Annotated in this window: 40 protein-coding genes (1 of these 40 cut by a window edge); 24 read left to right on the forward strand and 16 right to left on the reverse strand. The window is 60.9% G+C overall.

Translation table 11 applies throughout. The features are described 5' to 3' along the window. From prmC to MCB86_RS15725, 4 genes are all read left to right on the forward strand, one after another. Nucleotides 1-524 carry the 3' portion of a peptide chain release factor N(5)-glutamine methyltransferase gene (gene prmC / locus MCB86_RS15710; protein WP_239611438.1) on the forward strand. The gene continues 304 nt to the left of window position 1, outside the view, so only the last 524 of its 828 coding nucleotides appear in the window; its start codon lies beyond the left edge, outside the window; its stop codon occupies nucleotides 522-524. A 20-nt stretch (nucleotides 525-544) separates the two neighbouring features. Further along, complete coding sequence (locus tag MCB86_RS15715) at nucleotides 545-1,300, forward strand: molybdopterin-synthase adenylyltransferase MoeB (RefSeq protein WP_239611604.1); 756 nt, start codon at nucleotides 545-547, stop codon at nucleotides 1,298-1,300. Then, nucleotides 1,293-2,084 carry a glutamate racemase gene (gene murI, locus MCB86_RS15720; RefSeq protein WP_045163350.1) on the forward strand — a complete coding sequence of 264 codons (792 nt, stop codon included), beginning with the start codon at nucleotides 1,293-1,295 and terminating at the stop codon, nucleotides 2,082-2,084. Before MCB86_RS15715 ends, murI begins: the two co-directional genes overlap by 8 nt. Before the next feature lie 87 nt (nucleotides 2,085-2,171). Further along, complete coding sequence (locus tag MCB86_RS15725; RefSeq protein ID WP_239611439.1) at nucleotides 2,172-2,690, forward strand: acyloxyacyl hydrolase; 519 nt, start codon at nucleotides 2,172-2,174, stop codon at nucleotides 2,688-2,690. 37 nt (nucleotides 2,691-2,727) lie between these two features. On the opposite strand, the gene MCB86_RS15730 is transcribed toward MCB86_RS15725, so the two are convergent. The 3 genes from MCB86_RS15730 to upp form a co-directional block, all read right to left on the reverse strand. After that, nucleotides 2,728-3,045, reverse strand: coding sequence for a YkgJ family cysteine cluster protein (locus tag MCB86_RS15730; protein WP_045163348.1), 318 nt, complete (start codon nucleotides 3,043-3,045; stop codon nucleotides 2,728-2,730). Nucleotides 3,046-3,141: 96 nt separating this feature from the next. Further along, nucleotides 3,142-4,404 carry a uracil-xanthine permease family protein gene (locus MCB86_RS15735; protein ID WP_045163347.1) on the reverse strand — a complete coding sequence of 421 codons (1,263 nt, stop codon included), beginning with the start codon at nucleotides 4,402-4,404 and terminating at the stop codon, nucleotides 3,142-3,144. A gap of 2 nt (nucleotides 4,405-4,406) precedes the next feature. Next, complete coding sequence (upp, locus tag MCB86_RS15740) at nucleotides 4,407-5,045, reverse strand: uracil phosphoribosyltransferase (RefSeq protein ID WP_045163346.1); 639 nt, start codon at nucleotides 5,043-5,045, stop codon at nucleotides 4,407-4,409. 176 nt (nucleotides 5,046-5,221) lie between these two features. Here upp and MCB86_RS15745 point away from each other — a divergent pair, with 176 nt between their 5' ends. From MCB86_RS15745 to MCB86_RS15760, 4 genes are all read left to right on the forward strand, one after another. Continuing rightward, on the forward strand, nucleotides 5,222-5,779 hold the full coding sequence (locus tag MCB86_RS15745; RefSeq protein ID WP_239611440.1) for a hypoxanthine-guanine phosphoribosyltransferase: 558 nt from the start codon (nucleotides 5,222-5,224) through the stop codon (nucleotides 5,777-5,779). A gap of 609 nt (nucleotides 5,780-6,388) precedes the next feature. Beyond that, nucleotides 6,389-8,170, forward strand: coding sequence for a DUF1302 domain-containing protein (locus MCB86_RS15750; protein ID WP_239611441.1), 1,782 nt, complete (start codon nucleotides 6,389-6,391; stop codon nucleotides 8,168-8,170). Between the two features lie 107 nt (nucleotides 8,171-8,277). After that, nucleotides 8,278-9,639 carry a DUF1329 domain-containing protein gene (locus MCB86_RS15755; RefSeq protein WP_045163343.1) on the forward strand — a complete coding sequence of 454 codons (1,362 nt, stop codon included), beginning with the start codon at nucleotides 8,278-8,280 and terminating at the stop codon, nucleotides 9,637-9,639. Between the two features lie 278 nt (nucleotides 9,640-9,917). Beyond that, nucleotides 9,918-12,539 carry a LuxR C-terminal-related transcriptional regulator gene (locus MCB86_RS15760; RefSeq protein WP_239611442.1) on the forward strand — a complete coding sequence of 874 codons (2,622 nt, stop codon included), beginning with the start codon at nucleotides 9,918-9,920 and terminating at the stop codon, nucleotides 12,537-12,539. Nucleotides 12,540-12,692: 153 nt separating this feature from the next. On the opposite strand, the gene MCB86_RS15765 is transcribed toward MCB86_RS15760, so the two are convergent. The 4 genes from MCB86_RS15765 to MCB86_RS15780 all read right to left on the reverse strand — a co-directional run bounded on the left by MCB86_RS15765 (nucleotide 12,693) and on the right by MCB86_RS15780 (nucleotide 14,511). Further along, the gene (locus MCB86_RS15765) at nucleotides 12,693-12,962 is read right to left on the reverse strand and encodes a DUF3509 domain-containing protein (protein ID WP_045163341.1); all 270 of its coding nucleotides are present in this window, start codon (nucleotides 12,960-12,962) and stop codon (nucleotides 12,693-12,695) included. Nucleotides 12,963-13,095: 133 nt separating this feature from the next. Further along, the gene (locus MCB86_RS15770; RefSeq protein ID WP_045163340.1) at nucleotides 13,096-13,359 is read right to left on the reverse strand and encodes a YebG family protein; all 264 of its coding nucleotides are present in this window, start codon (nucleotides 13,357-13,359) and stop codon (nucleotides 13,096-13,098) included. Between the two features lie 95 nt (nucleotides 13,360-13,454). Then, on the reverse strand, nucleotides 13,455-13,919 hold the full coding sequence (locus tag MCB86_RS15775) for a multidrug transporter (protein WP_239611443.1): 465 nt from the start codon (nucleotides 13,917-13,919) through the stop codon (nucleotides 13,455-13,457). 130 nt (nucleotides 13,920-14,049) lie between these two features. Then, complete coding sequence (locus tag MCB86_RS15780; RefSeq protein ID WP_045163338.1) at nucleotides 14,050-14,511, reverse strand: DciA family protein; 462 nt, start codon at nucleotides 14,509-14,511, stop codon at nucleotides 14,050-14,052. Between the two features lie 323 nt (nucleotides 14,512-14,834). Between MCB86_RS15780 and secA the strand changes: the two genes are divergently transcribed. The 5 genes from secA to ahpF all read left to right on the forward strand — a co-directional run bounded on the left by secA (nucleotide 14,835) and on the right by ahpF (nucleotide 22,359). After that, nucleotides 14,835-17,570, forward strand: coding sequence for a preprotein translocase subunit SecA (gene secA, locus MCB86_RS15785; RefSeq protein ID WP_239611444.1), 2,736 nt, complete (start codon nucleotides 14,835-14,837; stop codon nucleotides 17,568-17,570). 110 nt (nucleotides 17,571-17,680) lie between these two features. Continuing rightward, nucleotides 17,681-18,898 carry a bifunctional glutamate N-acetyltransferase/amino-acid acetyltransferase ArgJ gene (gene argJ / locus MCB86_RS15790; protein ID WP_239611445.1) on the forward strand — a complete coding sequence of 406 codons (1,218 nt, stop codon included), beginning with the start codon at nucleotides 17,681-17,683 and terminating at the stop codon, nucleotides 18,896-18,898. A gap of 93 nt (nucleotides 18,899-18,991) precedes the next feature. Beyond that, nucleotides 18,992-19,942: a Nudix family hydrolase gene (locus MCB86_RS15795; RefSeq protein ID WP_239611446.1), complete on the forward strand. Its 951-nt coding sequence runs from the start codon at nucleotides 18,992-18,994 to the stop codon at nucleotides 19,940-19,942. Between the two features lie 152 nt (nucleotides 19,943-20,094). Beyond that, nucleotides 20,095-20,658 (forward strand): alkyl hydroperoxide reductase subunit C, encoded by a 564-nt coding sequence (gene ahpC / locus MCB86_RS15800; protein ID WP_021208079.1) that lies wholly within the window; start codon nucleotides 20,095-20,097, stop codon nucleotides 20,656-20,658. A 135-nt stretch (nucleotides 20,659-20,793) separates the two neighbouring features. Next, complete coding sequence (gene ahpF, locus MCB86_RS15805; RefSeq protein ID WP_045163334.1) at nucleotides 20,794-22,359, forward strand: alkyl hydroperoxide reductase subunit F; 1,566 nt, start codon at nucleotides 20,794-20,796, stop codon at nucleotides 22,357-22,359. A 69-nt stretch (nucleotides 22,360-22,428) separates the two neighbouring features. Here the strand turns inward: ahpF and MCB86_RS15810 are convergent, their stop codons facing one another. The 4 genes from MCB86_RS15810 to glyQ are packed head-to-tail and all read right to left on the reverse strand — an operon-like array spanning nucleotide 22,429 to nucleotide 26,708. Next, nucleotides 22,429-23,166, reverse strand: coding sequence for a lysophospholipid acyltransferase family protein (locus tag MCB86_RS15810; protein WP_045159958.1), 738 nt, complete (start codon nucleotides 23,164-23,166; stop codon nucleotides 22,429-22,431). Further along, nucleotides 23,163-23,705, reverse strand: a complete 543-nt coding sequence (gene gmhB / locus MCB86_RS15815) for a D-glycero-beta-D-manno-heptose 1,7-bisphosphate 7-phosphatase (protein ID WP_239611447.1) — start codon at nucleotides 23,703-23,705, stop codon at nucleotides 23,163-23,165. Before gmhB ends, MCB86_RS15810 begins: the two co-directional genes overlap by 4 nt. Before the next feature lie 4 nt (nucleotides 23,706-23,709). After that, nucleotides 23,710-25,764: a glycine--tRNA ligase subunit beta gene (glyS, locus tag MCB86_RS15820; RefSeq protein ID WP_045159961.1), complete on the reverse strand. Its 2,055-nt coding sequence runs from the start codon at nucleotides 25,762-25,764 to the stop codon at nucleotides 23,710-23,712. Beyond that, on the reverse strand, nucleotides 25,761-26,708 hold the full coding sequence (gene glyQ / locus MCB86_RS15825; protein WP_045159962.1) for a glycine--tRNA ligase subunit alpha: 948 nt from the start codon (nucleotides 26,706-26,708) through the stop codon (nucleotides 25,761-25,763). Before glyQ ends, glyS begins: the two co-directional genes overlap by 4 nt. 137 nt (nucleotides 26,709-26,845) lie before the next feature. Between glyQ and MCB86_RS15830 the strand changes: the two genes are divergently transcribed. From MCB86_RS15830 to MCB86_RS15840, 3 genes are all read left to right on the forward strand, one after another. Beyond that, nucleotides 26,846-27,412 (forward strand): DNA-3-methyladenine glycosylase I, encoded by a 567-nt coding sequence (locus MCB86_RS15830; protein WP_239611448.1) that lies wholly within the window; start codon nucleotides 26,846-26,848, stop codon nucleotides 27,410-27,412. 75 nt (nucleotides 27,413-27,487) lie between these two features. After that, nucleotides 27,488-28,375 (forward strand): lysophospholipid acyltransferase, encoded by an 888-nt coding sequence (locus MCB86_RS15835; protein WP_239611449.1) that lies wholly within the window; start codon nucleotides 27,488-27,490, stop codon nucleotides 28,373-28,375. A 29-nt stretch (nucleotides 28,376-28,404) separates the two neighbouring features. After that, nucleotides 28,405-28,671: a PilZ domain-containing protein gene (locus MCB86_RS15840; protein WP_045159965.1), complete on the forward strand. Its 267-nt coding sequence runs from the start codon at nucleotides 28,405-28,407 to the stop codon at nucleotides 28,669-28,671. A gap of 40 nt (nucleotides 28,672-28,711) precedes the next feature. Here the strand turns inward: MCB86_RS15840 and MCB86_RS15845 are convergent, their stop codons facing one another. From MCB86_RS15845 to ehuB, 5 genes are all read right to left on the reverse strand, one after another. After that, nucleotides 28,712-29,029: a tetratricopeptide repeat protein gene (locus MCB86_RS15845; RefSeq protein WP_239611450.1), complete on the reverse strand. Its 318-nt coding sequence runs from the start codon at nucleotides 29,027-29,029 to the stop codon at nucleotides 28,712-28,714. Nucleotides 29,030-29,097: 68 nt separating this feature from the next. Next, nucleotides 29,098-29,877: an ectoine/hydroxyectoine ABC transporter ATP-binding protein EhuA gene (ehuA, locus tag MCB86_RS15850; RefSeq protein WP_045160034.1), complete on the reverse strand. Its 780-nt coding sequence runs from the start codon at nucleotides 29,875-29,877 to the stop codon at nucleotides 29,098-29,100. Nucleotides 29,878-29,933: 56 nt separating this feature from the next. Further along, nucleotides 29,934-30,593 (reverse strand): ectoine/hydroxyectoine ABC transporter permease subunit EhuD, encoded by a 660-nt coding sequence (gene ehuD, locus MCB86_RS15855; RefSeq protein ID WP_045159967.1) that lies wholly within the window; start codon nucleotides 30,591-30,593, stop codon nucleotides 29,934-29,936. Next, nucleotides 30,590-31,249, reverse strand: a complete 660-nt coding sequence (gene ehuC / locus MCB86_RS15860; protein WP_045159968.1) for an ectoine/hydroxyectoine ABC transporter permease subunit EhuC — start codon at nucleotides 31,247-31,249, stop codon at nucleotides 30,590-30,592. The genes ehuD and ehuC overlap by 4 nt, the downstream gene beginning before the upstream one ends. A gap of 82 nt (nucleotides 31,250-31,331) precedes the next feature. Then, entirely contained in the window at nucleotides 31,332-32,183 is an 852-nt protein-coding gene (gene ehuB, locus MCB86_RS15865) for an ectoine/hydroxyectoine ABC transporter substrate-binding protein EhuB (protein WP_239611451.1), read from the reverse strand. Nucleotides 32,184-32,425: 242 nt separating this feature from the next. Between ehuB and MCB86_RS15870 the strand changes: the two genes are divergently transcribed. The 8 genes from MCB86_RS15870 to MCB86_RS15905 all read left to right on the forward strand — a co-directional run bounded on the left by MCB86_RS15870 (nucleotide 32,426) and on the right by MCB86_RS15905 (nucleotide 41,401). After that, nucleotides 32,426-33,835: a PLP-dependent aminotransferase family protein gene (locus MCB86_RS15870; RefSeq protein WP_239611452.1), complete on the forward strand. Its 1,410-nt coding sequence runs from the start codon at nucleotides 32,426-32,428 to the stop codon at nucleotides 33,833-33,835. 176 nt (nucleotides 33,836-34,011) lie between these two features. Further along, nucleotides 34,012-34,983, forward strand: a complete 972-nt coding sequence (gene eutB / locus MCB86_RS15875; RefSeq protein WP_239611453.1) for a hydroxyectoine utilization dehydratase EutB — start codon at nucleotides 34,012-34,014, stop codon at nucleotides 34,981-34,983. A gap of 60 nt (nucleotides 34,984-35,043) precedes the next feature. Beyond that, nucleotides 35,044-36,030, forward strand: coding sequence for a cyclodeaminase (locus MCB86_RS15880; protein WP_239611454.1), 987 nt, complete (start codon nucleotides 35,044-35,046; stop codon nucleotides 36,028-36,030). Nucleotides 36,031-36,130: 100 nt separating this feature from the next. Further along, complete coding sequence (gene doeA / locus MCB86_RS15885) at nucleotides 36,131-37,321, forward strand: ectoine hydrolase DoeA (protein ID WP_239611455.1); 1,191 nt, start codon at nucleotides 36,131-36,133, stop codon at nucleotides 37,319-37,321. Nucleotides 37,322-37,324: 3 nt separating this feature from the next. Further along, the gene (gene doeB, locus MCB86_RS15890; RefSeq protein WP_045159974.1) at nucleotides 37,325-38,329 is read left to right on the forward strand and encodes a N(2)-acetyl-L-2,4-diaminobutanoate deacetylase DoeB; all 1,005 of its coding nucleotides are present in this window, start codon (nucleotides 37,325-37,327) and stop codon (nucleotides 38,327-38,329) included. Nucleotides 38,330-38,446: 117 nt separating this feature from the next. Continuing rightward, nucleotides 38,447-38,953 carry an Lrp/AsnC family transcriptional regulator gene (locus MCB86_RS15895; protein ID WP_045159975.1) on the forward strand — a complete coding sequence of 169 codons (507 nt, stop codon included), beginning with the start codon at nucleotides 38,447-38,449 and terminating at the stop codon, nucleotides 38,951-38,953. Nucleotides 38,954-39,064: 111 nt separating this feature from the next. Next, nucleotides 39,065-39,718 (forward strand): 7-cyano-7-deazaguanine/7-aminomethyl-7-deazaguanine transporter, encoded by a 654-nt coding sequence (locus tag MCB86_RS15900; RefSeq protein WP_239611456.1) that lies wholly within the window; start codon nucleotides 39,065-39,067, stop codon nucleotides 39,716-39,718. A 219-nt stretch (nucleotides 39,719-39,937) separates the two neighbouring features. Beyond that, nucleotides 39,938-41,401 (forward strand): NAD-dependent succinate-semialdehyde dehydrogenase, encoded by a 1,464-nt coding sequence (locus MCB86_RS15905; protein ID WP_045159977.1) that lies wholly within the window; start codon nucleotides 39,938-39,940, stop codon nucleotides 41,399-41,401. The last annotated feature ends 254 nt before the right edge of the window (nucleotides 41,402-41,655 follow it).

Raw genomic sequence — 41,655 nt, forward strand, 5'->3', positions numbered from 1 at the left:
TGCAGCTATTGCCGCCGACCCCGGCCGACATACTGGATCTAGGTACCGGGACTGGGGCGATCGCCCTGGCGCTGGCTCATGAACGACCAGCTTGGCAGGTGACCGGGGTCGATCGCGTCACCGAAGCGGTCGACCTGGCGGCGCGCAATGCCCAGCGTTTGCGTCTCGATAACGCCGAGTTCCGTGAGAGTCGGTGGTTTTCCGCACTTGCTGGGCAGCGTTTTGCACTCATTGTCAGTAACCCGCCCTATATTCCGGCGCATGACCCGCATCTTCAGAAGGGGGACCTGCGCTTCGAGCCGAGCAGCGCCTTGGTGGCTGGAGATGACGGTCTGGACGATATTCGTCAGATCATCGCGAGCGCGCCGAGCCATCTGCTCTGTCAGGGTTGGCTGCTGTTGGAGCACGGCTACGATCAGGCGTCGGCAGTGCGTGGGCTGTTCGCCGAAAGTGGATTCGTCGATATCCAGAGTCGCAAGGATCTTGGCGGCCACGAGCGCATCAGTCTGGGTCAACGGCCATGACTATCGTCGAGGAGAGCGACATGCTGAGCGATGACGAACTGCTGCGCTATAGCCGGCAGATCTTGCTGAAACAGGTCGACATTGATGGCCAGCTGAAGCTCAAGCAGAGTCGTGTACTGATCGTCGGGCTGGGCGGGCTGGGTTCGCCCGTGGCGCTTTATCTGGCTGCCGCCGGCGTCGGGGAATTGCACCTGGCGGATTTCGACAGTGTCGATCTGACCAATCTGCAACGGCAGATCGTTCACGACACTCCATCGGTTGGCATGCTTAAGGTGGATTCGGTCATCGCGCGGCTATCGGCGCTTAATCCCTTGGCGAAGCTGGTATCGCATCGCGCCGCGATGGACGCCGATACCCTCGGCGTTGCGGTAGCGGCAGTGGATCTGGTGCTCGATTGCACCGATAACTTCACCGTGCGGGAGGCCGTCAATGCCGCCTGCGTCTTGGCGAAGAAACCCTTGGTGAGCGGCGCTGCGATTCGTCTCGAGGGGCAGCTCTCGGTCTTCGATCCGCGGATCGTGACCAGCCCCTGCTACCACTGCCTCTACGGGCACGGCAGTGAGGCCGAGCTGACCTGTAGCGAGGCGGGCGTGTTGGGGCCGGTGGTCGGTATGGTGGGAAGTCTGCAGGCCCTCGAAGCGCTGAAGCTGCTGGCAGGCTTCGGTGAGCCGCTGGTGGGCCGGCTATTGCTGGTCGATGCGCTGACCAGTCGCTTCCGCGAGCTTAAGGTCAAGCGTGACCCAGCCTGCGCGGTTTGCGGTAACGGCCGTGGCTGACAACGCGCCGATCGGCGTTTTCGACTCAGGGGTCGGTGGCCTGTCTGTGCTGCGCGAGATTCGCGCACGTCTGCCCCAGGAGTCGTTGCTCTATCTGGCCGACAGCGGTCATGTGCCCTATGGCGAAAAAAGTCCGGAGTTCATTCGCGAACGTTGCCGGTCAATCGCGGCCTTCTTTCTGGAACAGGGTGCCAAGGCGTTGGTGTTGGCCTGCAATACGGCCACCGCTGCAGGCGTCGCCGAACTTCGCCAGCTGTACCCGGATGTGCCGCTGGTGGGCATGGAGCCTGCAGTCAAACCGGCCGCGCAGGCCACCCGTAGCGGTGTTGTCGGGGTGCTGGCCACCACAGGTACATTGAAAAGCGCTAAATTCGCAGCGTTGCTGGACCGCTTTGCCAGTGATGTGCGCGTGATTACCCAACCCTGTCCTGGTCTGGTGGAGCGCATTGAAGCCGGAGAGCTCGATGCCGAGGCGACACGCTCGTTGCTGCTGGGGTTCGTCCAGCCCCTGATCGAGCAGGGGTGTGACACCCTGATTCTCGGTTGTACCCACTATCCGTTCATCAAGCCGCTGTTGGTCGAGCTGCTTCCGCCGACGGTCACCTTGGTGGATACCGGGGCGGCGGTGGCGCGACATTTGGAAACGATACTGACGGTGCGTGACCAATTGGGTGCCGGCGGTGCGGCGGTGCGTTTCTGGAGCAGCGGTGATCCTCGCCGATTGGCCAGTGTACTACCGGTACTTTGGGGCGAAAGCGGGGCGGTTGCGTACTATCCTGACTAGGAACTCCCCGCTGCGTCTGCTTTCTGTATTTGGGTTAATACTCGAAAAACAACACGCGATGCCAACTTTTCGATAAGGAAATTCCGAATGAAAAAACTGATCTCCCTCGCTGCAGTTGCGGCTGTTTCACTGGGTCAGGTGGCTGCCGCCCATGCGTTGGATTTAACCGCTGCCGTGGGGCAAACCGGTGAGTCGACCATGACCTATCGTCTTGGCGCGCAGTTCGATTTCAATCGCAGCTGGTTCCAGACGAGCGTCGGTCGGCTCACAGGCTATTGGGACGCTGGTTACACCTACTGGGAAGGTGACGAAACGACCAGCAATCATAGCCTGTCGCTGGCGCCGGTCTTCGTCTATGAGTTCGCGGGTGACTCGGTGAAGCCTTATCTGGAAGCGGGCGTTGGCATCGCGGCCTTCGAAAACACCGAGATCGAGAAGAACGACCTGGGCTCGTCATTCCAGTTTGAGGATCGCTTTGGTGCGGGGTTGCGTTTCGCCGATGGCCACGAAATCGGCCTGCGGGCGATCCACTATTCCAACGCTGGGCTCAAAAACCCCAACGACGGTATCGAGAGCTACTCGTTGCATTACCGGGCATCGTTCTGAACCCGTGACAAGTGACGGCTGACGGCGCGGTCCGCCGTCAGTCATTGTCCATATAGGCCGCCGCAGAACCCTTGCGCTCTTCCAGGCAATCGTCCGAGCCTAGCTCGAACTCCCGACAGATCAATGGGCGTTGGGTATAGATGGTGCAGCGCATGCTGTCCCGATCGAGTGCTGCACACCAGCCGTCATCCAGGCGGCGCATGACTTGCCCACCCCAGTCGTCCTCATCGATGAAGCGTTCGGGAACGCCGGTGTCGGTTAACAGCAGAACTTCGAGCCGGCAGCAGCAGGCGGCGCAGGTCGAGCAACTGATGCTGTCGTCTGGCAATTGGCGGTGGGGGATGGCGGAGGTCATCGCGGCAGTCTACGCGCCTTGCTCCGCGTTGGCTCCAAAGGGCTCATCTACCTCCAGAGAAAAACGCCAGCACAAACTGCGCTGGCGGACGGCACGTCAGCTGTTTTCTTCGAGCTGCTTATTCTTCCAGCCTTCACCGCCTGGAAGCACCAGGTTGAGAATCAGCGCGATGATCGCGCACAGGGAGATGCCGGACAGGGTGAATTCCCCATACCCGAAGGCCATGCCGCCGATGCCGAACACCAACGTCACCGACACGATGATGAGGTTGCGTGCTTCTGCCAGGTCTACTTGATGGCGGATCAACGTGCTTAGGCCGACCACGGCGATCGAGCCGAACAGCAGGCAGAGAATGCCACCCATCACCGGCACCGGGATGCTCAACAGTCCCGCGCCGAATTTGCCGATGAACGCCAGCACGATGGCAAAGATCGCTGCCCAGGTCATGATTTTCGGGTTGTAGTTCTTGGTCAGCATGACCGCGCCGGTCACCTCGGCGTAGGTGGTGTTGGGCGGGCCGCCGAAGAGGCCCGCAGCCGACGTTGCAAGACCATCGCCCAGCAGGGTGCGATGCAGGCCGGGCTTCTTGATGAAGTTGTTGCCGGTGACGCCACCGATTGCCACGACGCCGCCGATATGCTCGATCGCCGGGGCCAACGCGACCGGTACCATGAACAGGATCGCACCCCAATGAAACTCCGGTGTGACGAAGTTCGGCACGGCCAGCCAGGGCGCCGAGGCGATACCGGCCGTATCCACCACGCCGAAGGCGAACGACAGGCCATAACCCACCGCGACGCCTGCCAGGATCGGCACCAGCCGGAACAATCCTTTGCCGAGGACGGCCACGAGCAGCGTGGTCAGCAAGGCGGGCATCGAGATCATCATCGCCGTTTCGTACGGCACCAGTTGGGCGCTGCCGTCGCCGGCCTTACCCATCGCCATGTTCACCGCGACAGGCGACAGGGCGAGGCCGATAGAAATGATCACGGGTGCAATTACAACCGGTGGCAGCAGCCGGTCGATGAACCCGGGCCCCTTGAGACGGACCGCGAAGCCGAGCACCATGTAGACGACACCCGCCGCTACCACGCCGCCGAGCACCGCAGGCAGACCGAAGTCGCCCTTGGCGGCGATGATCGGGGCGATGAAGGCGAAACTCGAAGCGAGGAAAACCGGTACCTGACGCTTGGTGACCAGTTGGAACAGGAGGGTGCCGATACCGGCCGTAAACAAGGCGACGTTGGGATCCATGCCGGTGATCAGCGGCATCAGCACCAGGGCGCCGAAGGCCACGAACAGCATCTGCGCACCGGCCAGCACCTGGCGTCCGAGCGACTCTTCCATGGGTTGCGGCATGCTCAGATGTCCTTCTGCTTGGTGCCGAAGATCTTGTCTCCCGCGTCGCCCAGGCCGGGCATGATGTAGCCGTTTTCGTCCAGGCGATCATCAATCGATGCGGTATAAATGATGACATCCGGGTGTGCTTTCTCGACAGCCGCGATACCTTCGGGGGCCGCGACCAGCACCAGTGCGCGAATTTCCTTGCACCCGGCCTTTTTCAGCATATCGATCGCGGCGACCATGGATCCGCCCGTTGCCAGCATCGGATCAATGATCATCGCCAGTCGCTGATCAAGATCGTCTACCAGGCGTTCCAGATAGGTATGGGCCTGTAAGGTCTCCTCGTTGCGTGCGATGCCTACCGCGCTGACCTTCGCTCCGGGAATCAAGCTGAGCACCCCATCGAGCATGCCGATACCTGCACGCAGGATCGGTACGACGGTGATCTTCTTGCCGGAAATCTTTTCGACCTGGACCGGGCCACACCAGCCGTCGATGCTGTAATTCTCCAGCGGTAGATCGCGAGTCGCTTCGTACGTAAGGATCGAGCCGACCTCTTGCGCCAGTTCGCGGAAGTTCTTGGTGCTGATATCTGCGCGGCGCATCAATCCAAGTTTGTGGCGAATAAGCGGATGGCGGATCTCTCGAATGGTCATGGGCGGCTCCGGCGGTCGAATAAACCGGCGTAGATTAATGCATCGGGGTGTAAGCGGCTATTAATGAGTCAAGCGGGACTTGCCCTGTCCATGGCGGCATCGGTATCGTCGCGCCCTTTATTTTGTTGGGCGGCTGACCGAGCTGCTTCCTCCCCAAACTGTCTTGGAGCATCGTCATGTCCGTCGATCTTGCACACATCCGCCAGATCATGGCCGAAGCCGATTGTCTATATCCTGAAGCCGAGGTTGAAGCGGCGATCGATGCGATGGCCGCAACGATCAATAGTGAGCTGGCCGAGCGCAATCCCGTGGTGTTCTGCGTGATGAATGGCGGGCTGATCTTCTCCGGCAAACTGGTTCCCAAACTGAACTTCCCGCTGGAACTGTCCTATCTGCATGCGACGCGTTATCGCAACGAGACGAGCGGTGGGGAATTGTTCTGGAAGGCCAAACCGGAGATTTCGTTCATTGACCGTGACGTGCTGATCATCGATGACATTCTGGATGAAGGGCATACGCTCGGCGCCATCATCGATTTCTGCCGTCATGCCGGTGCAGCTGCCGTGCATACGGCGGTATTGGTCGACAAAGATCACCAGCGCAAGGCCCGTCCGGATCTGAAGGCCGATTACGTCGGGCTCAGCTGTGTCGATCGGTACGTGTTCGGTTACGGTATGGATTACAAGGGTTACTGGCGCAACGCCCCCGGTATCTACGCCGTTAAAGGCATGTAAGGCGGAGCCCCAGCATCTATCCTTAATGGGTCTTAATGGGGCGCACGTCGTTCGGCCCTGAGCGCGACGGCCGGCGGGTGGCTATCGCGCCGCAGCGCTCCTGGCTCGATTGAGATGTCTCCCAGCGAGGCGGCGGTTCTCATCCCGCTCTTTCCTTCGTTTGTCGTGCTGTTGTTTGCAGGTCTCACCTGATGCCCGGCTTCAGCCTGCTCCTCTCTACTGTTTCGTTTCGCCTCAACGCTGCGCTTCGGTAACGCTCCGTTGCATCGGCAAGTTTTACCTGTCGTCGCGGCCGGAGACGGCTGGAAACCATGCGCGACGCGTTGGCTCGGTAAGTCAGCGGCCGATTCGGCACGGTTCCGCCGGTTTTATCGTAATTGGCGTCGCAGCTGCTCTATTTCGAGGGTTGCGCCAATTCCGCTTGCGGCTAAGCTCTCGGATAGCTTCGCTGCGAGTGGCGTTTCCAATAGCGCAAGGCACCGTTGCAAGCCAATAGCAGGAAGGCTATTCATACTTAAGGATTACAAAACAAATCAAACCTTAGTGCGCTTAACCCTATGCGGCCGTGTGGTTAGGGTGAGCGTACTTCGAACCAACCAGGAGCGCCTCATGACAAAAACAACAAGGCAAGGAATCTTCCAGCCCAAAACTCTGGCCCTCGCGGTCGCGTTGGGCATCGCCTCACCGGCTTATGCTGTCAATTTCAATATTGGGGAAATCGAAGGCCAGTTCGACTCGTCCATGTCGATCGGTGCCAGCTGGTCGATGGCTGACCGGGATATGGATTTCGTAGGTAATGCCAACGGAGGCACCGGCTATACCCAGACTGGGGATGATGGCCGTTTGAATTTCAAGAAAGGTGAAACGTTCTCGAAGATCTTCAAGGGTATCCATGACCTGGAGCTGCGCTACGGCGATAGCGGCGCTTTTATTCGTGGCAAATATTGGTATGACTTCGAACTGAAGGACGAAAGCCGCCTGTTCAAGGACATCAGTGACAGCAACCGTAAGGAAGCTGCTCAGTCTTCCGGCGCTCAGATTCTCGATGCTTTCCTCTATCACAACTATTATATAGGCGATCTGCCTGGCACGGTTCGAGTGGGCAAGCAGGTCGTCAGCTGGGGTGAGAGCACCTTTATCGGTAACTCAATTAACTCGATCAACCCGCTCGATGCGGCGGCGTTTCGTCGGCCAGGCGCTGAGATCAAGGAAGGATTGATCCCGGTGAATATGCTCTATGTATCCCAGAGCCTAAGCGATCGCCTCAGCATGGAGGCTTTCTATCAACTGGAGTGGGACCAAACGATCGCAGATAACTGCGGTACCTTCTTCGCCAGCGCAGACGTTGTCGCTGATGGATGCGATAACAATTACAACATTCTTGATGCGGCGACGGTTAATAGCCTTTTGGCTTTGCCAGCGGCAACTCGAGCCGCTCTTGGTATCGACGTCGAGTCTGAAGGGTTGTTGGTTAATCGTGGCGGAGATCGCGACGCGCGCGATTCAGGTCAGTACGGCATCGCAATGCGATGGCTGGGCGATTCTACTGAATACGGCGTCTATGCAATGAATTACCACAGTCGCACGCCTAACTTGAGCATGAGGAACGCTAACCAGGCTGCGATTGGCGCAGCATTGGGCACTCCTGCTTTAGCATTGCCGATCCTGCTTAGTAATGGGGAATACATCCTCGAGTACCCAGAGGATATCCGCCTCTATGGCGCGAGCTTCTCAACCACTCTCCCCACAGGCACGGCTTGGTCAGGGGAAATAAGCTATCGGCCAAATCTTCCGATTCAGTTGAACACAACGTATATGACGGGGCTATTGGCCAATAGCGTGGTTGGAGCCATTCCTGTTGGAGGTGTTCCGGCGGCCCTGGCGCAAGCCGGCGTTGAGAGTCGTGGATATAACCGAAAAGAAGTTACCCAGCTCCAGACCACCTTCACCCACTTCATAGACCAAGTACTAGGTGCTGGTCGGGTGACCCTGGTCGGTGAAGTTGGTTATACGCATGTTGGCGGCCTCGAAAGCAAAAGCGAGCTTCGCTATGGGCGTGATTCCATCTACGGCCTCGATACGCCGGAATATGGCAATGATGGTTTCGTAACTTCCGACTCCTGGGGCTATCGCCTCCGCGCCCTGGCTGATTACAGCAACGTGTTCGCGGGCGTGAACCTCACCCCGAACGTCTCCTTCTCCCACGACGTTCATGGCTATGGCCCGAACGGCTTGTTCAACGAGGGCTCCAAGGCTGTAAGCGTTGGCGTCGACGCCGTCTATCAGAACAGCTACACCGCCAGCTTGTCGTATACCGACTTCTTCGGGGGCGATTACAACACCCTGGTCGATCGTGACTTCCTCGCACTGAGCGTAGGCGTGAACTTCTAAGGAGGCCGCTTCAATTGTTGCCGCACGGAGCCTTTGATAGGCCTCCGTCGCGGCAAGCTTCGAGCAAGGCCCCCGGCCAAAACAAGATCAAGAGGAACTGGAATCGTATGAAAACAACAAGAAAACTATTCAGTGTCTTGGCTCTCTCGCTGCTCGCCAGCAGCGTGATGGCCGCCGTATCTCCAGAGGAAGCCGCAAAGCTCGGCACGTCATTGACCCCGCTCGGTGCTGAGAAAGCGGGCAATGCCGACGGAACCATTCCGGAGTGGACCGGTGGTCTGGCTACCGATGCCGCACCGCTGGACAACGGCCATCTGACCAATCCCTTCAAGAGCGAAAAGCCTGAGTTCGTCATCACCGCGCAGAACGCCGACCAGTACAAGGACAAGCTGACTGCCGGCCAGCAGGCCATGTTCAAGCGTTACCCAGAAACCTACAAGATGCGCGTATTCCCGACCCATCGCAGCGCTGCCGTGCCGGATCGGATCTACGAGGCCGCGAAGAAAAGCGCATTGAATACCGAACTGGTCGGTGGCGGTAACGGCGTCGACAATTTCGCCGACAGTCGCTATTACGCGTTCCCGATTCCGAAAAATGGTCTAGAGGTCGTCTGGAACCACATCACCCGTTATCGTGGCGGAAACGTACGCCGCAATATCGTGCAGGCTACTCCGCAAACCAATGGCAGCTACACCCTGGTGCACTTCGAGGATGAAGTGGCGTTCCCGAGCGATATGACGGACCTGGATCCTGAACGCGCCAAGAACGCGTTGCTGTTCTTCAAGCAGCGGGTAACCGCTCCATCGCGCCTCGCGGGTAACGTTCTGCTGGTGCATGATTCGCTGGATCAGGTGAAAGACCCACGCCAGGCCTGGATTTACAACGCCGGTCAGCGTCGTGTACGTCGTGCTCCGCAGGTCGCCTATGACGGTCCAGGTACCGCCGCCGACGGTATGCGGACTACCGATAACTTCGATATGTTCAGCGGTGCCCCGGACCGTTACGACTGGAAACTGGTCGGCAAGAAAGAGCTGTACATCCCGTACAACAGCTTCGACATCAACTCCAGTGACGTGAAATACAGCGACATCCTCAAGGCTGGTCACGTCAACCAGGACCTGGCCCGTTACGAGCTGCACCGTGTATGGGAAATCGAAGCCAACCTCAAGGATGGTGAGCGTAACATTTACGCCAAGCGCCGTTTCTTCGTGGACGAGGACACCTGGCAGATCGCGGAGTCCGAGCTTTACGATGGTCGCGGGCAGCTTTGGCGCGTTGGCGAGGCGCACCTGTTGCAGTACTACCAGCACAAGGTTCCGGCCTACGCCTTCGAAGCGCTCTACGACGTAATCTCCGGTCGCTATATTGCGATTGGCATGAGCAACGAAGAAAAAGCGCATGAGTTCGGCTACAAGGCGTCGGCTCGGGATTTCACTCCCGCCGCGCTGCGTAATGCCGGGGTGCGCTGATTACATAGCATCCAGTCGATGAATAAGGCGGCCAGTTGGCCGCCTTTTTTTTTCTCTCGAGGCGGAGGATGATACTTTTTAGCCATTAGCAGGGCCGGGAGTATCGGGGGGCGAGCAGCTGAGCGTTTACGCGAGTCGACAAAAGCGGCGTAATCGTGCAGGTTGTGACCGCATAAGCGCACCGATACGGTTCAAGTTAGGCGGGTCCCGGAGCAGGACCTGTTGGCCGCGCTCATCGCGTTCCTCAATGGACTGATACGAAAAAGAGAAACCTCGCTATGTCCGTACGCTTCAACCCTGGTGCACTCAGCACAGAAGCCGCCGCGCAGGTTCAAGTTGCGACCATTCCACGTCTTCCTCCTTTACACATCCCCAGGCCGAGGCTGACCGAGACGCTGCTCGACGCCCGTTGTCGTCTGCGTTTGATATGCGCGCCGGCTGGCTTCGGCAAAAGCGTACTGATGAACGAGTGCGCTCGGCTGGTGCCTGCTGATACCCATCTTGTCTGGCTCGATCTCGGCGGCCGCCCGTGTTCTGCCCAAGCGCTCTACGCTCAGCTCAGCCGTGTGTTGAATAGCTCGACTGTGGCGAGTGGGGACGTGCAGCAGGATCTCGTCGATCTGCTGGATAACTTTCAGCAGCCGCTATGGATCATGCTGGATGACTATCCACGAGAGGCAACTGTGCAGTTCGATGCCTGCCTCGACCTGCTTCTCGAAAGAGGCCCGGAGTCTGTCAGCTGGTGGGTAAGCAGCCGCCGGCAACCTGCATGGAAGTTGCCCAGGCTGTTGCTTCAAGGCGACCTGATCGAGGTAGAGGCCGAGGCGTTGGCTTTGACTGCCGGTGAGCTTAGGCAGCTACTAAAAGCACACCGACTCGATTTGGCGGAGGACACCTTCAAGCAGCTTTTGGCCGGCAGTGAGGGATGGCTGGCCGGCGTCAGCCTGGTGCTGCTCAATGCCAATGAACAGGCGGTGCGTGAACGGTTGGTAGCGGGTACGCCATTGCTGCGTGATTACGTCCAGCGAGAGGTGCTTGAAGGGCAAAGTGAGGATGTTCGCCGCGCGCTGTTCGCGCTGGCGCGCATGCCGCGTTTTTCCCCGCAGCTATGCGAGCACGTGCTCGACGGTATTGGAAACGACTTCCTCGATGTGCTGAAAACATTTCAGTTATTCATTCGCCAAATCGACAATTGTGGCGAATGGTTCCGTTTGTGGAAGCCATTAGCGCTGATGTTGCAGCGAATGCCCGAAGCGATATCGCCAACGCAAACCCATCTGCGCGCCTGCCAGTGGTTTGCCAACCGCGGCGAAATGCGCGAAGCGGTGGAGCATGCGTTATGGGCAGGGCAGCCGGAGGTCGCCGCCAACTTCCTGCAACGCTACGGGCAAGAACAATTGCTCATCGGCGATAACGTCTCGCATTTCATGAAGTGGCGTAGCGAGCTGCCACAGGATTTATTCAACAGCACGACTCGGTTGATCGTGCTGCACGGCTGGGCGCTGATCATTTCTGCCCGACTCGATGAGGTGGATGATTGCCTGGCGGATCTGGCGAAGTTCTTCCCCCAGCCTGACGCCCGACGCCAGGCGCAGCTGCTGGCTCAGTGGCAGGCCTTGCGCGGGTTTCTTGCAAGATTGCGTGGCGAGCCGGAGGCCAGAAACTATTGCCTCCAAGCGCTGGAAGTGCTGTCCGATCATGCATGGGCACAGCGAGTGCTGTGTTATCAGGCGTTGTCCCAGCAGGCCATGGCCGAGGGCCAGCTCGAATTGGCGCAGCAGTACAACAGCGAAGGCATGAAACTGGCGCGGCTCAAGGGCAGTGTGCTTTACGAGGCGATGCTGAACGTCGATCGAATCCAGCTGCTAGAGCTTACCGGTGAGTTCGAGCGGGCTGTTGGGGTTCTCGAAGAGTCGCTGATGGTATTGCGCGACAGTGTCAGGCATAGCCCGATCATCGGCCGGTTGAAACTGTTACAGGGTCATCTGCTGGCTTATCAGGGACTCGATGACCTGGCCCGCGAGGCGTATCAGCAGGGGCGAATCGAGACGGAGACCTGTGGCGATTCCTATGTGTTCTTCGGTTACGCCGGACTGGCGGAACTCGCTGCCCGTAATCAGGAATTCCCAACGGCTTATCACTGGTTGCGTGAAGCTGAGCGATTGACCCAATGGCGGCATGTGCCAGAGGCGCGTTTCCGCGGCATCTTACCTCTGATAACAGGGCTGACCTGGCTGCATCAGGGCCAGCTGAAAAAGGCCCGGTCCGTATTCATTCAGGTATTGGAGCTCTACGGGGGACACACGTATATCGCGCCTTCCGGGTTCTACGAGTTGCTGCCGAGGGTTCAGCGCTACCTGGCTGTAATCGATCTGCTCTCGGGACGCTTTTCGTTGGCGATCGATACGCTGCAGGAATTAATCGAACAGAATCTTCGTGTTCAGCGCCTGGGATTGGCCTGTGAGTGCCGATTCACGCTGGCAGAAGCACTGCAGTTGGACGGTCGGCATGACGAAGCTGAGCTGGAATTACGCAAGGCGCTTGGTGAGGCGGCAAGGCAGCATCTGATCAAGCCTCTGTATGAATTGCAGCATCGTCAGCCCCAGTGGCTTGCCAAAATACTGCCTGCCGGCAAGGGCGAAACTCTGCGTGATCGACTGCAGCAATTCGAGCGCGAGCCTGAAGAGGCAATCGCCCCGGGCGACGAGGTGATCCTGAGCAATCGCGAACTTACGGTGCTGCGGCTGATCGCTCAGGGTTGCTCGAACCAGGAAATCGCCGAGCAGCTCTTCATCTCGCTGCATACAGTCAAAACCCATGCACGGCGTATCAACACCAAGCTGGGCGTCGCCCGGCGTACGCAAGCAGTGGCTCGGGCCAAGGCACTGGCCTGGCTCTGAGCCGCTCTACTGGTCAGCCAAACGGATCGTCGCTGCGAGGCCGCGCAAGGTGCAGGACACACTGCACAGGCGGCGTGGAGGATAGATATTCTTGTTTTCGTCAGGAAGGGTCACGCTGGGTTGCAGCAGCCTGCAAGCAATCAGACTGATTAATTACTGAACGGCAGAATGCGAATGCTTGGTCAGTCGATAGGTGCTGGCTTGTTCGCCGCGCTCGATTGCGAGACTGAACTGCAGGCTGGTGATCAGCCGCTCCAGCTGTTGCTGGTCTCTCCATTGACTGGAGCTGATGAAGCGTTTGACCGCCACACCTGCTGCGTCGGTCAACGTCAGCAGAATGCTGCCATCAGGTTTTTCGATGCTGAAATTGACGTTGTACTCTGGCTGGAATACATCGCTGATTTTCTTGAAAGGACTGTCCATTGCCGGTTACCTGATTGGATGACTGCACCCAGTGGACCGAGTATGGATTAACTAGTTTCGCCCGCTGGGCATGTTCCCTGCGGCAAAACGAAGCAGGACCCAGTCGGGCTTTCACAGAACGGTAGCCGCCTCATCAAGGCGCGTCGCCCGACGCCGGTAGCTCTGCCAAGGCTTCGGGGTTGTTTTTGAATGCCTTGGCAAACAGATCCCGATGCCTGGCCATGAATATGCCAATGTCATCGGCTTGCTGTTCGCTTAGCGACGGTGATGCCTTATGCAGCGCTGCCGCCAAGGCTTCGGCCAATTCCAGCATCTTGTCGTGACGATCGGCTTCGGCTTTATCCATGAACAAACGCTCCAGGTCCCGGCTGCTGCGGTACACCACTTCGACGGCCATCTACCACCTCGGCTCAATTGAATGAATACTGGTTGTTTGTACAGCATAAGCTGCCTGGCGCAGAATGGAAAGCAACCGCATGTCAGATGGCCATCTCAGTCGGCAAAGCTGCCTTGTAGCCGCTCGGCTTGAAACTCAAGTGCACTGCTGCGGTAACCCGCACGTAGCGGGGGGACGGGAGCGCAGGATTCCCAGCGCTGATTGGGCTGCAGGTCACCTGGACCACGGTACCGCGGCGCATCGTAGTCCGAAGTCACCAGGTTCAGACTGGAGCCAGGCGAATAGGCGGCGACTTCCCAGCGCAGGCTTTGCAGCGGGCTCGAGCTGTGATTGTCGAGGGTGACACGCAACGGCTGCCCGGGCGGACAAGCGGCGGGATCGTATGTCAGTCGCAATTCGAGCTGAGCGAGCAGGTGCTCTTCACGTCGTTCTTGCCAGAGCACCCACGCGGCAACCAAACCCAGGCCGAGCAATGCGCCCAGAGAAATCGGAACCGCTCGAAGGGGATAGCGAATCAGCAATATCACCCAGGTGGCGATCAAGAGGGCGCCGATCAGCATGGTGAGTGGCCGTGCGAATGGGTAGGCATCGATACCTCTATCTTGGTGGGCTGCAAAAGATCCTAACGTTGGTTCAGGCGAATGGTGACTTCCGACCATCCACGCCGCTGCCGCACCCGCTCTTGGCTGGTCACTCTTCCGCGACCGGGCGGGCGTGGCTAGCGAGCCGCTCGAGCGCGGCTTTGAGTTTAGGGTCCGTGATGCCGCGAGCGGTTTCCTGGATGTTGTCCGCTGCGCGGGCCGACAGCTCAGGCGCTGGGCCGGGCTTGTGCCGGGGCGTCTCAGGAGGCTGGACCTTGAACAGAATTCGGCTCAGGGCTCTGAATTCTTCCATGCCTTGCAATTGCCGCTGTAAACGTCGTTGCTGATAGCGCAGACGTGTCGCCCAATGGCCATCCGTGACGATTAGCAGCAGAGTGCCATCGCGCCATGAGGCCACGCGGCAATACTCGCGGGCCGCCGGCTGCAGTTGGCTTTCGACTAGCTGCTGCAGTTTATCGAGCCGTCGTGCCTCGCCGAACAGGGCTTTCAGCGGTTTTGCCTCGCGCAACAGCGAAGCGGGTGCTTTGGCTGGCAGGGGGCGCAACGACATGGCAGTAACCCTGGGCTGAAAAAGGAACGGTCATGTTAGCAGAAGCCAGGAGTGGCCCTGATCTGGCGATTCTCCCGCTATACCTGGTAGGCAACCGAGCGGAAGCTGGGAATTTATGATTATGTCGATCGATACTGGCAGATGGCCCGTGTCGGTCTCGCGTGTGACCGTCGGGTCGGCAGGTTTTTGACGCCGCTGGCTGTCATAGCTGCGTAGCAGGCACCTTTCCTCCATGGCTTTTCCGAGTAGAATGCCCCCTTTGCACGCAGCCGTAGTGGCCCTGCGGCCGTGCCTCCATCCCCAGCATGGAAGTCTTTGTCGATATGTTTGCGCCTTTAATGAAGAAGCTCTTTGGTAGCAAGAATGACCGCGAGGTCAAGCGCATGCTCAAGGCGGTACAGGCCGTCAATGCGCTCGAAGAGCAGATGCTGTCTCTCTCCGACGAGCAGTTGCGGAGCAAGACTGAAGAGTTCAAGGCCCGCCTCGGCCAAGGCGAGACCCTCGACCAGATTCTCCCCGAAGCCTTCGCTGTCTGCCGCGAGGCCGGCAAGCGTGTAATGGGTATGCGGCACTTCGACGTACAGCTGATCGGCGGTATGACGCTGCACGAGGGCAAGATCGCCGAGATGCGAACCGGCGAAGGCAAGACCCTGGTGGCGACCCTGGCGGTTTATCTCAACGCTCTCGCGGAAAAGGGCGTTCATGTGGTGACGGTGAACGACTATCTGGCGCGCCGAGACGCCAACTGGATGCGGCCGCTGTATGAATTCCTCGGTCTTACGGTGGGTATCGTCACGCCGTTCCAGCCGCCTGAAGAGAAGCGCGCCGCCTATGCCGCCGACATCACCTACGGAACCAACAACGAGTTCGGCTTCGATTACCTGCGCGACAACATGGCGTTCAGTCTCGGTGAGAAGAACCAGCGCGAGCTCAATTTCGCGGTGATCGATGAGGTGGATTCTATCCTTATCGACGAAGCCCGTACGCCGCTAATCATTTCCGGTCAGGCCGAAGACAGCTCCAAGCTCTATCAGCAGATCAATCAGCTGATTCCATTACTCAAGCAACATATCGAGGAAGAAGAGGGTGTCGTCACCCAGGAAGGGCATTTCACCATCGACGAGAAGACCCGTCAGGTCGAGCTGAACGAGGCCGGTCACCAGTTCGTCGAGGAAATGCTGACCAAGGCCGGGTTGCTGGCGGAGGGTGAAAGTCTTTACTCGGCGCACAACCTCGGCCTGTTGACCCACGTGTACTCCAGCCTGCGCGCGCACAAGCTGTTCCATCGCAACGTCGAGTACATCGTGCAGAACAACCAGGTTCTGCTGATCGATGAACATACCGGTCGCACCATGCCGGGTCGACGCCTTTCCGAGGGCTTGCACCAGGCCATCGAAGCAAAGGAAGGCCTGCCGATCCAGCCGGAAAGCCAGACCCTGGCGTCGACTACCTTCCAAAACTACTTCCGTCTGTACAAGAAGCTTTCCGGTATGACCGGCACCGCCGATACCGAAGCGTTCGAGTTCATGCAGATATACAACCTGCCGGTCATGGTCATTCCGACCAACAAGCCGCTGGCGCGCAAGGATTACAACGACCTGGTCTATCTGACCCAGGAAGAAAAGTTCGCCGCGATCATCGCCGACATCAAGGACTGCCAGAACAACGGTCGTCCGGTGCTGGTCGGCACTGCAACGATCGAAAGTTCGGAGTATGTGTCGCAGCTGCTGCAGAAAGAAGGCATCGAGCACAAGGTGCTCAACGCCAAACACCACGACAAGGAAGCCGAAATCATTGCCCAGGCCGGGCGCCCCGGTGCGGTAACCATTGCCACCAACATGGCCGGCCGCGGTACCGATATTCTTCTTGGCGGGAACTGGGAAGTCGAAGTCGCGGCGCTCGAAAACCCATCCGACGAGCAAGTCGCGCAGATCAAGGCCGATTGGCAGAAACGCCACCAGGCGGTGCTCGAGGCTGGCGGCCTGCATGTGATCGCGTCTGAACGTCACGAATCGCGTCGGATCGATAACCAGTTGCGTGGCCGCGCCGGTCGTCAGGGCGACGCCGGTTCGAGCCGTTTTTACCTGTCGCTGGAAGACAGTCTGATGCGCATCTTCGCCTCGGACCGGGTGAAGAATTTCATGAAGGCGCTGGGCATGGAGTCCGGCGAGGCCATCGAGCATCGGATGGTCACCAATGCCATCGAAAAGGCGCAGCGCAAGGTCGAAGGGCGCAACTTCGACATGCGTAAACAGCTGCTCGAGTACGACGATGTCGCCAACGAGCAGCGCAAAGTCATTTATCACATGCGTAACAGCCTGCTGGCGGCCGATGAAATTGGCGAGACGATCAGCGAGTTCCGCCGCGAGGCGCTGGATTATGCGATCAACCAGCACATTCCGCCGCAGTCGCTGCCGGAACAGTGGGACATCGCCGGTCTGGAAGCGGTGCTGTACAGCGATTTCGGCACGCGCCTGCCAGTCCAGCAGTGGCTCGACGAAGACGAGAAACTGTACGAGGAGACCCTGCGAGAGCGCATCCTCGAGGCATTGATCGCCGCCTACAACGAGAAGGAAGAATTGGCTGGCGCCGAGGCGCTGCGCACCTTCGAGAAACAAATCGTACTGCGCGTGCTGGACGATTTGTGGAAAGACCATTTGTCGACGATGGACCATCTGCGTCACGGCATCCATCTTCGCGGTTATGCGCAAAAGAATCCCAAGCAGGAATACAAGCGTGAGTCCTTCGCGCTGTTTCAGGACCTGCTCGAATCGATCAAGCGTGACAGCATCCGCGTTCTTTCCCATGTTCAGGTCCGCCGCGAAGATCCGGTCGAAGAAGAGCAGCGTCTGCGCCGCGAAGCCGAGGAACTGGCGCGACGTATGCAGTTCCAACATGCCGAAGTGTCGGCGCTGGAACAGCCCGAGGAGCCCGAAGCCGAGGGCGGCGTGGCCACAGCCGCAGCACCTGTGCGCACCGAGCAGAAGATCGGGCGCAACGAGCCTTGCCCCTGTGGCTCCGGCAAGAAATACAAACACTGCCACGGACAGGTTCAATAAGCGGATCCGTTCGGTATGACCCACGCCGCGACCGGCCTAGCCGCTCGCGGCGTTTTTCTCCCCGTTTTCCGGTGGCCGATGGCCATCAATCGTCCATAAGGAGTGCATCAATGGCTGTTGGTCTTGGTCCCTTACCGATCCTGCATCCGGTCCCCGGTTTCGAGCTCGGCATCGCTTCGGCCGGCATCAAGCGGCCTGGACGCAAGGATGTCGTGGTGATGCGCTGTGCCGAAGGATCGACAGTGGCCGGCGTGTTCACTCTGAATGCCTTCTGTGCGGCGCCCGTGATTCTGGCCAAACAGCGTGCGCAGGGGACGGTTCGTTATTTGCTGACCAACACCGGCAATGCTAACGCCGGCACTGGTGAACCAGGCATGCAGGCGGCGATTCGCAGTTGTGCCAGCCTCGCCAGCCTGACGGGCGTCGACGCGCAGGCCGTTCTGCCGTTTTCCACTGGTGTGATCGGGGAGCCACTGCCGGTGGAGAAGATCGAGGCGGCGCTGCCTGCGGCTCTGGCTGATCTGGACGAAAACCATTGGGCCGAAGCGGCGACCGGTATCATGACGACCGATACCCTGCCAAAGGGCGCCAGCCGGCAATTCGAGCACCAAGGCGTTACCGTCACCGTGACCGGTATTTCGAAGGGTGCCGGTATGATCCGCCCGAACATGGCAACCATGCTTGGCTATATCGCCACCGATGCCAAGGTCAGCCAGGCGGTGCTGCAGGATCTGGTGCGTGACGCGGCGAACAAATCTTTCAACCGTATCACCATCGATGGTGATACGTCGACTAACGACTGCTGCATGCTGATAGCGACCGGCCAGGCGGCGCTTCCGGAAGTCACCGAGGCCAGCGGCGAGCTGTTTGAAAAGCTCAAGCAAGCTGTCTTCGAGGTGAGCATGGAGGTGGCGCAATCCATCGTCCGTGACGGCGAAGGCGCAACCAAATTCGTCACGGTCATCGTCAACGGCGGCGAGAACCATCAGGAATGTCTCGATGTCGGCTATGCCGTCGCGCATTCGCCGCTGATCAAGACCGCACTGTTCGCCTCTGATCCCAACTGGGGCCGTATTCTCGCGGCGGTCGGTCGTGCTGGCGTGCCTGAGCTGGACGTGAGCAAGATCGACGTCTATCTGGGGGCCGTGTGTATCGCCAGCCAGGGCGGCCGATCGCCGAGCTATACGGAAGAGCAGGGCGCTGCGGTGATGGCGGAGGAAGAGATCGAAATCCGCATCGAGCTGGGCCGTGGTACATGCAGCGAGACCATCTGGACCACCGACCTGTCCCACGAGTACGTGCGAATCAATGCCGAATACCGGACCTGAGGCGCAGGGGCAAGCCACAGGCTGCAGGCCAAAGGTGTGGTTCATACACAGGGTTCTGCCGGGGTTTGTAGTGTGTCGCTCGGGAGTAGAAGCATGAAACGACTCCACGTGGCTGCAGGGGTAATCCGCTGCAGTGACGGCCGGGTGCTGATCGCCCGACGTCCTCTCGACAAGCACCAAGGCGGGCTGTGGGAGTTTCCCGGAGGCAAGGTCGAGGAGGGCGAGACCGCCGAGGCTGCACTTGCTCGGGAGCTGGCGGAGGAGCTGGGTATCGGTGTGACGGCGGCGAGGCCGCTGATTCAGGTGCGCCACGACTATCCGGACAAACAGATTTTGCTGGATGTCTGGGAAGTGTCGGCATTCTCCGGCGAGCCCCACGGTGCCGAAGGCCAGCCGCTTGTCTGGGTCGTACCGGAGCAGCTGCTGGACTACGCCTTCCCGGCGGCGAACCGGCCGATCATCGCCGCTGCGCGCTTGCCGGATCGCTACCTGATCACACCTGACGGTGCCGCCCCACAACAACTGTTGGACGGCTTGGCGCGTGCGCTGGATGCCGGTGTCCGCCTGGTCCAGCTGCGCGCACCGTCATTGTCGGCAGCGCACTACCAGGCGCTGGCGGCCGACGCCTTGGCCTTGTGCGCCGGGCGGGCGAACCTCATGCTCAAGGGCCCGCTGGATTGGGCGGGCGGGTTTCCGGCCGCCGGCTGGCACCTGACGGCCGAGCAGTTGCGGCGGCATGCAGGGCAGGGCCGACCGATCCCGGCTGGGCGATGGCTGGCGGCGTCCTGTCACGATGCTGAAGAGCTGGCCATGGCAACGGAGTTGGGAGTAGATTTCGTCACGTTGTCACCGGTCCTGCCGACCCCGACGCACCCCGACGCATCTCCGCTGGGGTGGTCCCGGGTATCGGAACTGCTGCAGGGCTTCAACCAGCCTGCCTTCGTGCTCGGCGGAATGTCTCTGGCGCATCTGCCCGCGGCAAGCCAGGCGGGCGCGCAGGGCGTGGCGGCGATAAGGGCGCTATGGCCCGCTGAACCTGCATGATGATTGCCGGTCGATGGCACAGGGTTGCTCGTTACTTGAGCTTCGATAGAGAAAACTAATTTTCCCTATTCCCTTAATCAATTAACCGTATGTGGCCAGCTGCGTTATCGTAGCCCCCGTTAAATTTCTGAACCCCCTGAAGGAGTTAGCAGATGTCTCTGATCAACACCCAAGTCCAGCCGTTCAAGGTCAACGCTTTCCACAACGGCAAGTTCATTGAAGTCACCGAGGAATCCCTCAAGGGCAAGTGGTCGGTACTGATCTTCATGCCAGCCGCCTTCACCTTCAACTGCCCGACCGAGATCGAAGACGCAGCCAACAACTACGCCGAGTTCCAGAAGGCTGGTGCCGAGGTGTACATCGTCACCACCGACACCCACTTCTCGCACAAGGTCTGGCACGAAACCTCGCCAGCGGTCGGCAAGGCCCAGTTCCCGCTGATCGGCGACCCGACCCACCAGCTGACCAATGCTTTCGGCGTTCACATCGCCGAAGAAGGCCTGGCTCTGCGTGGCACCTTCATCATCAACCCGGAAGGCCAGATCAAGACGCTGGAAATCCACTCCAATGAAATCGCGCGTGACGTCGGTGAAACGCTGCGCAAGCTGAAAGCTGCCCAGTACACCGCTGCCCATCCGGGTGAAGTTTGCCCGGCGAAGTGGAAAGAAGGCGAGAAGACTCTGGCTCCGTCGCTGGATCTGGTCGGCAAGATCTAAATGGTCGGCGAGCGCTGCGCTTAGCCGCAGGCTCAGAGCCATTGCGGACCGATTATCGGTCCGAGACACCAAACGCCTGGGCGCGAACCGCCTGGGCGTTTTATTACCTGACATTCATAAAGGGGATCGCTGCTCATGTTGGACTCCAATCTCAAAACCCAGTTGAAGACCTATCTGGAAAAGGTCACCCAGCCGTTCGAGATCGTCGCGTCCCTCGGTGACGGCGAGAAGTCCCAGGAAATGCTCGAGCTGCTGGAAGAGATCACCAGCCTGAGCGACAAGATCACCCTGCGTACTGACGGCGATGACGTGCGTCGCCCCTCGTTCGCGCTCAACCGTATCGGCGGCAATATCAGCCTGCGCTTCGCTGGCATCCCGATGGGACATGAATTCACCTCCTTGGTCCTCGCCCTGCTGCAAGTCGGAGGTCATCCGTCCAAGACTGCGCCGGAGATCATCGAACAGATCAAGAACCTCGACGGCGAGTACCGTTTCGAAACCTACTTCTCGCTGTCCTGCCAGAACTGCCCGGACGTGGTCCAGGCGCTGAACCTGATGGCGGTGCTCAACCCCAACATCCACCATGTCGCCATTGATGGTGCACTGTTCCAGGAAGAGGTCACGGTGCGCCAGGTCATGTCCGTGCCGAGCATCTACCTCAACGGTGAGCTGTTCGGCCAGGGGCGCATGGGTGAGGAAGAAATCCTCGCCAAGCTCGACACCGGCGCTTCGGCGCGTGATGCCGAGAAGCTCAGCGCCAAGGAACCGTTTGACGTACTCGTCGTTGGTGGTGGACCAGCCGGTGCCGCAGCGGCCATCTATGCCGCGCGCAAGGGCATCCGTACCGGTGTCGCGGCCGAGCGTTTCGGTGGTCAGGTGCTCGATACCATGGCCATCGAGAACTTCATCTCGGTGAACGAGACCGAAGGCCCGAAACTGGCCCGTGCGCTGGAAAACCATGTGCGCGAATACGACGTCGACATCATGAACCTGCAGCGCGCAGCCCAGCTGATCCCGGCCTCGAACCAAGGCGGCCTGCATGAGATCAAACTGGAGAATGGCGGCTCGCTGAAGGCCAAGACCCTGATCCTGGCCACCGGTGCGCGGTGGCGCGAGATGAACGTGCCCGGTGAACAGGAATACCGTGGGCGCGGTGTCGCCTACTGTCCGCACTGCGACGGCCCGCTGTTCAAGGGCAAGCGCGTGGCGGTGATCGGTGGCGGCAACTCGGGTGTCGAAGCGGCCATCGACCTGGCCGGCATCGTCGCTCAGGTGACCCTGCTCGAGTTCGACAGCCAACTGCGCGCCGATGCCGTGCTGCAGAAGAAGCTCTACAGCCTGCCGAACGTCAGCGTGATCACCAGCGCGCTGACCAGCGAAGTCACCGGCGACGGCCAGAAGGTCAACGGGTTGATCTACAAGGACCGCAACTCCAGCGAGTTTCATGAGCTGGAGCTGGAAGGCATCTTCGTACAGATCGGCCTGTTGCCCAACTCCGACTGGCTGAAAGGCACCGTGGAGCTGACTTCACGTGGCGAGATCATCGTCGATGCGCGTGGCGAGACCTCCTTGCCGGGCATCTTTGCCGCCGGCGACGTCACCACCGTGCCGTACAAGCAGATCGTCATCGCCGTCGGCGAAGGCGCCAAGGCCTCGCTGAGTGCCTTCGACCACCTGATCCGCAGCTCCGTCGACGACTGAGCACAGCGCTAACGAAAAAGGGGAAGCAGACGTCCGTCTGCTTCCCCTTTTTTTGCTTCCCGTCCTGGCTCAGGCGCTGCTTTCAAGTTCCATGACCTGTTGGTTGACCCAGTCCTCGGCGCGCTGATTGAGCTGGGCGACCGCGCGCGGTCCTTCGCTTTCGGCCTGCATCGCCGGACCGATGACCACCCGAATGGTCCCAGGCCGCTTGCCCCAGCCCGACTTCGGCCAGAAGGTCCCGGCATTATGTGCGATCGGCAGCACTGGCAGCTTGGCGTTGACCGCCAACGCCGCTCCGCTGCGAGAGAACTTGGCCGCCTGGCCAACCGGAACGCGAGTACCCTCAGGGAATATCAGCACCCAGGCGCCCTGCTCCAGCCGCTCCTGGCCCTGCTTGGCGACCTGGCGCAACGCCGCCTTGGGGTTGTCGCGGTCGATGGCGATGGGTTTGAGCAGCATGATCGCCCAGCCGAAGAACGGCACATAGAGCAGTTCACGTTTGAGTACCTGGCTCAGCGGTTCGAAATACGCCGAGAGAAAGAAGGTTTCCCAGGTACTCTGGTGCTTGGAGAGGATCACGCAGGGCCTGTCTGGAATGTTTTCTTGACCGCTCACTTCGTAACGTAAGCCAATAACGGTCTTAGCCAACCAGACGGCGCTGCGACACCAAGTCTGCACCACGAATCGGTAGCGCGTACGGAACGACATGAACGGCGCGAAGACCAGGCTGACCAGACACCAGGCGAAGGCGGTGAACGCCAATAAGAAGTAGAACAGCGCGATGCGTACAGGCAGCAAAACGCTCATCGTTTGGTTCTCAGTAAATGATCGGCCACTGCCGCAAGATCATCGAACACCTGCGTTCCCGGTGGCAGTGATCCTTCCAACGTTTTGATGCCTTTACCGGTGCGCACGAGATAAGGCACGCCCCCGAGGCACATTCCTGCATGAAGGTCCCGATGGCTGTCACCAACGACCGGCACATCCTTGAGATCTTCCAAATGAAAATGCTCGGCGATTGTCTGGAATAACCCAGGTAACGGCTTACGACAATCGCAGCCGTCATCCGGGCCATGGGGGCAATGCACGATCAGGTCAATGTGTCCGCCCTGCTCCATTGCCAGCTGCTGCATTTTGAAATGCATGTCGCTGAGTGTGGAGGCGTCGAACATGCCGCGAGCCAGGCCGGACTGGTTGGTGGCGACCGCCACCGTCCAGCCGGCTTTGCATAATCGTGCTATGGCTTCCAGTGAACCCGGAATGGGGATCCATTCGTCCAGAGTTTTGACGTACGCATCGGAGTCTTCGTTAATGACGCCGTCGCGGTCGAGCACGATCAGTTTCACCGGCTTAGCCAAGTGTGGAAATATCGGCAACGCCAAGGAACAACCCCCTCAACCTGGCTAGCAAGGCATAGCGGTTGGCTCGCACCGAAGCGTCTTCGGCATTGACCAGTACCGCTTCGAAAAACGCATCCACCGGTCCGCGCAGGTGCGCCAGCCGTTCGAGCATTTCCCGATACTGACGCGCGGTGGCCAATGGCAGCACGGCCTGCTCGGCCTGCTGCAGCGCCGAGTACAGTGAAAACTCGGTGGCATTGTCAAAATAGCGAGGCTCGACGGTTTCCGGCAGTTTCGCTTCGAACTTGCTCAGCAAATTCGACACACGCTTGTTTGCCGCCGCCAGGGCTTCGGCTTCCGGTAGATTGCGGAACGCCTGTACCGCCTGCACTCGCTGATCGAAATCCAACGCCGATCCGGGCTGCACGGCGCGTACCGACAGGTACGAGGCGACATCGACGCCTTCGTCCTCGTAGCGTGCCCGCAGGCGATCGAAGACAAACTCCAAGACCTGATCGGACAGCCCAGCGGTCTTGACTTGATTGCCGAACTGGCCGATGGAAAAGCGCACCGCCTCCACCAGATCGAGATCAAGCTGTTTTTCGATCAGGATGCGCAAGATACCCAGGGCCGCGCGACGAAGCGCGTAAGGGTCCTTGCTGCCGGTGGGGAGCATGCCGATGCCGAAAATGCCGACCAGGGTGTCCAGCTTGTCGGCGACTGCCAGTACCGCGCCGGTATGGGTAGAAGGCAGCTCGGCACCCGCACCGCGCGGCATGTATTGCTCGTTCAACGCCAGGGCTACATCGTTGGGCTCGCCGCCATTGAGGGCATAGTAATAACCGGCGATGCCTTGCATTTCAGGAAACTCACCGACCATTTCGGTTGCGAGGTCACACTTGCTGAGCAGTCCGGCACGGGCCGCCCATTGCGCGTTGCCCTCCGTGCGCTCGGCGATAAAGGCGGCGAGCCTTGAAACCCGCACCGCCTTGTCGTACACCGTGCCCAGTTGCGCCTGGAAGATTACGTTCTTCAACCGTTCGTTGAAGCTGTCCAGCGGCTGCTTCTTGTCCTGTTTGAAGAAGAACTCCGCATCGGTCAGACGTGGACGGACGACCTTCTCGTTACCCGCGACGATCTGCGCCGGGTCTCTGGATTCGATGTTGGCCACGGTGATGAAACGCGGCAGCAACTTGCCATTGGCATCTAGCAGGCAGAAGTACTTCTGGTTGTCCTGCATGGTAGTGATCAGCGCTTCCTGCGGAACTTCAAGGAAGCGCTCCTCGAACGAGCACACCAGCGGCACCGGCCATTCGACCAGTGCGGTGACTTCGTCCAGCAGCGCCGGCGGCACGATGGCGCTGCCGTTCTGCTCGCCAGCCAGTTGCTCGACACGCTTGGCGATCAGCTCACGGCGTTCGGTGAAATCGGCGATTACCCGGGCGCCGCGCAGATCTTCCAGATAGCTTGTCGGCTTGGAAATGCGCACCGGGCCGGGGCTATGGAAACGATGGCCCCGGGATTCGCGACCGGCGCGTTGGGTGAGGATCGTGCAGTCTATGACCTGGTCACCCAACAGCATCACCAGCCACTGGGTCGGCCGGACGAACTCTTCCTTGCGTGCGGCCCAGCGCATGCGTTTGGGAATCGGCAGCTCGCTCAACGAGGTTTCGACGATACCGGGCAACAGCTCAGCAGTCGCCTGGCCGGGTATCGAGCGGCTGTATCTGAGTTTCGGACCGCTGCGATCGATCTCAGCGAGGTCGACGCCGCATTTACGGGCAAAACCCAACGCGGCCTGAGTGGGCTCGCCTTCGGCGTCGAAAGCGGCCTGCAACGGTGGCCCGTCGAGGTTGATGCTGCGATCCGGCTGCTCGCTTTCGAGCTGCTCGATCAGCACGGCGAGACGTCGTGGCGCAGCGAATGCCTGTACCCGCCCATGCGAGAGGCCGGCGTCTTTCAAGCCTTTTTCGATGCCTGAGCGGAAGGCGTCAGACAGCTTGCCCAAGGCCTTGGGTGGCAACTCTTCGGTGCCGAGCTCGACCAGGAAATCCAGTGCACTCATTCTGCAGCCTCCAGCTTGGCCAGTACTTCGTCACGCAGGTCGGGGGTGGCCATGGGGAAGCCGAGTTTGGCACGTGCCTGCAGGTAGCTCTGCGCTACTGCCCGCGCCAGCGCCCGTACGCGCAGGATGTACTGCTGACGCGCCGTCACCGAGATGGCGCGCCGCGCATCCAGCAGATTGAAGGTATGCGAGGCCTTCAACACCATTTCATAGGTGGGTAACGGTAGCTCCAGTTCGATCAGCCGGTTAGCCTCCGACTCGTAGAAATCGAAGAGCTCGAACAGCTTGTCTACGTTGGCGTGTTCGAAGTTATAGGTGGACTGCTCCACTTCGTTCTGGTGGAACACGTCGCCGTAAGTGACGGTACCGAACGGGCCGTCTGTCCAGATCAGGTCGTAGACCGAGTCGACGCCCTGCAGGTACATGGCCAGACGCTCCAGGCCATAGGTGATCTCGCCGGTGACCGGGTAGCACTCGATCCCGCCGACCTGCTGGAAGTAGGTGAACTGGGTGACTTCCATGCCGTTCAGCCAGACTTCCCAGCCGAGCCCCCACGCGCCCAATGTCGGCGATTCCCAGTTGTCCTCAACGAAGCGTACGTCGTGCACCAACGTATCTACGCCGATGTGGCGCAGGGATCCGAGGTACAGCTCCTGGATATTGTCGGGATTCGGTTTGAGCACTACCTGAAACTGGTAATAGTGCTGCAGGCGGTTGGGGTTTTCACCGTAACGGCCATCGGCCGGACGGCGCGAAGGCTGGACATAGGCTGCGTTCCAGGTCTCTGGACCCACGGCACGCAAGAACGTGGCGGTGTGGAATGTACCGGCGCCCACTTCCATGTCATAGGGTTGCAGAACGATGCAACCCTGCTCTGCCCAATAGCTTTGCAGGGCGAGGATCAGGTCTTGGAAGGTGCGCACGGCAGGCGTAGGCTGGGTCAAAATTTCACCTGTGCTGGCTTCGACAGAAAGCCTCGGAGTATACCCGATAACGGCTCCGGCCCGTTGTAGCGCGTGCCTTCCGGCAGGCGTTGGTGAACAACCCCCTCTGCTCGTCGCCCTTCGAAGGACTAGAAAAAATGCCGCGTTGCGCCTGGTGTAGCGATGATCCGCTGTATATCGAATATCACGACAGCGAGTGGGGTGTTCCGACCCGCGACCCACAGGTCCTGTTCGAATTTCTCATTCTTGAGGCCTTTCAGGCCGGGCTGTCATGGATCACGGTCCTGCGCAAGCGCGAGCGCTATCGCCAGGTCCTGTTCGGTTTCGACCCCCAGCGCCTGGCACAGATGACGGATGCTGAAATCGATGAGCGCATGCTCGACCCCGGCATCATTCGCAACCGACGAAAACTCGAAGCGGCACGGCGCAACGCCCAGCTGTGGCTCGAGCTGGAGGATCCGGTCGGCTGGTTGTGGTCGTTCGTCGGTGGGCGGCCGAAGGTCAACCATTTCGAGTCGATCAAGCAGGTACCGGCGGTGACAGCCGAAGCCGAGGCGATGAGTCGCGCATTGAAGAAGGCCGGCTTCAGCTTCGTGGGCCCGACGATCTGCTACGCCTACATGCAGGCCTGCGGCATGGTCATGGACCACACCACCAACTGTGATCGCTACGCGCTGCTGACCGATACGTCGACCCGTACGTAGCGGCCAGGCGGGCGGGCGAGTAGCGCAGCGCCCGAAGCAGTTACACTAGCGGCTTTGATTTTTCGGGAGAGATCCTTGGACAAGTTCAAAGGTGCGCTGGTGGTCGGCTTCCTGCGCCTGTTCGCGCTGCTGCCCTGGCGTGCGGTACAGGGGCTGGGCGGCTTCATCGGCTGGTTGATGTGGAAGTTGCCCAACCGTTCTCGTGAGGTTGCCCGAACCAACCTGAGCAAGTGCTTTCCCGAGCTTGACGCCGCCGAACAGGAACGGCTGTTGCGGCACAGTCTGCAGCAGATCGGCAGAACCTTTACCGAAAGTGCCTGTGCCTGGATCTGGCCAGCGGAAAAGACGTTGCGTCTGGTCAGGCAGGTCGAAGGACTGGAGGTGCTGGAAAATGCTTTGGCATCCGGTAAGGGGGTCGTGGGTATCACCAGCCATCTGGGTAATTGGGAAGTGCTCAATCATTTCTATTGCGCGCAGTGCAAGCCGATCATTTTCTACCGTCCGCCGAAGCTTAAGGCTGTGGATGACCTTTTGCAGCGCCAACGCGTCCAGCTGGGTAACAAGGTTGCGCCTTCGACTCGCGAGGGCATCATCAGCGTCATCAAGGAAGTCCGCAGGGGGGGCGCCGTCGGCATTCCGGCCGATCCGGAACCCAGTGAAGGCGCCGGTGTATTCGTGCCCTTCCTCGGCACGCAGGCGCTGACCAGCAAGTTCGTGCCCGGTATGCTCACGGGCGGCAAGGCCATCGGGGTATTTCTTCATGCGTTGCGCCTGGAGGATGGTTCAGGCTACAAGGTGATTCTCGAAGCGGCGCCGCCGGCGATGTACGACGAGAACGTCGAGGTCGCGGTCGCTGCCATGAGCGGCGTCATCGAGCGCTACGTGCGCACCTGGCCGAGCCAATACATGTGGACCATGAAACGTTTCAAGAAACGCCCGGCAGGCGAACGCCGCTGGTACTGACCACCAGCTAACGAACAAGGGAACGTCAGATGTCAAACCAGCGACAGCACCCGCGCTCACCCATGAAATGTCGAATACGCATCGCCCATGAATCCTTTGGCGAGGTGTTTGCGCATACCCGCGATCTATCGGATGGCGGTGTCTACGTCAAACATCCGCAGCTGACTGAGTTGCGGCTCGGGATGGTCGTCACTGGTCAGGTGCAGGATCTGCCTATCCCGGCGCCTGTTCTGCAGATGGAAGTGATGCGCGTCGATGCCGAGGGGGTCGGCTTGCGCTTCATTCAAGACACCTGAACGAGGTGATGCTGCCGCACGGCGGGTCTCGCCAGCGACGCTAGGCCCCGGTCTGCTTGTTCAGTTTGCGCAGGAATACCGTCATTTCCTTCTCGGCCTGCTTGTCACCGTGCGCTTGCGCGGCGATCAGGCCTTGCTCCCAGGCATGACGGGCTCCATTGAGGTTGCCGTCGGCCTGTAGCGCTTTGCCGAGCAGCTTCCAGGCAGCCGAATATATGGGATCCTGCTCGACGCAGCGCTGCAGATGGTCAGCGGCCCGAGCCGCGTCACCGGCGTCCAGATAACCCTTGCCGAGGCCAAAGCGCAGCATGGAATTATCCATACCTTTGGCGAGCATCTTTTCCAGCGATTCGAGCATGGCTTCCTCTTGGCCGCGGGGCGGCAGTACCGGTGCAAAGGCGCGGGCCGGCCCACCGTCGCCGAAAGCTAGCTTGCCTGGGTGACCGCGCTAAGAAATTCCTGAGTGCGCAGTTCCCGCGGATTGCCGAACAGCTCGTCCGGCGTGCCCTGTTCGTGAATGCGGCCCTCGTTGAAGAAGCATACCCGGTCGGCGAACTCCCGGGCGAAGCCCATCTGATGGGTGACCATCAACATGGTCAGGTTGTGCTCGTCCCCCAGCCGCCGAATGACATTGAGCACCTCTCCGCAGAGCTCCGGATCCAGCGCCGAGGTCACCTCGTCGAACAGCATCACCCGTGGCCGCATGGCCATGGCGCGGGCAATGGCGACACGCTGCTGCTGGCCGCCTGACAGCTGCGCCGGGTAATGCTCGAGCTTGTCCTCCAGTCCCACCATGGCCAGCAATTCATCCGCGCGTTCACGGGCTTCGTTTTTCGATAGCCCGAGGACTTGTACCGGTGCTTCCATCACGTTCTGCCGAGCGTTCATGTGCGGAAACAGGTTGAAGCTCTGGAATACCATGCCCACCTTGCCGCGCACATGGCGTTGGTAACGGCCACTGGCCGGCACCAAATGACCATCGGATGCCGGCATATGGGTCAATGGCTCACCGTCGACTTCGATGACGCCATCATCGATCGTCTCCAGGGTCATCAGCGCCCGCAGCAGGGTCGATTTACCCGAGCCGCTGGGGCCGATGATGGCGACCTTCTCGCCGTTGGCGACCTCCAGATCGAGATGGTCGAGTACGGTGAGGTCGCCGTAGCGCTTGGTCACTTGGTCGAAGCGCACCAGTGGCTCGGCCATCTCAGGGTTGCCATTGAAGGAGGTGTTCGGATTGGCGTCGAAATGCGGTGAAGTGTTCATCGGGCAAGCTCCAAGCGGTTTTCGAGGCGGCGGACGCACCAGGCCAGGGCCAGGCTTAGGATCAGGAAGAACAGGCCGACCATGGTGATCGGTTCCAGGTAGCGAAAGCTCTCTGAGCCGATGTTCTTGGCCTGCTGCATGATTTCGACCACGGTGATCGCCGAAAGCACCGGGGTGTCTTTCAACATCGCCACCAGATAGTTGCCCAGTGCTGGCAGTATCGGGCGCAGTGCTTGGGGCAGGATGACATCGCGGTAGGCGGTCGTCGGCTTCATATTCAGCGCAGTTACCGCCTCCCATTGGGCCCGAGGCACGGCATCGAGCCCGGCCCGGTAGACCTCTGCCGTATAGCAAGCATAGTGCACAGCAATGGCGACGATGCCGGCCTGTAGTGCGCTGAGGTTGATGCCGTAATTGGGAAAGACGTAGAACAGGAAGTAGGCCTGGATCAGCAACGGCGTGCTGCGGATGAATTCGATCAGGCCGGTAGCCGGCCAGGACAACCAGACTCGCTTGCTGCGGCGGGCTACGGCTAGTAACAGGCCGAGTACCACTGCAATGGCGAAGCCGCTGATGGTGATGCCAATCGTCTTCAGCGAAGCCTGGAGCAGCTGAGGCAGGATCTCCCAGGCGAACTGCCAATCAAAGAAGTTCATGCCAGGCCTCCTTTGATCCTACCGCGGCTGAGGCGCCGTTCAATCAGGCGCATGCCGAGGTTGATCGCCTGGGCCATGACGAAGTACATCACCAGCGCCATGCCGAAGATTTCAAGCGTCATGAAGGTCGCCTGATCCAGCTGGCGCGAACGGAACGCCAGATCGGAAATGGTGATCAGCGAGACCAGCGAAGTGTTTTTCAACAGCTCGATCAGCAGGTTGGTGCCAGGCGGAATGGCAGCCAGCAGCGCCTGCGGCAGGATAATCCGGGTAAAGCGTTTGAGTGGAGACATGTTTAACGCCACGCAGGCTTCATATTGCCCGCGTGCCACCGATCGGATGGTGCCGCGCATGACTTCCGCGCCGTAGGCCCCGATATGCAGGCCAAGACCGAATACGGCGACTGTAAAAGCCGATAGTTCCACGTGGAACGGTGGCATCGGCAGCACGAAATACAACCAGAACAGCTGGACCAGCAGGGAAGTGCCGCGGAACACCTCGATATAGGCAATCGAGAACCAGCGCAGCGGAGCGAACGGTGACAGGCGCCCCAGCGCACCGAATACGGCGCATACAATCGCCAGTAGCGAGGCCCAGAAGGTGATCTGCAATGTCACCCAGGCGCCCTGAAACATGAGGGGGAGAAGTTCGCCCATAGGTTCGATACCTCTGTGCAGGAACGAAACCACACGAACGGATGACACCGCACCGATCAGGGCGCGGCGCTCCGCTCGTGGATCACTGGGCGCAGAGCTGCGCGGCGGTCTTGTCGGTGACGTTGGACTCATCGAAGCCGAACGGTTCGACGGTCTTCAGATGGTCTTCGCTGCCGAGCCACTTCTTCAATTCGGCATTCACGGCGTCGCGCAGTGCGGTGTCCTCGGGGCGGAACGCCAGCGCACCGTAGCCGGTGTGTGACGGATCGTCCTTGAATTCACTGACCGCTTCGAGCGAGTCGCCACCCTTCTCGGCCAGACCTTTCATGGTCAGCTGAGTGCCCACCGCGGCATCGGCGCGACCGCTGCGCACCGCCTGAAGTTGTGCGGTGGTATCGGGTACCTGGAGGATCTGGTCATCGCTGATACCGCCGTCGCGGGCGTAGGCCAGGTTCACCGTCCCGGACATGATTGCCAGCTTGGCCCCGCTCTTGGCGATGTCCTCGTAACTATGCAGGTTCTTCGGGTTACCCGCTTTGACCAGCAGGGTGTCGGGCAACTGATATTGCGGGTCGGTGAAAATCACCTGCTTGCAACGCTCGGGTGTGATGTACATGCCGGCGGCGATCAGGTCGAAGCGTCCGGCACGCAGGCCGGGAATCAGCGAGCCCCATTCGGTGAGCACAGGATTGACGGTTTCGATGCCCATCCGCTGGAAGACCTTTTTTACGATTTCCGGCGATTCGCCAGTGACGCTGCCGTCCGTGGCGGTGTAGGCGAAGGGGGTTTCGTTGGCATAGCCGATGCGAACGCTGTTTTTTTCTTTGATTTCATCAAGGGTGTCGGCCTGGGCCAAGCCAGCAAGAGATAGACCGGTCAGTACAGCGGAGGTCAGCAGAAGCTTGCCGAAACGGAATGGACGTGCGCGATTCATCATGATTCTCCTGTGCTTTTTATGGTTCGCAGACGAGCCTGCTATGTAGGAGGGCAGTTTCAAGAGCATCAGGACAGGGCATTCCCTGCCTCAGCGCGGCTTTGGCTTCTTTTTGTGAGACGTGCGCCGCGTTTCGCCGACCGAGCATAGCAAAAGCCGTTTTCTTCATGGGATTGCACTAGGACAATTGCATGACACTGCGCTTGCGTCGATCCTGTCGGCTCGACTGAAGGTAGATCGTCATGCGCAACTGGAAACAGGCCTTGCTCGCTGCCCGTAGCGGCGCGTCGAAATACAAGCTGCTGGTTACCGCCATCGCAACCGACATCGAGCAGGGTAACCTGCACGACGGCCAGCGCCTGCCGCCGCAGCGCTTGCTCGCCGAGCAGCTGGATATCAGCGTGCAAACGGTGACCAATGCCTACAAAGAGTTGGAGCGTCAGGGCTGGGTGCGCTGTGAGGTCGGGCGCGGCAGCTTCGTCAGTCGGCGCATCAGCGAACGCGTCGCCAGCTCCATGCTCGACCGCGGCGAGAATTCGCTGCTGGACTTCTCCACGGCGCGCATCGTTCGCACCGAGGCCCATGACCGCCTGTGGCGGCAGACCTGCGAGGAGCTGGCGGCCGAGCACGAGCAACCCTGGATTCACGCCTGTCGGCCGATCGCCGGCTTCGAGCATCACCGCGAAGTCGGTGTGCAATGGCTCGCTGGGCTGGGCTTGAAGGTAGAGTTGCAGGATCTGTTGCTGACCAATGGAACCTCCCACGCCATCTTTCTCGCCCTCGCCTCACTGGCTGGACCGGACGATCTGGTTCTTTGCGAAAACTGTACCGATCACGGCGTAATCGGTACCGCCCAGGTGCTCGGCTTCACCCTGCAAGGTGTCGAGACCGACCGCCATGGTCTCGATCCGGAGCATTTCGAAGACCTGTGCGGCAACGAGCGAGTCACCGCGCTGGTCTGCACGCCGAACCTGAACAACCCTACCAGCACCATAATGCCGGACGTGCGTCGCCGCGAAATTGCCGAGATCGCCCGCCGCTACGGCGTCTATGTGATCGAGGACGACGTTTACGGCCCGCTGCTCGGCGAGCACCGCGACGCCTTGCCGATCAGCCATTACCTGCCTGAGTTGTCGTTCTACTGCACCAGCCTGACCAAGTCGGTGCTCACCGGCCTGCGCATCGGTTACCTGGCCATGCCCCGGCGATTGGCCCTGCGCACCGAGAGCATCATGCGGGTGAACAGCTGGATGGCCGCGCCACTGCTGGGCGAGATCGCCACACGCTGGATCGAGCGTGGTCAGGCCAACGAACTGGTGCGTTTGCAGCGTGAGCTGATCGCCTCCCGTCAGGCCGCGGTGACCGCCGAGTTGGGCGATTACCTGCGCGGCAGCCATCCGGCCTCCCTCAGCGCCTGGCTCAATGTGCCTGAACATTGGGAGCTGGATGCGCTGCAGCATGAACTGCGCCGCCGCGAGATTGCCCTGACTCTGCCTGACCCCTTTCTGCCGCCCGGTACCCGGCGGCCCCGGGCGATGCGTCTTTGCGTAGGCGCCGAATGCGACGAAGAACGGCTGCGTGACGGATTGTGCAGCATCCGCGAAGTCTTCGAGCAGTTCCCGGAGATTCACGAATTTCGCGGCGCGCGTTGAAAGCGAGCCCACCGTGCACCAACGGGTCGCGCTCGCAGGCTTCAGAGCCCGAGATCAGGACGCATCAGGGCTTAGATCGGCACAATATTAGGGGCGAAAAAAAAGAGTCCTAGTACATTGGGCTGGTGAAATCAGCGCTCCTACACTCGGCCGCATTCACCATCGGAATGTTCGCCATGCAGCCGATTCTTCTCGACCACCTCTTCGACGCACGCGAGCTCATTTGCGGCCTCGTCCGGGAAACACCTCTGGAGCGTTCGGCGTCGCTCAGCCGGCTGGCCGGCGTACCGGTGTGGTTGAAGCTGGAATCGCAGCAGGCGACCGGAAGCTTCAAGCTCCGTGGCGCAAGTCATGCGGTCGCGCAGTTGTCGGAAACGCAGAAGCGCCTCGGCGTGGTCACCGCCTCCACCGGCAACCATGGTCGGGCGCTCGCCTTCGCGGCGGCGCAGCAGGAGGTCAGAGCGATCGTTTGCCTGTCGCAACTGGTGCCGCAAAACAAGGTGCAGGCGATCCGCGAGCTGGGCGCCGAAGTGGTCATTGTCGGTCACAGCCAGGACGACGCCCAGGTCGAGGCCGAACGCATCGCCCGTGAGCAGGGCGCTGCCTTCATCCCGCCTTTCGACCATCCACACGTCATTGCCGGCCAGGGCACGCTCGGCTTGGAAATCCTCGAGCAGTGCCCCGAAGTCGCTGAAGTGCTGGTGCCGCTGTCCGGCGGTGGATTGTTTGCCGGTGTCGCCCTGGGCATCAAGCGTCAGCGACCGGAGATCCGCGTTCATGGCATCAGCATGCGCCGTGGCGCGGCGATGCACGCCAGCCTCGAGGCTGGCCATCCGGTCGAGGTCGAAGAGCGCCCCAGCCTGGCCGATTCACTCGGCGGCGGCATCGGCCTGAACAATCGCTACACCTTCGGCCTCGTTCGCGAGCTGGCCGACCAAATCCATTTGCTCGACGAGCCGGCCATTGCCGCTGGCATCCGTCATGCCTACCACGAGGAACGGCTGGTGATCGAAGGCGCCGCGGCCGTCGGCATCGCCGCTCTGCTCGAGCATTCGATCCAGCCGCGCGGATCGGTGGTCATTGTGATCAGCGGCCGTAACGTGGATACCGGACAGCACTTACGCGTGCTCAACGGCAGCAACGAATAAACAATCCAAGCCCCTCAACCCTGCTACCGGTGCGTCCGGTGTACTCCGATGGAGATCAACATGGCCGAGACCGTCCTGCTCAGCGAAACCGATCTCCGCGCCTGCCTGGCACTCGATTTGGCCAGCCTCGACGCGGTCGAACAAGCGTTCCGTCTGCTCGCCACCGCGGCGGTGGCGATGCCGCCGATCCTGCGCCTGGACATTCCCGAGCATAACGGCGAGGTCGACGTGAAGACCGCGTACCTGCCCGGTCTGCCGCGTTTTGCCATCAAGGTCAGCCCCGGCTTCTTCGACAATCCGGCGCTCGGCTTGCCGAGCCTGAACGGGCTGATGATGCTGTTCTCGGCGCGTACCGGCCTGCTCGACGCTCTGTTGCTGGATAACGGCTTCCTCACGGCGGTACGCACGGCCGCGGCCGGCGCAATAGCCGCGAAATGGTTGAGCCGGGCGGATTCGAGCCGCGTCGCCATTCTCGGTGCCGGCGAACAGGCGCGTTTGCAGCTGGCGGCCTTGCGGCTGGTGCGCGACGTTCGCGAAGTGCACATCTGGGCGCGCGATCCGGCGAAGGCGGCGGTGTTCGCCGGCGAGCTGGAGGGCGTCGAGGCGCGGGTCGCGGATAATGTCGACGCCGCCATGGACGGCGTTGACATTGCCATCACCACCACGCCCAGCCGCACGCCACTGATCCAGGCGCATCATCTGCAGCCGGGCCTGCACATCACCGCCATGGGCTCGGACGCCGAGCACAAGAACGAGATCGCCGCCGCCGCCCTCGCCGCCTGCGATCTCTATGTCGCCGACCGCCTGAGCCAGACCCGGGTACTCGGCGAATTGCACCACGCGCTCGCGGCGGGCGCGGTGGATAGCGATTCATCGTCCCTGGTCGAACTCGGCCAGGTGATCGCCGGGCATCACCCCGGCCGCACCTCGGCCGGTCAGGTCACCCTTTGCGACCTGACCGGCACCGGCGCGCAAGACACTGCCATCGCCAGCTTCGCCTTCGATCGGGCGCGCGCAGCGGGCAGGGGTTTCAGCTTCAACCCCTGATCTTCAGACGCGAGCCTACTTGCGCCCGGGCCGCACGCCGGGCTCGCGAGCCAGCTCGCCCCTGCAGAGCAAGCGCGGTCCATCCACGAGGGCAAAGAAGATGTCCGAAATCGTCGTCAATCTCCCGTTCAGCCGGGAGGAATATGCGGTGCGCATCATGCGGGTTCGCCAGGCCATGGCCGCCCGCGGTATCGAGCTGCTGATCGTCACCGACCCGTCGAACATGGCCTGGCTGACCGGCTACGACGGCTGGTCGTTCTACGTGCACCAATGCGTGTTGCTGGCGCTCGAAGGCGACCCGCTGTGGTTCGGTCGCGACCAGGACGCCAACGGCGCACGCCGCACGGTGTTCATGGGTGATGACGATATCGTCGGCTATCCGGATCACTACGTGCAGTCCAGCGTACGTCATCCGATGGACTATCTTTCGCGCGACGTGATCGCCGCGCGCAGTTGGGACCGACTGGCCATTGGCGTGGAGATGGACAACTACTACTTCAGTGCGGCCGCCTTTCGCTCGCTGCAGCAGCACCTGCCGCACACGCAATTCTTCGACGCCACCGCCCTGGTCAACTGGCGACGAGCGGTCAAATCGCCGCAGGAGATCGAGTACATGCGCGTCGCCGCGCGGATCGTCCAGCGCATGCACGAGACGATTTATGAGCGTATCGAACCGGGGCTGCGCAAGAACGAGCTGGTCGCCGATATCTACCGCGCCGGCATCCTCGGGGTCGAGGGCCACGGTGGTGACTATCCGGCAATCGTGCCCTTGCTGCCGACCGGAGCCGACGCCAGTGCGCCACATCTGACCTGGAACGACAACCCGTTCCGACTGGGCGCCGGCACCTTCTTCGAGATAGCCGGCTGCTACAAGCGCTACCACTGCCCGCTGTCGCGCACCATCTACCTGGGCAAACCGCCGGCGCACATTCTCGAGGCCGAACAGGCGGTGGTCGAGGGTATCTCCGCGGGCCTCGCAGTGGCGCGTCCGGGCAATACCACCGGCGATATCGCCCGCGCCTTCCTCAAGGTGCTCGACAAGTTCGACATCCAGAAGGACAGCCGCTGCGGCTACCCCATCGGTATCAGTTACCCGCCGGATTGGGGCGAGCGGACCATGAGCTTGCGCCCGAGCGATGAAAGCGTGCTCGAGCCGGGCATGACCTTCCATTTCATTCCCGGGTTGTGGATGGACGATTGGGGGTTGGAAATCACCGAGAGCATCCTGATCACCGAGACCGGGATGGAAACCTTCTGCGACTTGCCCCGCAAGCTTTACGTCAAGGACTGAGCCATGAGCGAAACGCTGCTGCGCAATCCCATCAGCCCCACCGTCGACTTCGAGCGTGACGGCGTGCAGCACGGCTATCTGCGCCTGCCCTACTCGCGCGACGACTCGGCCTGGGGCGCGGTGATGATCCCGATCAGTGTGGTGAAGAACGGCGTGGGGCCCACCGCGCTGTTCACCGGTGGCAACCACGGCGACGAGTACGAAGGCCCGCTGGCGCTAAGCAAGCTGGCCGCAAGCCTCGACCCGGCGCGCGTGCAAGGGCGGGTGATCATCGTGCCGTTCATGAATGCGCCAGCGGTATGGGCCGGTACTCGTACCTCGCCGATTGACCAGGGCAATCTGAACCGCAGTTTTCCCGGCCGCCCGGATGGCAGCGTGACGCAGAAGATCGCTGATTACTTCCAGCGCAGCCTGCTACCGCTGGCGGATCTCGTGCTGGATATCCATTCCGGTGGTAAAACCCTCGACTTCCTGCCCTTCGCCGCCTGTCACGTGCTGCCGGACAAGGCCCAGCAGGCGCGCTGCGAGGCCGGCATGCGCGCTTTCGCGGCGCCCTACTGCATGCGCATGCTGGAGCAGGATGCGCTGGGCATGTACGACACCGCGGCCGAGGCGCAGGGCAAGGTTTTCGTCACCACCGAGCTCGGCGGTGGCGGCTCCATCAGCGCCTGGAGTCTGGCCATCGCCGAACGTGGCGTGCGAAACCTGTTGATCCATTTCGAACTGCTCGACGGCGAGTTCGAGCCGGCCGAGTCGGTGATGCTGGATATGCCGGACGGCGATTGCTACCTGTGCAGCGAGAGCGACGGGCTGCTCGAGCTGTGTAAGGATCTGGGCGAAACCGTGCAGCAAGGCGAGCTGGTGGCGCGGGTGCACGATGTGCGCCGTACCGGTGCCGCGCCGGTGGAGTACCGAGCACGGCGCAGCGGCCTGATCAGCGCCCGACACTTTCCGGGACGAGTGCAAAGCGGCGATACGTTGGCGGTGATCGCCGAGGTGGTAGGGTGAGGGCGCTGTGCAGCGGCCCTTCGCCCGCCGCTGTGGCGGCCATCCTCATTCGCCTTTTTGCCGGAGGGCGAACGTCAACTGCAGCGCTAACGGCCAGGGCATCGAGAAGGAGAGTTCATGCACAAGCTCGACCGCTATGACCTGAAGATCCTGCGCATCCTGTCCGGGGATGGCCGCATCACCAAGTCGGCGCTGGCCGAGGCCATCAACCTGTCGGTGACCCCGGCCTGGGAGCGGGTACGCAAACTCGAGGCCGCCGGGTTGGTGCGCGGCTATCGTGCGCTGATCGACTGGGGCGCGCTGTTCCGGACCCAGCAGGTGCTGGTGGAGATCAGCCTGGCGCGGCACACCGCACAGGACATGCGCCGCTTCGAGCAGCGCCTGGCCGAGGCTCCGGAAGTCGCCTTCTGCTACGCCACCGGCGGCGGTATCGACTACATCGCGATGATCCGCGCCCGCGATGTCGACCACTACCAGCGCTTCATCGACCAGTTACTGCTGGAGGATCTGGGCATCGAGCGCTACTACACCTATATCGTTACCAAGAGCGTAAAGCGCGACGAAGGAGGCCCGCCGGCAGGGCTCGATGATGAGCGCTCGGCGCCGAACAGCGAGGCGTTCTGACCAGCGCGTCTGTACCGAAGGGTCGGTTTGCCCCTAGAATGCGCGCCGCCTCGGCCCTGTTGGCCCGGCAAATGGGTTCCCTCACCCCATCACGTTCAAAAAGGACATACCATGCTGCAGATCCCTTCGTCGGTCCGCCGGGTCACCCTCGCCGGTCTGATCGCCTTCCACATTCTCATCATCATCGCCAGTAACTACCTGGTGCAGTTGCCGATCACCCTGTTCGGCTGGCATACCACCTGGGGCGCGTTCAGCTTCCCGTTCATCTTCCTGGCCACCGACTTGACCGTGCGCCTGCTCGGCAAGGGCCCGGCGCGGCAGGTGATAGCGCGGGTCATGGTCCCGGCGCTGGTGGCGTCCTACGTGGTCTCGGTGTTGTTCCACCAGGGGGCGTTCAGTGGTTTCGCGGCGCTCGGCGAGTTCAACCTGTTCGTGTTCCGCATCGCCATTGCCAGCTTTCTCGCCTACGTCTTCGGTCAGATTCTCGACATTCAGGTATTCGACCGGCTGCGGCGACTGCGCCAGTGGTGGGTAGCGCCCAGTGCCTCGACCATATTCGGCAATCTGCTGGACACCTTTGTGTTCTTCTCCATTGCCTTCTGGCACAGCGACGATCCGTTCATGGCGGCCAACTGGGTAGAGATCGCCAGCGTCGACTATGTGATCAAGCTGGCCGTCAGCCTGGCGCTGTTCGTGCCGCTTTACGGCGTGTTGCTCAATGCCATCGTGCGCATGCTGCCGCAGCAGAAGACCGCTACCGCATAAACGGCCGCCTCGGCCAAAGCGCAAAAAGCGCTTTGGCTCCTACCCGTAGGGTGGAAAACGGCGAAGCCTTTTCCACCGTAGGCCTCCAGCCTCCAGGCTTTTCTTGTTTGCCCATCGCCAAACAGAAAAATCCACCCGCCAATCGAGCCGCTACAGAAAAACTCCCAAGCCGCCCTTCCCTAGCATGTCTCCCATGCCCATCGGCCCGGAGACACTGCCATGTCGCTCAAACACCCCCTGCTGCTGAAATCGCTTTGCTACGTGGACGGGCAATGGGTGCACAACCCCAGCGGCGCCAGCATCGCCGTGCACAACCCGGCCAGCCAGGCCGAGATCGGTCATGTACCGATGCTTGAGTGCGAGCAGATCGTCGCCGCGGTGGATGCCGCCGAACGGGCCTTTGCGTCCTGGCGCCTGCGAAGCCTGGATGAGCGGGCGGCCCTTATGCAGCGCTGGGCCGCGCTGATCCTGCAACACCAGGAGGACCTGGCGGCGATCCTCTGCGAGGAACAAGGCAAGCCGCTGGCCGAGGCGCGAGGCGAGATTCGCTACGCCGCCAGTTTCATTCCCTGGTTCGCCGAGGAAGCCCGGCGGCTCTATGGGCGGACCATCCCGAGCCATATCGTCGATGCCGAGTTGAGCACTCTGAGGGAGCCGGTCGGCGTCTGCGCCCTGCTCACGCCATGGAATTTCCCCAGCGCGATGATCACCCGCAAGGCCGCTGCGGCGCTCGCGGCCGGCTGTACGGTGGTGGTCAAGCCAGCGCATGAAACGCCCTACTCGGCCTTCGCCCTGGCTCAGCTCGCCGAAGAGGCGGGCCTGCCGGCTGGCGTGTTCAATGTGGTACTGGGCGAACCGCAAACGGTCATGGAAACCCTGGTACGGGACCCGCGTGTGCGTTCAGTGAGCTTCACCGGCTCGACCCGGGTCGGTCGCTTGATACTGGAGGCTGCCGCCCCCGGGGTGAAAAAAGTGGCTCTGGAACTGGGCGGTAATGCGCCCCTGATCGTCTGCGAAGATGCCGATCTCGAGCACGCCGTGCAGGTGGCGCTGGACGCCAAGTTCCAAACATCCGGTCAGGACTGTTGCGCAGCCAACCGCATCCTCGTCCAGCGACCCGTTTATGAAGCGTTCCTGATGCGCTTTGCCCGCGCCGTGCGTGAGTTGCGCGTTGGCCCTGGCGCGGATGAGCGCAGTCAGATCGGCCCGTTGATGCACCAGGCGGCCTTCGACGCCACCGCCGCGCGGGTCGCCGACGCGCTCGACAAAGGCGCTCGGTTGCTGGCCGGCGGCGAGCCCCACGCGCTCGGCGGCTGGTTCTGGCAGCCGACGCTGCTGGCTGATGTCACCACCGACATGCGGATCTACCGCGAAGAAAATTTCGCTCCGATCGCCGGTGTGTTGCCGTTCGACAGCCTGGATGAGGCGGTCGGCATGGCCAACGACACTGAATACGGGCTGGCGGCCTACATCTGCTCGAATCGGCTGGACCTCGTTCACCCACTCATCCGTCGGCTTGATCACGCGATGGTCGCGGTCAACGGCACCAAATTCACCGGCCACCCGATCCCGTTCGGTGGCATGAAAGCCTCCGGCCTCGGCCGTGAGGGCGGCAGCGAGGGCTTCGAGCCCTTCGTCGAGACCAAGTACGTCTGCATCCACCATCAAGGTCAGCGTTACTGATGGCCTGGTGGGTCGGGCGAAGCTGTGGCACTGAGTTGGCGCAATGCTCGGGTCGCTTGCGCGGGAGCTCCCGACATCGGGGGCGAAGCTTTTCGGACTCTGAGTTGGCGCCATTCGGCGCGAGGTTGCGCCTCCCACAAAGGTGCGCCGTGCATTGTTTTTTTCGTGGGAGGCCCGGCCCCGGGCCGAAGCTTTTCGGGCGCCGGGTTGGCGCCATTCGGCGCGAGGTCGCGCCTCCCACAAGGGGGGCGCCA

The organism is Pseudomonas sp. KSR10 (assembly GCF_022355455.1).
Classification (GTDB): Bacteria; Pseudomonadota; Gammaproteobacteria; order Pseudomonadales; family Pseudomonadaceae; genus Stutzerimonas; species Stutzerimonas stutzeri_E.

What these genes read in the sequence shown, in the direction of transcription:
- MCB86_RS15715 (WP_239611604.1), top strand. Translation starts at nt 545, where the DNA reads ATGCTGAGCGATGACGAACTGCTGCGCTATAGCCGGCAGATCTTGCTG.
- MCB86_RS15725 (WP_239611439.1), top strand. Translation starts at nt 2,172, where the DNA reads ATGAAAAAACTGATCTCCCTCGCTGCAGTTGCGGCTGTTTCACTGGGT.
- MCB86_RS15730 (WP_045163348.1), bottom strand. Translation starts at nt 3,045, where the DNA reads ATGACCTCCGCCATCCCCCACCGCCAATTGCCAGACGACAGCATCAGT.
- MCB86_RS15735 (WP_045163347.1), bottom strand. Translation starts at nt 4,404, where the DNA reads ATGCCGCAACCCATGGAAGAGTCGCTCGGACGCCAGGTGCTGGCCGGT.
- upp (WP_045163346.1), bottom strand. Translation starts at nt 5,045, where the DNA reads ATGACCATTCGAGAGATCCGCCATCCGCTTATTCGCCACAAACTTGGA.
- MCB86_RS15745 (WP_239611440.1), top strand. Translation starts at nt 5,222, where the DNA reads ATGTCCGTCGATCTTGCACACATCCGCCAGATCATGGCCGAAGCCGAT.
- MCB86_RS15750 (WP_239611441.1), top strand. Translation starts at nt 6,389, where the DNA reads ATGACAAAAACAACAAGGCAAGGAATCTTCCAGCCCAAAACTCTGGCC.
- MCB86_RS15755 (WP_045163343.1), top strand. Translation starts at nt 8,278, where the DNA reads ATGAAAACAACAAGAAAACTATTCAGTGTCTTGGCTCTCTCGCTGCTC.
- MCB86_RS15760 (WP_239611442.1), top strand. Translation starts at nt 9,918, where the DNA reads ATGTCCGTACGCTTCAACCCTGGTGCACTCAGCACAGAAGCCGCCGCG.
- MCB86_RS15765 (WP_045163341.1), bottom strand. Translation starts at nt 12,962, where the DNA reads ATGGACAGTCCTTTCAAGAAAATCAGCGATGTATTCCAGCCAGAGTAC.
- MCB86_RS15770 (WP_045163340.1), bottom strand. Translation starts at nt 13,359, where the DNA reads ATGGCCGTCGAAGTGGTGTACCGCAGCAGCCGGGACCTGGAGCGTTTG.
- MCB86_RS15775 (WP_239611443.1), bottom strand. Translation starts at nt 13,919, where the DNA reads ATGCTGATCGGCGCCCTCTTGATCGCCACCTGGGTGATATTGCTGATT.
- MCB86_RS15780 (WP_045163338.1), bottom strand. Translation starts at nt 14,511, where the DNA reads ATGTCGTTGCGCCCCCTGCCAGCCAAAGCACCCGCTTCGCTGTTGCGC.
- secA (WP_239611444.1), top strand. Translation starts at nt 14,835, where the DNA reads ATGTTTGCGCCTTTAATGAAGAAGCTCTTTGGTAGCAAGAATGACCGC.
- argJ (WP_239611445.1), top strand. Translation starts at nt 17,681, where the DNA reads ATGGCTGTTGGTCTTGGTCCCTTACCGATCCTGCATCCGGTCCCCGGT.
- MCB86_RS15795 (WP_239611446.1), top strand. Translation starts at nt 18,992, where the DNA reads ATGAAACGACTCCACGTGGCTGCAGGGGTAATCCGCTGCAGTGACGGC.
- ahpC (WP_021208079.1), top strand. Translation starts at nt 20,095, where the DNA reads ATGTCTCTGATCAACACCCAAGTCCAGCCGTTCAAGGTCAACGCTTTC.
- ahpF (WP_045163334.1), top strand. Translation starts at nt 20,794, where the DNA reads ATGTTGGACTCCAATCTCAAAACCCAGTTGAAGACCTATCTGGAAAAG.
- MCB86_RS15810 (WP_045159958.1), bottom strand. Translation starts at nt 23,166, where the DNA reads ATGAGCGTTTTGCTGCCTGTACGCATCGCGCTGTTCTACTTCTTATTG.
- glyS (WP_045159961.1), bottom strand. Translation starts at nt 25,764, where the DNA reads ATGAGTGCACTGGATTTCCTGGTCGAGCTCGGCACCGAAGAGTTGCCA.
- MCB86_RS15830 (WP_239611448.1), top strand. Translation starts at nt 26,846, where the DNA reads ATGCCGCGTTGCGCCTGGTGTAGCGATGATCCGCTGTATATCGAATAT.
- MCB86_RS15840 (WP_045159965.1), top strand. Translation starts at nt 28,405, where the DNA reads ATGTCAAACCAGCGACAGCACCCGCGCTCACCCATGAAATGTCGAATA.
- MCB86_RS15845 (WP_239611450.1), bottom strand. Translation starts at nt 29,029, where the DNA reads ATGCTCGAATCGCTGGAAAAGATGCTCGCCAAAGGTATGGATAATTCC.
- ehuA (WP_045160034.1), bottom strand. Translation starts at nt 29,877, where the DNA reads ATGGCCGAGCCACTGGTGCGCTTCGACCAAGTGACCAAGCGCTACGGC.
- ehuD (WP_045159967.1), bottom strand. Translation starts at nt 30,593, where the DNA reads ATGAACTTCTTTGATTGGCAGTTCGCCTGGGAGATCCTGCCTCAGCTG.
- ehuC (WP_045159968.1), bottom strand. Translation starts at nt 31,249, where the DNA reads ATGGGCGAACTTCTCCCCCTCATGTTTCAGGGCGCCTGGGTGACATTG.
- ehuB (WP_239611451.1), bottom strand. Translation starts at nt 32,183, where the DNA reads ATGAATCGCGCACGTCCATTCCGTTTCGGCAAGCTTCTGCTGACCTCC.
- MCB86_RS15870 (WP_239611452.1), top strand. Translation starts at nt 32,426, where the DNA reads ATGCGCAACTGGAAACAGGCCTTGCTCGCTGCCCGTAGCGGCGCGTCG.
- eutB (WP_239611453.1), top strand. Translation starts at nt 34,012, where the DNA reads ATGCAGCCGATTCTTCTCGACCACCTCTTCGACGCACGCGAGCTCATT.
- MCB86_RS15880 (WP_239611454.1), top strand. Translation starts at nt 35,044, where the DNA reads ATGGCCGAGACCGTCCTGCTCAGCGAAACCGATCTCCGCGCCTGCCTG.
- doeA (WP_239611455.1), top strand. Translation starts at nt 36,131, where the DNA reads ATGTCCGAAATCGTCGTCAATCTCCCGTTCAGCCGGGAGGAATATGCG.
- doeB (WP_045159974.1), top strand. Translation starts at nt 37,325, where the DNA reads ATGAGCGAAACGCTGCTGCGCAATCCCATCAGCCCCACCGTCGACTTC.
- MCB86_RS15895 (WP_045159975.1), top strand. Translation starts at nt 38,447, where the DNA reads ATGCACAAGCTCGACCGCTATGACCTGAAGATCCTGCGCATCCTGTCC.
- MCB86_RS15900 (WP_239611456.1), top strand. Translation starts at nt 39,065, where the DNA reads ATGCTGCAGATCCCTTCGTCGGTCCGCCGGGTCACCCTCGCCGGTCTG.
- MCB86_RS15905 (WP_045159977.1), top strand. Translation starts at nt 39,938, where the DNA reads ATGTCGCTCAAACACCCCCTGCTGCTGAAATCGCTTTGCTACGTGGAC.